At 46.3% G+C, this 57,671-nt stretch carries 55 protein-coding genes (1 of these 55 running past the window's edge); 30 read left to right on the top strand and 25 right to left on the bottom strand.

Annotation, left to right across the window (positions count from 1 at the left end):
• The 4 genes from NIES593_RS19555 to NIES593_RS19540 all read right to left on the bottom strand — a co-directional run.
• Window positions 1–385: the 5' portion of a C6orf136 family protein gene (locus tag NIES593_RS19555; protein ID WP_073601182.1), read on the bottom strand. The gene continues 56 nt to the left of window position 1, outside the view; the window shows 385 of its 441 coding nt (coding positions 1–385); the start codon lies at window positions 383–385; its stop codon lies off the left edge, out of view.
• A 121-nt stretch (window positions 386–506) separates the two neighbouring features.
• A complete protein-coding gene (locus tag NIES593_RS19550; RefSeq protein ID WP_073601181.1) occupies window positions 507–1,040 on the bottom strand; it encodes a peroxiredoxin family protein in 534 nt (177 codons plus the stop codon).
• An 88-nt stretch (window positions 1,041–1,128) separates the two neighbouring features.
• Window positions 1,129–1,932: an ergothioneine biosynthesis protein EgtC gene (gene egtC, locus NIES593_RS19545; RefSeq protein WP_073601180.1), complete on the bottom strand. Its 804-nt coding sequence runs from the start codon at window positions 1,930–1,932 to the stop codon at window positions 1,129–1,131.
• Between the two features lie 146 nt (window positions 1,933–2,078).
• Window positions 2,079–3,827 (bottom strand): M48 family metallopeptidase, encoded by a 1,749-nt coding sequence (locus NIES593_RS19540; protein WP_073601179.1) that lies wholly within the window; start codon window positions 3,825–3,827, stop codon window positions 2,079–2,081.
• A gap of 283 nt (window positions 3,828–4,110) precedes the next feature.
• On the opposite strand from NIES593_RS19540, the gene NIES593_RS19535 reads away from it, so the two are divergent.
• Both NIES593_RS19535 and NIES593_RS19530 read left to right on the top strand, forming a co-directional pair.
• Window positions 4,111–4,473, top strand: a complete 363-nt coding sequence (locus NIES593_RS19535) for a hypothetical protein (RefSeq protein WP_073601178.1) — start codon at window positions 4,111–4,113, stop codon at window positions 4,471–4,473.
• Window positions 4,474–4,623: 150 nt separating this feature from the next.
• Window positions 4,624–5,895, top strand: a complete 1,272-nt coding sequence (locus NIES593_RS19530) for a M12 family metallo-peptidase (RefSeq protein ID WP_073601177.1) — start codon at window positions 4,624–4,626, stop codon at window positions 5,893–5,895.
• A 338-nt stretch (window positions 5,896–6,233) separates the two neighbouring features.
• Here NIES593_RS19530 and psbB read toward each other — a convergent pair whose 3' ends face one another.
• Window positions 6,234–7,760 (bottom strand): photosystem II chlorophyll-binding protein CP47, encoded by a 1,527-nt coding sequence (psbB, locus tag NIES593_RS19525; RefSeq protein ID WP_073601176.1) that lies wholly within the window; start codon window positions 7,758–7,760, stop codon window positions 6,234–6,236.
• A gap of 280 nt (window positions 7,761–8,040) precedes the next feature.
• The gene (locus NIES593_RS19520) at window positions 8,041–8,358 is read right to left on the bottom strand and encodes a hypothetical protein (RefSeq protein ID WP_073601175.1); all 318 of its coding nucleotides are present in this window, start codon (window positions 8,356–8,358) and stop codon (window positions 8,041–8,043) included.
• Window positions 8,359–8,425: 67 nt separating this feature from the next.
• Between NIES593_RS19520 and NIES593_RS19515 the strand changes: the two genes are divergently transcribed.
• Window positions 8,426–8,917: a universal stress protein gene (locus tag NIES593_RS19515; RefSeq protein WP_073601174.1), complete on the top strand. Its 492-nt coding sequence runs from the start codon at window positions 8,426–8,428 to the stop codon at window positions 8,915–8,917.
• Between the two features lie 564 nt (window positions 8,918–9,481).
• Window positions 9,482–11,053 (top strand): hypothetical protein, encoded by a 1,572-nt coding sequence (locus tag NIES593_RS19510; protein WP_073601173.1) that lies wholly within the window; start codon window positions 9,482–9,484, stop codon window positions 11,051–11,053.
• Between the two features lies 1 nt (window position 11,054).
• Here the strand turns inward: NIES593_RS19510 and NIES593_RS19505 are convergent, their stop codons facing one another.
• Window positions 11,055–12,014 carry an aldo/keto reductase gene (locus NIES593_RS19505; protein WP_073601172.1) on the bottom strand — a complete coding sequence of 320 codons (960 nt, stop codon included), beginning with the start codon at window positions 12,012–12,014 and terminating at the stop codon, window positions 11,055–11,057.
• Between the two features lie 96 nt (window positions 12,015–12,110).
• Here NIES593_RS19505 and ald point away from each other — a divergent pair, with 96 nt between their 5' ends.
• Window positions 12,111–13,196 carry an alanine dehydrogenase gene (gene ald, locus NIES593_RS19500; RefSeq protein ID WP_073601171.1) on the top strand — a complete coding sequence of 362 codons (1,086 nt, stop codon included), beginning with the start codon at window positions 12,111–12,113 and terminating at the stop codon, window positions 13,194–13,196.
• A 297-nt stretch (window positions 13,197–13,493) separates the two neighbouring features.
• Here ald and NIES593_RS25310 read toward each other — a convergent pair whose 3' ends face one another.
• Complete coding sequence (locus tag NIES593_RS25310) at window positions 13,494–15,446, bottom strand: ABC transporter ATP-binding protein (protein WP_073601170.1); 1,953 nt, start codon at window positions 15,444–15,446, stop codon at window positions 13,494–13,496.
• A 128-nt stretch (window positions 15,447–15,574) separates the two neighbouring features.
• Here NIES593_RS25310 and NIES593_RS19490 point away from each other — a divergent pair, with 128 nt between their 5' ends.
• Window positions 15,575–16,213 carry a transaldolase family protein gene (locus NIES593_RS19490; protein WP_073601169.1) on the top strand — a complete coding sequence of 213 codons (639 nt, stop codon included), beginning with the start codon at window positions 15,575–15,577 and terminating at the stop codon, window positions 16,211–16,213.
• A gap of 7 nt (window positions 16,214–16,220) precedes the next feature.
• On the opposite strand, the gene NIES593_RS19485 is transcribed toward NIES593_RS19490, so the two are convergent.
• On the bottom strand, window positions 16,221–18,251 hold the full coding sequence (locus NIES593_RS19485) for a sensor histidine kinase (protein ID WP_073601168.1): 2,031 nt from the start codon (window positions 18,249–18,251) through the stop codon (window positions 16,221–16,223).
• Between the two features lie 304 nt (window positions 18,252–18,555).
• On the opposite strand from NIES593_RS19485, the gene NIES593_RS19480 reads away from it, so the two are divergent.
• Entirely contained in the window at window positions 18,556–19,377 is an 822-nt protein-coding gene (locus NIES593_RS19480) for a RibD family protein (RefSeq protein WP_073601167.1), read from the top strand.
• A gap of 80 nt (window positions 19,378–19,457) precedes the next feature.
• Entirely contained in the window at window positions 19,458–20,648 is a 1,191-nt protein-coding gene (locus tag NIES593_RS19475; RefSeq protein WP_073601166.1) for a GNAT family N-acetyltransferase, read from the top strand.
• Between the two features lie 91 nt (window positions 20,649–20,739).
• Here the strand turns inward: NIES593_RS19475 and NIES593_RS19470 are convergent, their stop codons facing one another.
• Window positions 20,740–21,345 (bottom strand): DUF3177 family protein, encoded by a 606-nt coding sequence (locus NIES593_RS19470; protein ID WP_073601165.1) that lies wholly within the window; start codon window positions 21,343–21,345, stop codon window positions 20,740–20,742.
• A gap of 145 nt (window positions 21,346–21,490) precedes the next feature.
• Window positions 21,491–21,715 (bottom strand): Calvin cycle protein CP12, encoded by a 225-nt coding sequence (locus tag NIES593_RS19465; protein ID WP_073601164.1) that lies wholly within the window; start codon window positions 21,713–21,715, stop codon window positions 21,491–21,493.
• 264 nt (window positions 21,716–21,979) lie between these two features.
• On the opposite strand from NIES593_RS19465, the gene NIES593_RS19460 reads away from it, so the two are divergent.
• Window positions 21,980–23,242, top strand: a complete 1,263-nt coding sequence (locus tag NIES593_RS19460) for an FIST signal transduction protein (protein WP_073601163.1) — start codon at window positions 21,980–21,982, stop codon at window positions 23,240–23,242.
• A gap of 14 nt (window positions 23,243–23,256) precedes the next feature.
• On the opposite strand, the gene NIES593_RS19455 is transcribed toward NIES593_RS19460, so the two are convergent.
• A complete protein-coding gene (locus NIES593_RS19455) occupies window positions 23,257–23,838 on the bottom strand; it encodes a hypothetical protein (protein ID WP_073601162.1) in 582 nt (193 codons plus the stop codon).
• A gap of 34 nt (window positions 23,839–23,872) precedes the next feature.
• Between NIES593_RS19455 and NIES593_RS24335 the strand changes: the two genes are divergently transcribed.
• The 4 genes from NIES593_RS24335 to NIES593_RS19440 all read left to right on the top strand — a co-directional run bounded on the left by NIES593_RS24335 (window position 23,873) and on the right by NIES593_RS19440 (window position 27,091).
• A complete protein-coding gene (locus NIES593_RS24335) occupies window positions 23,873–24,040 on the top strand; it encodes a hypothetical protein (protein ID WP_015145582.1) in 168 nt (55 codons plus the stop codon).
• 12 nt (window positions 24,041–24,052) lie between these two features.
• Entirely contained in the window at window positions 24,053–24,349 is a 297-nt protein-coding gene (locus NIES593_RS19450; protein ID WP_073601161.1) for a DUF6825 family protein, read from the top strand.
• A 194-nt stretch (window positions 24,350–24,543) separates the two neighbouring features.
• Window positions 24,544–26,232 carry an AarF/UbiB family protein gene (locus NIES593_RS19445; protein ID WP_175561182.1) on the top strand — a complete coding sequence of 563 codons (1,689 nt, stop codon included), beginning with the start codon at window positions 24,544–24,546 and terminating at the stop codon, window positions 26,230–26,232.
• Between the two features lie 133 nt (window positions 26,233–26,365).
• Window positions 26,366–27,091, top strand: a complete 726-nt coding sequence (locus NIES593_RS19440) for a Stp1/IreP family PP2C-type Ser/Thr phosphatase (protein WP_073601159.1) — start codon at window positions 26,366–26,368, stop codon at window positions 27,089–27,091.
• A 251-nt stretch (window positions 27,092–27,342) separates the two neighbouring features.
• On the opposite strand, the gene NIES593_RS19435 is transcribed toward NIES593_RS19440, so the two are convergent.
• On the bottom strand, window positions 27,343–27,924 hold the full coding sequence (locus NIES593_RS19435) for a thioredoxin family protein (RefSeq protein WP_073601158.1): 582 nt from the start codon (window positions 27,922–27,924) through the stop codon (window positions 27,343–27,345).
• A 169-nt stretch (window positions 27,925–28,093) separates the two neighbouring features.
• Between NIES593_RS19435 and NIES593_RS19430 the strand changes: the two genes are divergently transcribed.
• Window positions 28,094–28,516, top strand: coding sequence for a hypothetical protein (locus tag NIES593_RS19430; protein WP_073601157.1), 423 nt, complete (start codon window positions 28,094–28,096; stop codon window positions 28,514–28,516).
• A gap of 66 nt (window positions 28,517–28,582) precedes the next feature.
• On the opposite strand, the gene NIES593_RS19425 is transcribed toward NIES593_RS19430, so the two are convergent.
• Window positions 28,583–29,242 carry an HAD-IA family hydrolase gene (locus NIES593_RS19425; protein ID WP_073601156.1) on the bottom strand — a complete coding sequence of 220 codons (660 nt, stop codon included), beginning with the start codon at window positions 29,240–29,242 and terminating at the stop codon, window positions 28,583–28,585.
• Window positions 29,243–29,390: 148 nt separating this feature from the next.
• Entirely contained in the window at window positions 29,391–30,320 is a 930-nt protein-coding gene (queG, locus tag NIES593_RS19420) for a tRNA epoxyqueuosine(34) reductase QueG (RefSeq protein WP_073601155.1), read from the bottom strand.
• A gap of 173 nt (window positions 30,321–30,493) precedes the next feature.
• Between queG and NIES593_RS19415 the strand changes: the two genes are divergently transcribed.
• Together NIES593_RS19415 and NIES593_RS19410 are read left to right on the top strand one after the other, a co-directional pair.
• Window positions 30,494–31,762, top strand: coding sequence for a hypothetical protein (locus tag NIES593_RS19415; RefSeq protein WP_073601154.1), 1,269 nt, complete (start codon window positions 30,494–30,496; stop codon window positions 31,760–31,762).
• A 112-nt stretch (window positions 31,763–31,874) separates the two neighbouring features.
• Window positions 31,875–32,120: a hypothetical protein gene (locus tag NIES593_RS19410; RefSeq protein ID WP_015145591.1), complete on the top strand. Its 246-nt coding sequence runs from the start codon at window positions 31,875–31,877 to the stop codon at window positions 32,118–32,120.
• On the opposite strand, the gene recG is transcribed toward NIES593_RS19410, so the two are convergent.
• The 4 genes from recG to rpsB form a co-directional block, all read right to left on the bottom strand.
• Entirely contained in the window at window positions 32,097–34,565 is a 2,469-nt protein-coding gene (gene recG / locus NIES593_RS19405; protein ID WP_073601153.1) for an ATP-dependent DNA helicase RecG, read from the bottom strand. The genes NIES593_RS19410 and recG overlap by 24 nt on opposite strands.
• 16 nt (window positions 34,566–34,581) lie before the next feature.
• A complete protein-coding gene (locus NIES593_RS19400; protein ID WP_217651975.1) occupies window positions 34,582–35,433 on the bottom strand; it encodes a hypothetical protein in 852 nt (283 codons plus the stop codon).
• Window positions 35,434–35,620: 187 nt separating this feature from the next.
• On the bottom strand, window positions 35,621–36,382 hold the full coding sequence (gene tsf / locus NIES593_RS19395; RefSeq protein ID WP_073601151.1) for a translation elongation factor Ts: 762 nt from the start codon (window positions 36,380–36,382) through the stop codon (window positions 35,621–35,623).
• 99 nt (window positions 36,383–36,481) lie between these two features.
• Window positions 36,482–37,303, bottom strand: a complete 822-nt coding sequence (gene rpsB / locus NIES593_RS19390) for a 30S ribosomal protein S2 (RefSeq protein ID WP_073601150.1) — start codon at window positions 37,301–37,303, stop codon at window positions 36,482–36,484.
• Window positions 37,304–37,737: 434 nt separating this feature from the next.
• On the opposite strand from rpsB, the gene fbp reads away from it, so the two are divergent.
• From fbp to opcA, 5 genes are all read left to right on the top strand, one after another.
• On the top strand, window positions 37,738–38,805 hold the full coding sequence (fbp, locus tag NIES593_RS19385) for a class 1 fructose-bisphosphatase (protein WP_073601149.1): 1,068 nt from the start codon (window positions 37,738–37,740) through the stop codon (window positions 38,803–38,805).
• 45 nt (window positions 38,806–38,850) lie between these two features.
• On the top strand, window positions 38,851–40,005 hold the full coding sequence (gene tal / locus NIES593_RS19380; RefSeq protein WP_073601148.1) for a transaldolase: 1,155 nt from the start codon (window positions 38,851–38,853) through the stop codon (window positions 40,003–40,005).
• Window positions 40,006–40,075: 70 nt separating this feature from the next.
• A complete protein-coding gene (locus tag NIES593_RS19375; RefSeq protein WP_073601147.1) occupies window positions 40,076–40,921 on the top strand; it encodes an MreC domain-containing protein in 846 nt (281 codons plus the stop codon).
• Window positions 40,922–42,451, top strand: a complete 1,530-nt coding sequence (gene zwf / locus NIES593_RS19370; RefSeq protein WP_073601146.1) for a glucose-6-phosphate dehydrogenase — start codon at window positions 40,922–40,924, stop codon at window positions 42,449–42,451.
• A 31-nt stretch (window positions 42,452–42,482) separates the two neighbouring features.
• Window positions 42,483–43,850, top strand: a complete 1,368-nt coding sequence (gene opcA / locus NIES593_RS19365) for a glucose-6-phosphate dehydrogenase assembly protein OpcA (protein ID WP_073601145.1) — start codon at window positions 42,483–42,485, stop codon at window positions 43,848–43,850.
• Between the two features lie 60 nt (window positions 43,851–43,910).
• Here opcA and NIES593_RS24330 read toward each other — a convergent pair whose 3' ends face one another.
• Window positions 43,911–44,078: a hypothetical protein gene (locus NIES593_RS24330; protein WP_175561181.1), complete on the bottom strand. Its 168-nt coding sequence runs from the start codon at window positions 44,076–44,078 to the stop codon at window positions 43,911–43,913.
• Window positions 44,079–44,437: 359 nt separating this feature from the next.
• Here NIES593_RS24330 and NIES593_RS19360 point away from each other — a divergent pair, with 359 nt between their 5' ends.
• Complete coding sequence (locus tag NIES593_RS19360) at window positions 44,438–45,817, top strand: cytochrome P450 (protein WP_073601144.1); 1,380 nt, start codon at window positions 44,438–44,440, stop codon at window positions 45,815–45,817.
• On the opposite strand, the gene NIES593_RS19355 is transcribed toward NIES593_RS19360, so the two are convergent.
• The 3 genes from NIES593_RS19355 to NIES593_RS19345 form a co-directional block, all read right to left on the bottom strand.
• A complete protein-coding gene (locus NIES593_RS19355) occupies window positions 45,814–46,590 on the bottom strand; it encodes an ATP synthase subunit I (RefSeq protein WP_073601143.1) in 777 nt (258 codons plus the stop codon). The genes NIES593_RS19360 and NIES593_RS19355 overlap by 4 nt on opposite strands.
• Before the next feature lie 185 nt (window positions 46,591–46,775).
• On the bottom strand, window positions 46,776–47,237 hold the full coding sequence (locus tag NIES593_RS19350; RefSeq protein WP_073601142.1) for a salt stress protein, Slr1339 family: 462 nt from the start codon (window positions 47,235–47,237) through the stop codon (window positions 46,776–46,778).
• A 56-nt stretch (window positions 47,238–47,293) separates the two neighbouring features.
• On the bottom strand, window positions 47,294–47,899 hold the full coding sequence (locus NIES593_RS19345) for a vWA domain-containing protein (protein WP_073601141.1): 606 nt from the start codon (window positions 47,897–47,899) through the stop codon (window positions 47,294–47,296).
• 410 nt (window positions 47,900–48,309) lie between these two features.
• Here NIES593_RS19345 and NIES593_RS19340 point away from each other — a divergent pair, with 410 nt between their 5' ends.
• The 5 genes from NIES593_RS19340 (at window position 48,310) to NIES593_RS19320 (ending at window position 54,278) form a co-directional block, all read left to right on the top strand.
• The gene (locus NIES593_RS19340; RefSeq protein WP_073601140.1) at window positions 48,310–49,971 is read left to right on the top strand and encodes a PsbP-related protein; all 1,662 of its coding nucleotides are present in this window, start codon (window positions 48,310–48,312) and stop codon (window positions 49,969–49,971) included.
• Window positions 49,972–50,060: 89 nt separating this feature from the next.
• The gene (locus NIES593_RS19335) at window positions 50,061–50,663 is read left to right on the top strand and encodes a COP23 domain-containing protein (RefSeq protein WP_073601139.1); all 603 of its coding nucleotides are present in this window, start codon (window positions 50,061–50,063) and stop codon (window positions 50,661–50,663) included.
• Window positions 50,657–51,526 carry a S1 family peptidase gene (locus NIES593_RS19330; protein WP_217651974.1) on the top strand — a complete coding sequence of 290 codons (870 nt, stop codon included), beginning with the start codon at window positions 50,657–50,659 and terminating at the stop codon, window positions 51,524–51,526. Before NIES593_RS19335 ends, NIES593_RS19330 begins: the two co-directional genes overlap by 7 nt.
• A complete protein-coding gene (locus NIES593_RS19325) occupies window positions 51,520–53,256 on the top strand; it encodes a WD40 domain-containing protein (protein ID WP_073601137.1) in 1,737 nt (578 codons plus the stop codon). Before NIES593_RS19330 ends, NIES593_RS19325 begins: the two co-directional genes overlap by 7 nt.
• A gap of 173 nt (window positions 53,257–53,429) precedes the next feature.
• Complete coding sequence (locus tag NIES593_RS19320) at window positions 53,430–54,278, top strand: alpha/beta fold hydrolase (RefSeq protein WP_073601136.1); 849 nt, start codon at window positions 53,430–53,432, stop codon at window positions 54,276–54,278.
• Window positions 54,279–54,753: 475 nt separating this feature from the next.
• Here the strand turns inward: NIES593_RS19320 and NIES593_RS19315 are convergent, their stop codons facing one another.
• Together NIES593_RS19315 and NIES593_RS19310 are read right to left on the bottom strand one after the other, a co-directional pair.
• Complete coding sequence (locus NIES593_RS19315) at window positions 54,754–55,566, bottom strand: MOSC domain-containing protein (protein ID WP_073601135.1); 813 nt, start codon at window positions 55,564–55,566, stop codon at window positions 54,754–54,756.
• Between the two features lie 10 nt (window positions 55,567–55,576).
• Window positions 55,577–56,197 carry a helix-turn-helix domain-containing protein gene (locus NIES593_RS19310; protein WP_073601134.1) on the bottom strand — a complete coding sequence of 207 codons (621 nt, stop codon included), beginning with the start codon at window positions 56,195–56,197 and terminating at the stop codon, window positions 55,577–55,579.
• A gap of 72 nt (window positions 56,198–56,269) precedes the next feature.
• Between NIES593_RS19310 and NIES593_RS24325 the strand changes: the two genes are divergently transcribed.
• From NIES593_RS24325 to msrA, 3 genes are all read left to right on the top strand, one after another.
• Window positions 56,270–56,416, top strand: coding sequence for a hypothetical protein (locus NIES593_RS24325; protein WP_175561180.1), 147 nt, complete (start codon window positions 56,270–56,272; stop codon window positions 56,414–56,416).
• Window positions 56,417–56,523: 107 nt separating this feature from the next.
• Complete coding sequence (locus NIES593_RS19305) at window positions 56,524–56,886, top strand: DUF1823 family protein (RefSeq protein WP_073601133.1); 363 nt, start codon at window positions 56,524–56,526, stop codon at window positions 56,884–56,886.
• Window positions 56,887–56,928: 42 nt separating this feature from the next.
• Window positions 56,929–57,591: a peptide-methionine (S)-S-oxide reductase MsrA gene (msrA, locus tag NIES593_RS19300; RefSeq protein ID WP_073601132.1), complete on the top strand. Its 663-nt coding sequence runs from the start codon at window positions 56,929–56,931 to the stop codon at window positions 57,589–57,591.
• Window positions 57,592–57,671: the final 80 nt, after the last annotated feature.

Below are 57,671 nucleotides of genomic sequence, written 5' to 3'. Positions count from 1 at the left end.
AAGTATCGATATGCTCGTAGATCGAACCATCTGGCGTAAGTTTATAGGTCGAATAGCCGTTAAACAGAATTTTAGCTCTCCAAGGCACGCGCAAAGTCCCGCGTACAGTCCAATGAGCCAGAATGATATCCGTAGCTGTCTGCCTTACGTCGTGCAAGTCGAAGTAAATTTTAGTAAAAAAGAGCTTGCCGTGAAACCTTAACGTCCAGAAGATAATTCGATAGTTCAGTTTGCCTTTAAAAGTGTTAACTGGGTCTTTAAAATAAATATCTTTAGTATAGATATCGTAAGAAAGATCGGTTTCAAACAGGCTTGGCAGTTCTGCTTTGAGAATTGCGATGACTTGTTGGACTCGCGCTTGGTAATCGTTTAAATTCTCTTTCATCTAGAAAAGGAGATCGATAATACTATGCCAACACTGCTACTGCCTCAACATACGTTCGTCGGACAACTCTATTGAAAAATGGGTACGATATCTGTACCGTACAGAAATTACTCAATCACCTCTAACCAAGCCGCTTTAACTCTTTTAAAATCCGATCGGGTTCCGCATTGCTATCAATAAAGGTAAACAAATGCCTGTAGGTAATGCGACCTTCGCGATCGATGATAAATTGAGCGGGTAAAGGCGCGCCTAAAGCTTGTCCCGCTCCATAGAGGCGAAAGGTCGTGCAATCTGGATCGGACAAAAAAGGATAGGGCAGGTTCAAGTCGGAAACAATTTGCTCGCTCTGTACGGGATCGGTACTGGAAATCATCAGTAACTCGGCTCCGCGATCGCGAATATCTTGATAGCGTTGCTTTAAATCCTGAATATGAGGATAGCAAAAAGGGCAAAAAAGTTTTTCGGTAAAAATGCGCGTAAACGCTAATAAGACAGGCTGCTGACCTCGGTAGTCGGATAATCTAACCAGTCCGCCTCCAATTCGGGGTAGGGTAAAGTCCGGAGCTAACTGGCCAACCTCTGGCACTTGAAATCCTGGTAAGGGGATAAAGTTTTTAGCAAAGCGTTGGTTAAAAAGTCCTGTATTCCCAGTCATAACAATTTGTTAAGCGCTTTTTTCTCAAGGTAACATAGCTTGAGAGCGATCGTTTTGTGGAGACAGCGCTAAAGAAAGCGATCGAGCTTTAGATCTCATAAATCTTTATCGTAGGGATTTGGGAAGTTAGTTCGCGAGAAACACTAATAACGGTGCGTTCTGGGCAACTCTTCCAGTTTCCCTCAAATAAAGGTTCAGATGCTATTATAACGGCATCTGGGTAGAGCAAATCGTCTTGCAACCAGTAAAGGGTCGGCGTTGGAGCGCGGTTAGAATAACGGGAAGCGACTAATTGTTTTCCATTACTGATAATAATATTGGCTGAAAAGTAAATATGATGCGATTTAGCTAATTGAGTCAATTGAGTTAACGCATTAATCAAAGCCTTTTCTAGACTAAGATCGGGCGTTCTTCGTAACTCATTGATAACCAGGGCAAAAATATGTTCGGAATCGGTCGTTCCTGTAATTAATTGATAGCTGTAGTCATCTAACAAGTTGCGGATAGGTCGATATAGCGTTTGGCGAAAATTATGAATAAAGCCGTTATGAATAAAAAGTAAATTTTCATTCGTAAAAGGCTGACAGTTACTTAAATCTACGGCTAGCGGCGGAGTAGCGCTGCGAACGTAGGCAAGTACGCAACTCGATTCGACATATCGACTCAAATGAGGAAGATTAACATCGCTCCAAATAGGTAGAATATTTTTGTAAATATAGGGATTCTCGTCTTTTTGAGGGTGATACCAACCCACGCCAAAACCATCGGCATTGAGCAATCCGGCGGTCATTTCGCGGGGTTGGTAACTTTGAGCGATGAGAGAGTGGTCGGGTTTATAGAGTAAGCGATCTAGTTGAATTGCTAAACCTAGATAGCCTAATAAACGGCACATATTCAGAAATCAAGGCGTTAGAGATTAGCCTTTAGAGACTACATAAAACTTTCAATTCATTCTGTCACAAAGTCATCAAAATCCGATCGCCTAGCAATTCTAACTTATTCCTATTCACTTACAATTGGAGGCGGAGAGCGATCGCGCTACTCTTTTGAGTCTTGTTTCTGTTGATACTCTTCCAAAAGTTTAGCGACTCGCTCTTTAATTTTTTGGTGTCTATCAATTCCTTCGTAGGCATAGCGGTTGAGTCTTTGTCGAACGATCGCCTCTTCTAAATAGCGAACGCGATCCTCCGCGTCTGGGTGAGTAGAAAACCACGCCGGAATGCCGGGATCTTCCTCCTCATTGAGCGTTACCATCAGGTTGCGAACGCCGTCTGCAGCATAGCCGTTGGCTGCTAGCAGCCTTGTCCCGAAAACATCCGCTTGTTCTTCCATTTCGCGGCTGTAGTTGAGAACGATTAGATCGCCTGCTACATTGCCAACATAGGGAATGTATTGGGTCACGCTTGCTGTTAAATTTCCCTCAGCCATGAGTTGGAAACCGTGGGACAAAACGGCGTGAGCGAGTTCGTGGGCAAGCAATCCCGCCAATTCTGCTTCTGAGTTGGTGTCGAGGATTGCACCTGCATTGAGGAATATCTTACCCCCTGGCAAGGCAAAGACATTGAGGCGAGCGTCCATGATGACGTAGAATTGGTAGTCAAACTCATCTCGCCCTGCAACGGCGGCAAGTTTGTTGCCGATTCCTCGCACGTATCCCAGAACCTCTTCGTCTTGCATCATGGGAAGTTCTTCTTGAATCCTCTCCGAAAAGCGATCGCCGATCGAGGATTCTCCTTCCAACAGTAAAATTGCGGTTTCCAGGGCAGACAGAGGACCGAAAATATTCCCCGTCAAGGCAAATCCTAGTCCGCCTACGATCGCATTGCCGACTGCATTCCAGGTGATGTCTGATTCCAGTTCGTCTTGGTAGCGTGCTAGATTTTCGTTTGCTATGCGAGTAAATTCGGTTGCTTGAGGATTTTCGGGATTAAATAAGGCAAATTGACGCGCCGTCAGCGAAGCTTCTAACCAATCTTCTGAGTCTTGATAAGCGTTAATTTGCGATCGTACTAATTCAGCTTCGTTAGGATAAAGAGTAGCGGCGTGCTGGAGAACTTGCATCGCCTCTTCTTCTTTTCCTGCTTCTGCCAGCGATCGCGCGTAGTGCAAGTGAGCGGGAATAAATTCGGGATACTGCTCGGTCAGCAGTTGCAGCGGCGCAAAAATTTTACTTTCTAAACGTTTATCTTCGCGTCCCTCTTGATATAAGCGCCAGTATACAGCACCGCCCGGTGGCAACTGTTCTGGTTGGTAAATGGGTTCTGGAATTTTCTCTCGCTCGATGGCTATCTCGGCGGGAAAGGGTTCTTTGGCTTCGCGGTATAGTTTATCTGCTTGCGATAATTCTCCGCATGCAAGAAAGCGATCGCCTTGTGCTAATTTTTCATTGCGGGCGATCTTTTCTAGCGATGGTATTGGCAGCTTAGTTGTCTCGACTTTAAAAGAATCGATTTGACTGATTTCACCCTCTCCAGAATTTTGTGCGATCGCGAATGGCGGCAAGCTAACCGCCGAGGCTAGTTCTAAAGTCGCTCCCGGAATCGTTTCGTCCGTAAAGGTTAGTAAAGAATCCCTCGGTTTATTACAGTCTTCTTTGGGAGTATTCTCTTGTGCCGTTCCTGCACTGTCTTCCCTTCTACCTTCTGCCTCCTGCCTTCTGATTTCTACCTGGCTAGAAAATTGCTCTTCACGGGCTGTTATTGAAGGGGAAAAAGCTTGAGCGAAAACTGCCGGAGTAGGTAATAAGATCCCTAAAGCAATGAGAAATAAACTTCTTAGGGCTTTCATGGCTCGGTCTCCCGATGCGATCGGCGATGCACATCTATTTTAGTTATACCGCTGGATTCTGTTGCGAAAAATTTGAGAAGCACTATAGGTAGGGGTGAAGTATAGGTATCACAACCATCTACCTAGCGTTTGAGAAAATTTTTGCAACACAACCCTACCAAGAATATTAAGTTGGTGGCGAATCATTACAATTGTTCTCATTTTTTTTTATTATGAAGTTTTCAAAAGACAAAACAGATAAGATATTAGTAGAGGGTTTAAGTTAAGTAGGAGGCTCTATAAGATGTTATTAGATATGAGCCTTTTAGATAAAAGCCCTATAGATACAGGCTTGGAAACCGAATTCTTCTATAGAGCTAAATCCGCTACTGCATATTATTCTGTCGAGTATTACCATCTCCTAGACGACCGGGAAAATATTTGGCAACTGTCTTTTTACCCTAGTTGTACTCCTTATCATAGGTACGCATTCCTAGAGATTCACAAGGGTTTGACTGAAGCTTACAAAAATGGGGCTGCTATCCTCAATCTTTATACAGACCCACAAACAGGCAAACCTTATAAACATGAGAATTTAGTCAAAACAGCTAAGTACTACGATAGTTGGAACCAGAAATTAAGCAAGGCTTGCTCTGGGTCGAAGTGAAGTTAGTAAGTTATCAATCTGCTTTTCTCTGTGCGAATAGAGTCTCCTATTCTTAGTTTGTCATTTTGGATTAACAAGGCGCTTTTCTTCTCGACAGCCCAATAAACCCTTTAGGGCGAGTCCCAGAGAAGTAAATAGAAGGTGAGCGGTATGTACATCTACGTTTTAATAATAGGTGTTATCTTAGCCGTCATTGGACTAGCTATCATTGGATTCCGTGTTCGACAGGTTGCAAGGCGCATCCATCCCAGCATAAAGAAGTATTTTGTCATCTCCTTAAATGTTGCGGAGATCAAACAGAATGCAGATGCCCGCGACCGGACATTTCCTCTTAGGCTCGGGAAGAGTACGGTAAATGTACTTGTTGAGCCTGAACCGATATCTGAAGAAGGCACCGAGATCGTCGAAATTCAAGAGGACGGGGAAACAATCCGGCAAAGTATAAGTGACACTGTCACCTATGCAGGTAGGATTGTTGGCGCTGAAGAAACAAGCGATGTCAGACTGACGATAACAAACGATATGCTTGCGGGATACGTGATTTATGGAGAAGACTGGTGGTTTATCGAACCGCTAAAGAAATTTCGCATCGATGCAGATATATCCGATTATCTTGTCTATCGTACGAAAGATCTGCGGTTCAAGTTTAACCTTGAAGACGATGTCATTCCTGTCAGAGAAGAACAGACTGAACCAGGGTCTTTACCTGAATTACCTGAAGGTTCGGGGTATCTACCTCCTCCCCACCAGGTCGGCCCAAATATAGGCATCTTACTTGTAGCAGATCCCGAATACGAACAACAGGCGAAGACGATAGGCACTGTATGGCATCAAGAGCAAATGTCAGTGTTACACACTGTTAACGGTCTTTACAAGAAAAATCTTGGGTGCTGGTTCACGCCAAAGGTATGGATCCTAAATTATAAAGATCTAAAAAATTGTAATGCGGACAAACTTCTTGTCGATCTTGAGAAAGTAGTCAAGAGCGTTTGGGGAGACTTGAGACTTCTTAAAACCCGAATGGACAAAAATGCAGAGGTCGCTCATCTAACCAGCGGCAAAGATCTCGATGGTAGTACATTGGGAATTGCCTACCAGCCAGGCGTCTACAGCCTTTCTCAACAGCAGCTTTTTTGGCTCGGTGGCGGCGGAGGTTTTGGGGGTCCGCCCAACCTCGCATTTCAGAATATGATGATCATGGCTCATGAGCTTGGGCATAACTTCAACGGTCTTCATGAAGAAGCCGATGAGTGGTGTGTGACTCATTTCATTTGGTGCTGGGATTATGAGCGTTCTCTAATGTGGCCAACATTCTATGAGGACAACAACGACTGGATTTCCGATGGCAGTCTGAACGCGAAGCACAACAACAGGCAGCGCATCAAGAATAACATGGCGAGCGGGCGGAACCATAATTTCTAAGATTGTGTTGCAAAAATTTTCTCAAATGCTAGGTAGATGGTTATAGTACCTATACTTCACCCCTACTTATAGTGCTTCTCAAATTTTTCGCAACAGAACCACCTTTAAGCGAGAAAGAAAGACCACAATAGCAGTAAGATAGTGCCAAAAAATATAATGTGGTTCATCCAATCATCAAACGACCAATCTTTAAAATTAAACATGGCGATCGCTTCTCCTGAGAAAGTGACGTAAGTTTGATGTTATCTCGAAATTCTATGCGATCGCGACCCCGAAGTGCAAAAAAATAGTGCAAGCCAACTAGGGCTTGCACTAAAAAGTTAATGGAACTCGAACGCTTACGCGCCTTCCTTACGGGTGCTTACGTCACCCACTTTCGCGAAGAGTCCAAATTCGACTTGTTCGCCGAGATCTGGGTCAATACCAGCAAATACGTCTCGGAAAAGCGTCCGAGAGCCGTGCCAAATGTGACCGAAGAAGAACAGCAGCGCGAAACAAGCATGAGCGAAAGTAAACCATCCTCTGGGGCTGGTGCGGAAGACACCATCAGAGTCTAAGGTTTCGCGATCGAAATCAAACGCTTCGCCGAGTTGAGCCTTACGAGCAAACTGCTTCACCGCAGCCGGATCGCTAAAAGTTTGTCCGTCGAGCGTTCCACCGTAGAAGCTAACCGTGGTTCCCGTCTGCTCGATACTCGTTTTGGATTCTGCGCGTCGGAAGGGAATGTCTGCGCGAACGATTCCGTCGGAGTCAGTTAAGACGACCGGGAAAGTCTCAAAGAAGTTAGGCATCCGACGAACGCTGAGTTCCCGACCTTCCCCATCTCTGAAGACAGCATGACCCAACCAAGCTCTTGCAATGCCATCGCCACTGTTCATGGCTCCGGTACGGAATAAACCGCCTTTAGCTGGGCTGTTGCCAACATAGTCGTAGAAAGCCAACTTTTCGGGGATTTTCGACCAAGCTTCCGAGAGAGTGTCTCCAGCCGCTAAGTTAGCTTCAACGCGACGCTGAATTTCTCGCTGGAAGTAACCTTTATCCCATTGATAGCGGGTAGGACCGAATAACTCGATCGGAGTAGTGGCACTGCCATACCACATCGTTCCCGCCACGACAAAAGCTGCAAAGAAAACTGCGGCAATACTGCTAGAGAGAACGGTTTCGATATTCCCCATTCTCAGGGCGCGATATAGTCTCTCTGGAGGTCGAACCGTCAGGTGGAATAGACCTGCAATAATGCCGACAATACCAGCAGCAATATGGTGGGCGACGACTCCGCCTGGATTAAAGGGGTTAAATCCAGCCGGTCCCCACTCTGGCGCTACGGGTTGAACGTGACCCGTTAGACCGTAGGGATCGGACACCCACATTCCGGGTCCCCAAAGCCCCGTCAAGTGAAAAGCTCCAAAGCCGAAGCAGAGAAGACCGGATAAGAACAAGTGAATGCCAAACATTTTGGGCAGGTCGAGCGCGGGTTCGCCCGTGCGGGGATCGGTGAATAATTCGAGATCCCAATAAACCCAGTGCCAAACGGCTGCTAAGAACAGCAAGCCGGATAGAACGATGTGAGCGGCAGCAACGCCTTCAAAAGACCAGAAACCGGGGTTAACGCCAGTTTCTCCAGTGACGCTCCAACCGCCCCAAGAACCCGTGACTCCCAAGCGAGCCATAAAGGGCAGGACGAACATTCCTTGCCGCCACATGGGGTTGAGAACCGGGTCGCTGGGGTCGAAAATCGCTAGCTCGTAAAGAGCCATCGAACCTGCCCATCCTGCTACGAGAGCAGTATGCATCAGGTGTACGGAAATCAGCCGTCCCGGATCGTTCAGGACGACTGTGTGAACTCTATACCAAGGTAGTCCCATTGAACTACTACGCTCCTCCTGTTGACAATTAGTGTCTGCTTAGACGCTTTTTTATTAACTGGTGTTAGGTTAAGTGCCCAACTCTCTCTTTTGCTAGAGGTTTTAGAATAGTGTATCTAAACAGAAAGAGTTTGACTCACCTAATTATCCCTTGAAATGATGATTATTTAAAGAAGTGTAACTATTGTGAGAGTCGATTGCAAGCGCGGCGGCATGAAGCTTGGCATCGCCTGAAATAATTTTTAAGAATTGGATCGCGACAGCTAGGCAGAAAAACCCCTTATTCTTTTATCAGTTGATGAATGATGCCTTCGGCTTCGCTTAAACGCTCGATCGCATCATCTGCATCGATCAGGCGTTTGAGAATTACTTGTCCAAACGGTTTGGCAGGATCGCTTGTCTCGCGAATCGGTTTCACTTCCACCATTAAAACAGCATCTTCAACTTGATAAAGCCAGAAAATTTCACCTTTTTCAATAATTCCTAAAGGCAAACGCTCGATATAAGGTTTGCGCCGCCAAGAAATTTCGTCCCATAGTCCGCCAAACTCCCAAACCCGCGCATAAGTCCATCCGTCCGATAAGAAGAAGTATTTCACTAGAAGTTATTTGTCTACCTGGCTAGATTAGGCTAGGTGTATATTACCCCTCAAAGAACTGCTAGAGATGGTTGGCAAAAAAATTTTAGTGGCACTCGATCGCTCGTCTCAAGCTCCTGTTGTATTTGAGGCAGCCATGCAGTTCGCTCAAGCCCAAAATAATTCTCTGATGGTGTTTCACTGCTTGGATTGGGAGACGGAAAATTTAGGGGAGGCTTTCCTTGGCATTGGTACATTAGGAGATGTAGACCTCTATGGGTTATCGCTTGGGCGGCGGCAAACATTTTTGGGACGGAAAATGCAGCAGGCGCAAGAGTGGCTGCAAGATTATTTCCAGAAGGCAATAGAGGCGGGAATTTCCAGCGAGTTAAAATGTCAAGTCGGCGATCCCGGTACGAGAATTTGCCAATTGGCTCGAAATTGGGACGCTAATCTAATCGTGCTAGGTCGTCGAGGTCATCAAGGAATCTCGGAGGTTTTATTAGGCAGCGTCAGTAATTATGTCGTTCACCATGCTCCCTGTTCTGTTTTGATCGTTCAGAGTGGAGAGAGAGGGTAGCGTAGCAAAGTCCTAGACCGATGATGAGCGCGTGCCTAAGAATGAATTTAAAGAAGCACATTGTCTTGCGCTGCGATCGCTTTACTCTCGTCTACAGGGTAAATTACTTTCTCTCAATTTTCTGCATCTTTAATTTTCTAACATAAAATCCGATTAAAAACTTAATCTAGCAAATCTGTACGATCGGGTAGGGAAAGTGTTAGCGAGTTGATTTTAATTTTGTTTCTATTCTCATTTACCAAAACCTGCTCCTACTAATTTATTTGAAATTCACCAATAATAACATCCCTACAACCCCCCCTGGTATCCGATCGCTCGAATTTTATAGAAATTGAGTTTTATCTTGCAGAAGATAAGACTTATAGATTTTCGATTTATTTGTATTAAATTTTGTTCTTTTAAGATCGAACACTCGATGGTTTTATAATCTGACCTCTGAGTAAGTTTTTTAACGATAAAATACTTGACAATTCAAATCTACTTCAGGTAAAAAAGATACGAATTTCGAGATTTTTAAGGGATATTTTTTCTGGAATGTACATCTAGTAAAACCTAAAAAAATTGATGAAAACTGCTGTTAAGATAGCCCTAATTGCTTTGTTGTGGATTAGCGTAATCACTTCTGGGGTGCTAGGGGTAGATACAGAATTGCGGTTACAGATGGCTCATGCTTGGTGGACGGGGACTGAAGAAGTTTCGACAGATATGGATCTTAGTTTTAGCGTCCCAGGCAGAGGCGGCGAGCGTTACATCTTCTATGAGGTAGGACAATCTTTGCTAATGCTCCCTAGTGACTGGTTGGGAACTCAGTTGCACCAATGGTTTCCAGCAATAGACTCAAGAGAATTGCGGCTCATAGTAGTTAGTATCGCGACCTTCATCCCTTTAAATGTTGCTGCTGTTGTTGCCTGTTTTTGGTTGCTGCGGCTGTTTAATTTTGAGAAGCGCATTGCAGGATTAGCCAGTATCGTCTGGTTACTTGGCACCACATTTTTGCCTTATGCCCAAATGCCTTTTCAAAATAATCAAGTGCTGCTCTTTGCCATTATCGGTTACGCTGCGGCTTTAGCCTTTGTGCGATCTAGGCAACTTCGCTTTGCTGTGCTAAGCGGATTAGCAATAAGTACTGCTCCTCTGATTCGGTTAACGAGTATTATTCACGTCTTGACCGTACTTCTTTTTTTCGTCGGTTGCATGGCTTATCAAAGCCGCGATAAACTTAAAGTTATTAGGTCGGTAGGACTATGGATAGTTGGCTTTCTTCCCTTAGCTTTACTGGGGCGAGCGATCGATTACATCCGCTATGGTGGTTTTTGGGTTAGCGGACAGAGCCTACATTCGCAGCAACAGGCTCCCAATTCGATTAATTACTTCGTCAACCCACCGCATGTCGGAATTCTTGGGGTGCTATTCTCACCAGCCAAAAGTATTTTCATCTACGATCCATTACTGTTGCCTTGCCTGGTATTAGGAATTGTCCTCTGGAAAAGACTTTCCCCTTTCATACAGTGGTATCTAGTTACTGGACTCCTAAACCTTAGCTTACATATGGTTATAACCAGTCGGCTTGCGTTCTGGCACGGAGATGCAGCATGGGCTGCCAGATATCACGTCACCTCGGTTCATCTGTTGCTGATTCCTCTTGTCGCCCTGTTCGTGCAGCACCTCTTATCTACTAGAGGGATAACTACTTGGCTGATGCGGGGCATCCTTACGTTAGCTATTTTGGTTCAGTTTGCCTCGGTTGCCATGCCTATTACGCTTGAAGTTGCTCAGGAGCAAACTAGCTCTTCCGGATCTTCCCCTCCTTTTCGTTTGGGCACGCGCTTGACTAATATGGCTTGCTTAATCAATAGTTCCTTCTCTACGCAGTGTGTGGAGAATTTGATAGTCAGTCCCGAACTAGAAGATTCTAAAAAAGCTGAGTTAAAAGATCTCAATAGAATTAATTTCCTGCCATTTGTAATCGCTCAAAAATCGGTAGGTCGCTCCGGCATAGCCAAGATCGTACCTATTCTTTTTGCAGTTTGGGGAGCAATCTTGGCTTTGGCAATTTGGTTGACTGTAAAATTTTGTTTCGTTCTAACGGATTTTGCGAGCTATGGGAAAAAACATCGCGATCGCGCTCAATTTTAATCTAAAAATCCCACATTACCGGATTTTTATCGAGATAATCGGTTACTTGTCGCCCAATGCGATCGATTGCTTGCAATTGTTCCTCTGAAAGCTCTACTTCTGCCGCTTTTGCGTTTGCTGAGGCTTGTTCGGCAGTTCTTGCACCCGCGATCGCGTTGGTTTGGGGCTGGGCAATTAACCAAGCCAGAGATAGCTGAGCCAAAGTACAATTGTTGCGATCGGCAATCGGACGGAGTTCGTTCAGTGCTTTTTGAGCGCGTCGGTAATTTTCTCCTTGAAAAAGTTTATTTTTCGAGCGATGGTCGCCTTCAGCAAATTTATGGTCGGGAGCGAATTTCCCGGTCAGTAGTCCCTGAGCGAGAGGCGAATAGGCGAGGATCGAGATATTGTTTTCAATGCAATAGGGCATGGCATCGGTTTCTACTAGCCGCCAAAAGAGCGAATAAGGAGGCTGTAAGCTATCGATGCGTCCATATTGCGAAGCTTCTTCTAGTTGGGCGCGAGAGAAATTAGAAACTCCGATCGCGCGGATTTTCCCCTGTTGTTTGAGTTGGTTAAGAGCGCTCATCGTCTCTTCGATGGGGACAATTTCTGTCTTGAACGAACCGGAGGGCCAATGGATTTGGTAAAGGTCGATGTAGTCGGTGTTGAGATTTTTGAGAGAGCGATCGCACGCTTCTATTACCTGGTCGTATTTGAGATGATTGGCAAAGACTTTAGTGGCATAGACCACTCGATCGCGAACATCTGAGAGGGCTTTGGCGACAATTTGTTCTGAGTGTCCCTCTCCATAGACTTCGGCAGTGTCAATGGTGGTAATGCCTGCCTCATATGCAGTTCGAATCGCTTTGATGCTTTCTTCGTCTTCAATTCCCACCCACATTCGCTTGCCAGCTTGCCAAGTTCCCATGAGAATGGGAGTAATTTGAATATCGCTATTGCCAAGCGATCGCTTTTTCATTGTCCTTTGACTCTTGCTTAAAAGAAATAGTGACTACAGAAGCAATCTCTAGGTCTACGTTACAGTATAAGAGGGGATGGGATCGAAGGTAATTATATGAAAATTGGCGTTCCAAAAGAGACAAAAGACCAAGAATTTCGGGTCGGCTTAAGCCCCAGCAGTACGAGAGTACTTTCTGACAACGGGCACGTTGTTTTTGTAGAAACGGGTGCGGGTATCGGTGCAGGCTTTCCCGATGAAGAGTATGTACGAGCAGGGGCTAATATTGTTGCCAGTGCAGCTGAAGCATGGAACCATGAATTAGTTGTCAAGGTCAAAGAACCCCTACCCCCAGAATATCAATATCTTCAAAAAGGGCAATTATTATTTACATACTTGCATTTAGCAGCCGATCGCCGCTTGACAGAACATTTGCTCAAAAGCGGCGCGATCGCGATCGCCTATGAAACGGTCGAACTTCCCGACGGAAGGCTTCCTCTGCTTACCCCCATGAGCATTATTGCCGGGCGCTTGTCGGTACAGTTTGGGGCAAGATATCTAGAGAAGCAGCAAGGCGGACGGGGAGTCCTGCTAGGTGGCGTTCCTGGGGTACGTCCCGCTAAAGTCGTCATTCTCGGCGGTGGCGTGGTGGGAACCGAAGCGGCCAGAATTGCCGTCGGAATGGGCGCTCAAGTGCAAATTCTCGATGTTAATGTCGATCGCTTAGCCTATTTAGAAACTTTATTTGGTTCTAGAGTCGAGCTACTTTACAGCAGTCCGGCACACATAGAAACGGCGGTTCCGGAGGCAGATTTACTGATCGGTGCGGTCTTAATTTTAGGACGACGAGCGCCGATTTTAGTTCCTCGAAGCTTGGTACGACAAATGCGTCCCGGTTCGGTCATTGTCGATGTTGCCGTCGATCAGGGCGGCTGTATCGAAACTTTGCGACCGACTTCTCACAGCCATCCTAGCTATATTGAAGAGGGAGTGGTTCATATAGGTATTCCTAATATGCCGGGGGCGGTTCCTTGGACGGCAACGCAGGCACTCAATAATAGTACCCTTCCCTACGTTCTCAAGCTGGCTAATTACGGTCTCAAGGCATTAGAGACGGATCTCGCTTTAGCCAAGGGATTGAATATCAAGGACGGTCACATCGTCCATCCAGCCGTACAGGAGGTTTTTCCTGATTTGGCGTAGTTTGGAGCCAGCCCGATCTTCTATTGCTATTTTTGTTAGTTGTTAGTGGTTAATAGTTGATAGCAATTAACCACTAATATCAAATCCGTTTGATTGCCCAAAATATCGGTAGGGGCGGGTTCAGCTAAGATTTTTAGTGAAATTAATAACTTAAAAACCAAACCCGCCCCTACAAGCAATATGGTTGTTTAACCGGATTTGATATAACAAAAATTAAATGAAAATTGGTAGAATAGCTCGCGAGCGAGACGCTCGCACTACCTATTCCGATCGAACGAACGGACTTAATATTACTTTTTAAAACTGAGGGATTGAAGCGATTAGCTTTTTAGTGTAGTCTTTTTGGGGATTATTAATAATATTTTCTGCGATATCCATCTCTTCAATTTTTCCCTTGTTCATGACCAGAATGCGATCGCTCATAAACTTAACTACGCTTAAATCGTGGGAAATAAAAATGTAAGTCAAGTTAAAATCTTTTTGCAATTTTTTGAGCAAATTTAAAACGCCAGCTTGTACCGAAACATCCAGTGCCGATACCGATTCGTCGCAAATAATAAACTCAGGATCGACTGCTAAGGCTCTAGCTATACATACCCGTTGGCGTTGACCTCCCGATAGTTCGTGAGGATAGCGATCGAACCAATCTGGATTTAACCCCACTCGTCCTAACAAATCCTTAACTTTTTCTCGTCTTGCTCGCGAACTTTTCTCTAAGTTATGAATAGTCATCGGCTCCATAATTGCCTTTCCAATAGTCAGGCGAGGATTGAGAGAATTGTAGGGATTTTGAAAAACAATTTGCATTTTTCTTCGCAAAAAACGCAGTTTTTCATCGCCCATGGATAGCTGAGAAATATCCTCTTCTTTAGTGGCTTCTCGAAACCGAAATTTAATTTTTCCAGTTGTTGCTGGAATTAAACGCAAAATCGTGCGAGCAAGGGTCGATTTCCCGCAACCTGATTCTCCGACTAATCCTAGGGTTTCTCCTGGCTTGACCTCAAAAGAAACATTGTCTACTGCTTTAAAAAAATCTTTTGTTTGACCGAACATCCCGCGAACGGGAAATTGAACGGACAAATTTGAGACCGATAATAAATTTTCTTTTTGTTGCAGGTAAGATAATCGTTCTTGTCGCTTTTGAGGAGAGATCGTCTTAAATTCGGGCGGTTCTTTTTCCTGAATCGATAATACTTTTCCCGTCGCAGAATCTTTGGTCGCTATCATAAAATTTTCTACGATGGGCAGTATTTCTAACTGGGAATGCAAACGAGGGCGACAAGCTAACAAGCCTTTTGTATAGGGATGTTTTGGTTCGTATAAAATCTTGTCCTTATTGCCTGCTTCGACGATTTTTCCCCCATACATTACGACAACTGCATCGGCAATTTGATTAATGACTCCCAAATCGTGAGAAATAAAAATCATCGACATATCTCGATGGGTTTTGCATAACTCCCGCAGCAGGTGCAGAATTTCTGCTTGTACTGTTACGTCGAGTGCCGTTGTCGGTTCGTCAGCAATCAAAATGGTTGGGTTGCAAGAAATTGCCATGGCGATAGTAACCCGTTGTAGTTGACCGCCAGAAAGTTGGTGGGGATAGCGTTTGAGGATTGATTGTTTGTACTGCTTGATGTAATTTTTAACTCGTTGGGTGACAAAACCTGCCTCAGTGTTTTGATTACTTTTATTTTTCTCTAAATACTCGTTTTCTAACTGTTCGTCGCTAGGGATAAGTTTAACTTCTTGCAAAAGCGCGATCGCTTGATTTTTGGCTTGTTCTGGCGTGACATTTTGATGTAGTCGAATCGCTTCGATAATTTGAAAGCCAATCGTATAAACTGGGTTTAGAGCGCTCATCGGTTCTTGGAAAATCATGGCAATTTCCCCTCCCCGATAATTGCGCCGCTTTTCTTCGCTTAAGGCTAGGAGATTGACAAGTCTTGCGTCCCGTGCATGATTATTTTCCCTGGCAGGACGAAACCAAATTTCGCCTCCGCTAATTTTGCCGGGACTGGGAATCAATCCCATAATCGCCAAAGAAGTAACGGATTTCCCCGAACCCGACTCGCCGACGATCCCTAAAATCTGTCCTCGTTTGAGTTGAAAGCTTATGTCATCTACTGCTCTTGGGCAAGAATTTTCTGAAAAATTATTGCGCGAGTCGCTCAGAAATTCAACTCGCAAGTTGCGAACGTCGAGAATAGTGTCGCTTGTCAGTTCGTGGATATTAACAGTAGCGTCACTCATAAGCAATTCAAAGTCAACTAACTTTGGCGATCGGTTTGGTTGGTTAAATGGATTTTAACCGATCCATCGTAGGGCAACGGTAAAAGAAAATCCTATAATCAGTAGTCGGTTATCAGTTACCAGTTACTATGATTTACTTGGACTCGGCGATCGTTAGCGAAGCAGAGATAGCGGGCAAACTGGGATGGATAAAAGGAATTACCACCAATCCCACTTTACTAGCCAAAAGCGATCTATCTCCGGAGGAGACCTTAAAAAAACTCGCTGCTATCAGTCCCGGCGAGCTATACTATCAGCTTACTGCAACCGATCGCGATCGCGCGATCGCACAAGGACGACGTGCCTTTGAAATTATTGGCGCGAAAACGGTACTGAAGGTTCCGGCGACTGCGGTTGGGTTTCAAGTAGTAGCACAACTGTCGCCGGAAATTCCCTGTGCGGTAACGGCGATTTATAGCGCGGCACAAGCGGCAGTAGCGCGGGAGGCGGGAGCAAAATATGCGATCGCCTACGTCAATCGTGCGACGAGATTGTTGGGCGATGGTTTGGCGTTGGTACGCGATATGGCTGCCTTATTGCAAGGGAGCGCGACAGAAATCCTTGCTGCTAGTCTGAAAACTCCTAACGAAGCTGCTGCTGCCTTGCGAGCGGGAGCGCATCATCTAACTTTGCCTTTAAGCGTTTTGCAAGCGATGACGACTCACGAGCTATCTGAGCAAACTGTAGAGGAGTTTAATAGTAATGGAACGGGAATAGAATTGCTATAGTACTTGGCTATTTCTGAGAACAGGTCAACTCTTTTGAGGAGGCGAGATTAGCTGGCGGTAACTCGCAATGACTGGCAAGAAGCTTCTGAGAGCCGTTCTCAGTCTGTTGCCGGCTGACTTCGCGGATGGGAGATATCGGCGTCAGGGGGATGCCGATCTTAACTGTCGTCCCTTTACCGCACCCAGCACTGTGCAGCTTAATGCTACCTCCCATGAGTTCGATTAAATTGCGGGAAATAGCCAATCCTAAACCCGTTCCGCCAAACTGACGGGTTGTTGAGCCATCTACCATCACGAAGGGGTGAAAGAGCTTATCCTGTTGGCTGGGATCGATTCCGATTCCGGTATCTTTAACCGTTATAACCACCTTTGAAGCATTTGCTACTGGCGCTTCATCTTTTTCGATGCCAATGCTAATCGCGATACTGCCTGACTGGGTAAATTTGACGGCATTACCTATCACGTTCAAAAGAACTTGTCGGAGTTTTGCCGGGTCGGTGTAAATGATAATATCGTTTTCCCAATGAGGAGTTTTTAATTTCAGACCTTTTTTCTGGATAGAGGCGATTTGCAGATTGATAACTTCTTTGAGCAGTTTGCCTAAATCGACTGATTCTAGGTTCACAGATAGTTTGCCCGCCTCAATTTTGGCAATATCTAAAATGTCATTAATAATGTTGAGCAAGTGAATGGCTGCATTATCGGCTTGCTGCAAAAATTCTATTTCTTCTTCTCGGCTATCGCAATAACCTTCTTTGATAATCCGAATGCAGTTGATGATTCCGTTGAGCGGGGTTCTCAATTCGTGAGAAGTCGTAGCGAGAAATTCGTTTTTAAGCTGATTGGCATTCTGAGCTTCTCTCCACGAACAGACGATCTCGTCTCCCCAAGTTTGGAGGCGTTCGAGCATTTCTTGAATGGCCGAAGCCAGTTGATTAAACTCCCGAATTTTGAAATTTTGCGGGCAAGTTTGAGGGGCTTCTGTTTTTTTACAAAAAAGCTCTTTTTTGATGGCGTAATCTCTGAGTTGTTCTAGAGGACGCGCTAGCTCGCGAGAAATATATAATATGACCAGAATACTGGCGACGATCAAAGCCAACGTCATGCCAAATAGAGCTTTTTGAATATCCTGAAGTGGTGCTAGTGCCTTGTCTATGGGAGCTACGGCGAGGATTACCCATTTTTTAGCTCTCTCGCTGGTAATGGGACTGGCAATGGCACTGTAACCCGCGACGAGTTCTACACCATCTTCATCAAAAGCAAATAAATGCAAAAACTTGGGCTGTCCTGCGATCGCGCTCCAGACGAGATCTTTCAATCGGTTGGCATCATCTTCTTCTCTAATATTGCGTCCTACCCGTTCGGATAGGGGATGTGCCAAGATAGTTCCCTGTTGGTTAATGACAACCGTATAACCCGTCAGCGAGCCGGGTTGGGTTTCGGTAGATACGAATTCTTTTTCTTGCAGTGCCGACTTAAAGCTCAAAACGTAACGAGGTCGATCGCGATCGTCGTAAACCGGAGCCGACAAGAGCAATTCTAACTGACCTTCATTTTTCTCTGAACTCGTCTGCTGTTGGGGAAGTAAGAACTTAATGGAAATCTTGTTTGCCTCAACTGCCAGTGACTCTTGCCCTACTGCCCCTTGGCTTCGAGCTGGGTTGTCGAGAGGTTGATTCCCGCAGGTACTCGCTATAACTTGCCCCGTTTGAAAATTGGTTAGCTGCACGCACTGAATTTGGTTTGGAAGTTTGGAGGCAAGGCGATCGAGAAAAGCTTGCTGTTGTATAGGCGTTCCCTGCTTGAAAACAACGCTATCGCTTGCCGTGGCAAGATTGGCTCGTAGCGCCTCGATGGATCGATCGATACTTTCTCCTTTTCTAACTGCACTTTCAGTCAAATTTTGCCGTGCCGTCTCTAGAAAAGCCGAACGGGCTTTTCGATAGGTAACATACACGCCTACTAAAAGCACGGGAACGCTGACCAGCAATAGGCGCGACAAGAGAATGCGACGAAAAGAAGATTGACCGAGTGCCATAAAACTGAGGTTAACGCTAAGAAGAGCGTAAATTGTTTCGATCTGTGAAGCTAAATTGAGTAGTTAGGGAATCACTAACGTCAGAATTTAACCTAGCGAGTCAAAAGCGAATGACCTCTTTTTGTTTACCTGTTCGTCTCCACTGTTATAGCATAGAGACCCATTAGATTACTTGATAGATTAAATTACTTGGCGAACTTTCTAAGAATTTGTAGCCAATTTTACTTTTTTCTCTTGAATGGCAACCTTCGGTGGAGAAAGCTACAAAAATTGATTGATTTTTTTACCTATCCGCTTTTACCCAATGAATCGCCCTTTTACTACAGTTATATTAGCGATGACGGCTGATGGAAAAATTGCCGATGTTGGGCGATCGCCCGCTCGATTTTCCTCGGCAGCCGACAAAGCTCATTTGGAAAAACAAATTTCCCTTGCCGATGGCGTTCTTTTCGGGGCTGGCACGCTTCGCGCCTATGGAACGACGCTTCCCATCCGCGATCCCCAATTCTTACAGGCTAGAGAGAGGCAGCAAAAACCGCCACAACCCATACACATCCTCTGTTCTGCCTCGGCGCAAATCGATCCTCAATTGCCCTTTTTTCGTCAACCCGTCCCTCGCTGGTTGCTCGCGACGGCGGCTGGCGCTAAATTGTGGCGAGAAAGCAAGCAAGAGGGCTTCGATCGCATTTTAGTCGCAGATGCAAGGGAGACTTTTGAGACGGGGAGAAGAGGAGATGGGGAGACGGGGGGACAAGGGGTGTGGGGAGTATGGGGGGAGTTGGGAGACAATCGATCTAAAATCCAAAATCCAAAATCCAAAATTGACCAATCCCCAATCTCCAATCCAACATCGATTGACTGGATAGATGCATTAGCGCAACTCAAAGAACTAGGATTGCAGAGACTGGCAATTCTTGGGGGTGGGGAATTGGTGGCTTCTCTGCTGGCAGAAGATTTGATTGATGAGTTTTGGTTGACTCTATGCCCGCTTATTTTGGGAGGCGCTACCGCGCCAACACCAGTAGAAGGAATGGGTTTCCTAGCACGAGAGGCGCGGCGCTTGGAATTATTGAGTGTAGAACGAATTGAGGGAGAAATCTTTTTACACTACCGACTACAACGTTAAGGAATATTACATTAATCTATGATTAATGCTGATTATCAGTGACTGAATTATTGATTACTGATTACCGATTACTGACTTCGATGGTCGAACAATTCAAGCCCCAGTATTCCATTGCCTGGATAGAAAAAATCGCTGAAATTCCTAAAGCCGAATGGGATTTCCTGGCCGAACCCCTCAAAACTCCATTTCTAGAGTGGGAATGGCTCAATAACCTAGAAACGTCTGGGAGTGCGACGGCGCGGACTGGATGGCAACCAGTTCATCTCACGGTGTGGCGAAATAGAAGCTTGATTGCGGCTGCGCCTTTGTATATTAAGGGTCACAGTTACGGCGAATTTGTTTTTGACCACCAATGGGCGGATTTGTCCCATCGTTTGGGAGTGCGTTACTATCCAAAACTTTTAGGGATGACTCCCTTTACTCCCGCCGTAGGCTATCGCTTTTTGATCGCGCCGGGGGAAAACGAAGCGGAGATTACAGAAATGATGGTAGCGGAGATCGATCGTTTCTGCGATCGCAACCGCCTCTCTGGTTGCAATTTTCTGTTTGTCGATCCCGATTGGCGTGCTGTAATGGAACGTTACGGTTTCAGCAGTTGGCTACACTACAGCTACATTTGGATAAATAGAGGTTTTCAAACCTTTGACGATTATCTAGCAGTCTTTAATGCCAATCAACGTCGCAATATTAAGCGCGAACGCAAAGCGGTTGTTAATGCCAATCTACAGGTTAAAACCTTAGTAGGTGAAGAAATTCCCCATCATTTATTTCCTTTAATTTATCGATTTTACAGTAGCACTTGCGACAAGTTTTATTGGGGAAGTAAATATTTAACGCGCCAATTTTTCGAGCAACTTTATCCTTGCTATCGCCATCGTGTCGTTTTGATAACGGCGTATCGAGAAGACGACGATTCGCGTCCCGTAGGATTATCTTTTTGTTTGCGCAAAGGCGAAAATTTTTACGGGCGCTATTGGGGTTGTTTTCAAGAATACGATTGCCTGCATTTTGAGGCGTGTTATTACAAACCGATTGAATGGGCAATTTCTCAGGGTATCCAAATGTTCGATCCCGGTGCTGGCGGCAGTCATAAAAAACGGCGGGGGTTTCCTGCAACTCCCAATTACAGCTTGCATCGCTTTTACGACCCAAGAATGAGCAATCTTTTACGTCACTACATCAGTGAAATTAATGCAATGGAACGGGAAGAAATCGATGCAATCAATCAAGATTTACCTTTTAGTAAGCGAGAAATAAAATTTCAAATTTAGGCTATGATTCCTAAATTCTCATTTTTGTAGCGCCGTTCCATGGAATATCTCTACAAAGTTTTGAAATCCCGCAAGAATTAAGAAGACTATTCTATTGTTCGAGTGCCGATCGCCCTTGTTTGCCCAAACGAATCAGGAGAAAATAGGCAAAGTAGAGCGTGTAAATAATCAATCCCACCATGCCTAAAAACCCTAAGAATCCCGGCGATGCATTGGGATGAAACCATTCTTTGTACCCCCAGGGGGCTTCTAACCAAACCCGGCAAAAGGGAGTATTGACCGCATATTCTCCGCCCGAAAAAGCACAAGAAAGAAAAGGGAGACTAGCGATCGCGCCCAGACTAGAATAAATCGTTACTGCCCAGCGCCAGGAAGTCAAGACCAGTTTCAGAAAACTTTGGGGCAAATCTCTAATTTCGTCATTTAAATCGACCCAAAACCAAAGTGAGATGGGAATGAGAATGCGGGCGACCAATCCCGTGATATAGCTAAACGGACAAGACCAAGTAGCGATCGCTAAATAAACAGTAATCATTAGTAAACTCGATACCCGCCAGTAGATAATTAATAGCCGTAAAATTGCATCGGCTTGACGAACTAACGCCCAAATTAACAAAATAACGGGCACGATAACGGTAAATAAAACCGCCAATCGGTAATCCATCCATACCAGAGGTCGAAGCCAAGTTTCATCCATCTCTTCTTGCTCGTAAATGAAAATAATCCTAGATTATTTTAAAGACATAATTGTGCAAAAAAATCAGCAGTGGGAAGATCCTCAAAAGGATTCTCACTGCCGCAAAATAGGAGCCTAAAACAGTATTCAACTGCTAAACATTATCTTAGTCGTCGTAAACGCGACATTCGGCCGCATCGGGATTTTCGTCGCAGTACTGTTGAAAAGAAGTTTTTTCAGGGTGTTTTTGACGTTGATGGGCAGCTTCTGCTTGCAATTCTTCAACTGCATCCCATGCAGCGGCACATTCGCTAGAAGTAGCTCCCTCCGTACTACAAACCGTTCTGGCGTTTTCAATCTCTTGTTCGATTTGGTTTTTGATATCGCTCATAATTCCTCTAAATTCAGTGACTGAATATAGTATAAAAACTGATTGGGGCTGACGGTTTCGATCGTCTACTCAGTAGCGCTGCTGCTCTTTGAGTTTAAACAGTTGTTTATCTTACGTACTATCTTATTTGGTTTTTGCATGCTCAATCGTAGCTTAATGTCTTAAGATTTGACTATAGCTCAAAATATAAGCTTTCTGTTTAAAGAGCAAGATTTTTTGCCGTCCAATCCTGACAATACTAGGCTTTAGTTGTCATCGAAACCCATGACCGAACGGATGCAGTGGACAAATGCTTTATCAACTCGTCCCTCTCTAGAAACCGCCATCGCAGAAGTTACTGAGAGGGTTCAACAGTCTTTGTCAGGAAATCCTGATTTAGGAGTGTTTTTCATTTCCTCTGCTTATGCCACTGATTTTCCGCGCGTGATGCCACTAATGCTCGAAAAACTTCCGCTCCCAGTCCTGATTGGCTGTGGTGGCGGTGGCGTTATCGGCACGGACGATCGCTCCCAAACTATCGAAGTAGAAGGCGATCCTGCTCTTAGCCTCAGTGTAGCACAGTTGCCAGGGGTCGAGATTCATCCGTTCCACGTCTCGGCTGAGGAAATCCCAGATTTAGATAGTTCGCCAGAAGCTTGGGTAGAGTTAATAGGAGTTCCGCCTCAGAAAAACCCTCAATTTATTTTGCTGTGCGATCCTTTTACCTCAAGAGTCAATGATTTGATAGAGGGACTAGATTTTGCTTATCCGGGTTCGGTGAAGGTAGGAGGATTGGCTAGCACCCAAACGATGGGAGTTCAAAGTGCCTTATTTTACCATTCCCCCAACCATTCCGGCCCATCTTTATATCGCGAAGGGACGGTGGGCGTAGCGTTAAGCGGCAACCTGATTCTAGAAACGATTGTGGCGCAAGGATGCCGCCCAATTGGCAAGCCCTATCGCGTGAGTCAGGGAGAGCGCAATATTATCCTGGAGTTGACCGAGATTGAGGATGGCAATGAAGGGATCGCGTCTTCTTCTCGTCCGCCACTAGAGGTGTTGAGAGACTTACTGCAAACTCTAGACGATAAAGATCGCGAGTTAGCCCAGCATTCGCTATTTATAGGCATTGCTAGGGATGAATTTAAATCTCAACTGGGACGAGGAGATTTTTTAATTCGGAATCTGCTAGGGGTAGATCCGAGAAAGGGGGCCATGGCAGTGGGCGATCGCATTCGTCCCGGTCAAAGGATACAATTTCATCTGCGAGATTCTCAAACCTCTGCTGAAGATCTAGAATTTCTCCTAGAAGCTTATCAAAAAGAAAAAGGAACATCCTTTCTAGGGGCGGGTGCTCTCATGTTTTCTTGTCTCGGACGAGGAGAAGCTCTCTATGGAGTGCCTAATTTCGATTCCAAGCTCTTTGGGCGCTATTTACATGATATTCCTCTAGGAGGTTTTTTCTGCAACGGAGAAATCGGTCCCGTAGGCGGTAGGACGTTTTTACACGGCTATACCTCGGCATTTGCTATTTTACGACGGCCCTAATCGATTTTTTCGGATTATTTTTCTTTGGATTTAGATGGTTTTTTCGCCAGATAAATGCTAACCGTCGAGAAAATAGCAACAGACGCGATCGCAACCCCTATCCATTGCCCTTTATTGTGTTTATTAGTTGCTGACTGTGAAGAACTTTTTTGAGAGACAGTTTTTCCTGGAAGAACGGTAACGCTATACGCTAGCTTAAATGGCTTAAATTTTGTCTTTCCTTTAGGAGTTCCACCGATCTCTAATTCATAAATTCCCGCTTCTGGAAAGACAATATCTGCCCCAGGAATATTTCGATACTGTTCTGCCGAGACAGCCTTTAGTGGAGGATTGGGAATTGATGAGCCTTCTATATCCTTAGATTGAGGACGAACGGTTAACTGACAGTTACACTGGTCTAGGGGAATCAGTTCTCCGCCTTGACGAGTTAAGGCAAACCAAGCTCTAGCAGGTTCTCCCGCGCGGGGATTATGATTGGGTTCGATATGAAACGTAGCGCCGACATCGCCATCGGTCTCGATGTTATGGGCGGCAACGGGGCTGATGCAACTGAGAAAAAGAATACCGCTCAGAATTTTCATCAATTCTTTTGTCATTCGTCCCTTCTCCTTTGTGAGTTGAAAACGGTCAATGGGCGGCGCGATTGCTCGTTTTTATGAGGAGACTTTTACCCGTTGTCAGTATGCTAGCGCGATCGCTACAGTTTTCCTAGGCTTAACTTCTTTTCGGAATTTAGCCTTCCTGCTCGATCCCAGGTTTTTAGAGAAGCAAGATATAATTTGTTACGAAACTGATTAAGAAAGTTTTCCCATGAGCAATCCAGTTCTGCGCGCCTTCTTTTTTGGTAGGGCTTTAGCTGAAGTCCTAAATGAGAAAGTTGAAGAGACGTTTACCAACGCCCTTAGCGAATTGGGCAAATTCGATGCCGAACAGCGAGAGCGCCTGCGCAAATTCGTTGAAGAAGTTCAGGCCAGGGCAGAGCGGGAAGCTGCTCAAGAAAGCACGACAGGGGCAACAGAGTCTTCCGGAGACTTACAGGAAGAAATCGACGAACTGCGAGCCGAAATCGCTCGCCTGCGGGCAGAAATCAAAAATTTTCGCAGTTAGTTTGCCTTGAAGCGCGATCGCGTTATTCCTCAGCCGTGTCCTTAAATTGTTAATTTTTTCTTAAAAATTTTTACAATTTTTGAGATTAATATCATCTCCAGTAAAGATTCACGAAAACAAAACGAGTGTCTGCCCTGTCTCCCAACACTAACAACACCACTCAGTACTCACCCGATCCTGACTCCAGCAAGCGCATTCTCCCAAACCCATCCCCTAAGAGTGCCTATCGCTGGAATCAAGAAAATTACTCTATCAATCGCCGACGCTTTGATATTTGGCGGTTCGTTTTGCTATTGCTGCTCAAATTGTGGCTCAACGGCAAAAAGTGGAGCTATAAGGGTGGGTACGAGGAAGCCAAGCTTTTCCGACGCAGAAAAATGCAAGCAGCTTGGATTCGAGAAAGCCTACTGGAGTTGGGACCGACTTTCATTAAAGTCGGTCAGCTCTTCTCGACGCGAGCAGATTTATTCCCCGCCGAATACGTAGAAGAACTCGCCAAACTACAAGACCAAGTTCCCGCCTTTACCTACGAACAAGTAGTCGCGATCGTGGAAGCCGATTTAGGCAAGCCGATGAATAAACTCTTTCGCCATTTCGATCCCGTTCCCATCGCGGCGGCTAGCTTGGGACAAGTTCATAAAGCCCAACTGCATTCCGGGGAAGAAGTGGTCGTCAAAGTCCAGCGTCCCGGTTTGAAAAAGCTGTTCACTATCGATCTGGCTATTCTCAAAAAGATTGCCCATTATTTTCAAAATCATCCTAAGTGGGGTAAAGGACGCGATTGGCTGGGAATATATGAGGAGTGCTGCCGCATTCTTTGGCTAGAAACGGACTATCTCAACGAAGGGCGTAACGCCGACACCTTCCGCCGCAACTTTCGCACTCAAAATTGGGTGAAAGTCCCTAAAGTCTATTGGCGTTATACGTCGCCGCGAGTTTTAACGCTCGAATACGTACCTGGGATTAAAATCAGTCACTACGAAGCCCTAGAAGCGGCTGGGCTGGATAGAAAATTACTCGCTAAACTTGGGGCTAGAGCTTATCTGCAACAATTGCTTAATGACGGCTTCTTTCACGCCGACCCCCATCCCGGCAACCTGGCTGTCAGCCCCGATGGATCGTTGATTTTCTACGACTTCGGCATGATGGGCGAGATTAAGACCAATATTCGCGAAAAATTAATGCAGACCCTGTTTGGCATTGCCGAGAAAAATGCCGATCGCGTGGTAAATTCCTTGATCGAGCTGGGAGCCTTAGAGCCAACAGGAGATATGAGTCCGGTGCGGCGTTCGATCCAGTACATGCTTGATAACTTCATGGATAAGCCGTTTGAAGAGCAATCGATCGACCAAATTAGCGAAGATCTTTACGAGATCGCTTACGATCAGCCCTTTCGCTTTCCAGCGACGTTTACTTTTGTTATGCGAGCCTTTTCAACTCTAGAAGGCGTGGGCAAAGGGTTAGATCCGGAATTTAACTTTATGGAGGTGGCACAACCATTTGCTATACAGCTTATGAGCAACACAAACGGTAGAAACGGAAGCAATATTTTTGACGAACTGGGACGAGAAGCAGCGCGAGTTGGCACTACGGCGTTGGGACTGCCCGGGCGCATCGAAGATACGATCGAGAAGTTAGAACGCGGCGATATTAAAATTCGGGTGCGATCTAGCGAATCCGATCGCATTTTGCGACGTTTGAGTGCGCTTCAACTCGGAACTAACTATACTTTATTTATTGCTACCTTCATCTTGTCTGCGACAATTTTATATGTCTATGGCAAAGTACAAGCAGCAATAGCTGTTCTTTTGTTGGCAATAGCTCCCGCTTGGGCTTTCTTTCGCCTGCTCAGACGGCTCGATCGCTTAGATCGGATGTTTTAAAGGTCAACTCTGACAAATAACAGGAAAATGATAAATTGTAGAGGTTAAACGCAAATCTGGTTTATCATTGAGTATCACTTTCCTAACTATATAATCGATCGTTCCTATTACCGTGTTGGAATCAAGCTTGCCAATGATGAAACGTCGCTTCACGGGTCTTACCGATCCCGGATTGCTGCGCTCAGTCAATCAGGATAATTTCTATCTCGACCCTGAAGGGCGCTTTTTTATAGTCGCTGATGGCATGGGAGGGCATGCTGGCGGACAGGAAGCCAGTCAAATTGCCACTAAGCGAATCGCGGCTTACTTGGACGAACATTGGGATTCCGACATGGCTTCTGACGTTCTCCTAGAAGAGGCATTGAAACAAGCCAATCAAGGCATTCTCGAAGATCAATACGACCATCCCGAACGGGGAGATATGGGAACGACTGCCGTGGTGGTCGCGTTCCGCCAAAACCAACCTTGGTACGCTCATATTGGCGATTCCCGTCTTTACAGATTGCGAGATTCCCAATTAGAACAGATTAGCGAAGATCATACTTGGGTGGCACGGGCGCTCAAAGTTGGAGACATTTCCCCAGAACAAGCCAAAGTGCACCCCTGGCGGCACGTGTTATTCCAATGTCTGGGACGCAAGGATTTACACCAAATGGATATCTATCCTTTGGACGTTAAAGCAGGCGATCGCTTGCTGATGTGCAGCGATGGATTGACCGAAGAAGTCCCTGACGAACTGATTGGCGAAGTCCTTCAGTCGAGCCAGACCTGCGAAGAAGCCGCAACGCAGCTTGTCGAAGCTGCTAAAAAAGCTGGAGGCTCCGATAACATTACTGTAGTGATTATTGTTCAATACTAGCAAGCTTGTTGCCAAACTCGGTAATTAATTTCCTAGCCGATAGAAAGATAGAAAAAGTCTTCTAAAAAAAGACTCGATAGGAATTTCAGTCTATTTTAATAAAGTTGAGCTTTGAGCCTAGAACTTTAGTTCTAGGCGTTGATGCCAATTGCGAAACTTTCCTCTGTCAATACTTTCAAATCGTCCATAAAAACTCATCAGCAAGTTGATGGAAGATTAGGGAATCCTGCGCGACACATGCGTTGAAATCTTTAACCGTAGTAGGGAGGTTCGTTGCCGCGCTTCCATTTGATGTTGCAACCGATACTGGGTTTTTGGTGAGAATCGACTTCTTTACCTGCTAGTAGGGCATCGATCGCGGCGCGTAAATCTTTACCCGTCACGGGGATATTGTTGTTAGGACGGCTGTCATCCAATTGACCCCTGTAAACAAGCTGTCGATTGGCATCGAAGAGGAAGAAGTCTGGCGTACAAGCAGCCGTGTAAGCCTTAGCCGTCTCTTGGCTTTCGTCATAGCATAGGGGAAAAGTAAAGCCGAGTTCCTGTGCCATGGCTTTGAGGTTTTCGGGAGAATCGTCGGGATAGTTGGCAACATCGTTGGCACTGATGGCGACAATGCCGAGTTTGGTATCGGCGTAGTCTTTGCCAAGCTTGGCTAACTCGTGTTTGACGTGTTGAACAAAAGGACAATGCTGACAAATAAACATCACCAAAAGCGCTTCTTGGTCGGCAAATGTCTCTAGAGAAATCGTCTTGCCCCAGACAACATCCGGTAGCTGGAAATCGGGCGCTTTTGTTCCCAGCGATAACATGGTCGATTCGGTTAATGCCATTGATGCAAATTCCTAATCCGAACTAAATCTATATCTATCTTTCAATCTATATTCTCGTACAAATACTAGGATTTACAATCAAAATTCAAGTAGCGATCGCTCTCGATCGATCTTGTACTCATGGTACTAATGTTCTACAATCTGAAGAAGGATTAACACCTCAACGAATATGAAGAAACTGTTAACGTTAGTTCCTGCTCTCCCTTTAGAATCTCAAAATTTTATTGAGACTGACCCTAAAGAACGTATCAAAATTGGTTTAAAACAGTTACAGGCGCAGTCGGAAAGGATTAATCTATTATCAGCCGAGTTAGAAAGAGCCATTTGGGAATTTCAGGCGATCGCAACCCAAGTCAACCAAGACAGCCGCTTTTTTAGAGTCAAACAGCGTCATGCTAAACGATTTCAGATTTGCGAATATCGTTCGGTTTATCTTCCGGTTATTCGCCAAAAATCTGGCGGTCGTTTCGTTGTAGTATCGCGTTCTATGGATTTATCCAAACCCCAACAAAAAGCCTTTTCCCTGGTACAGCAATTGCGAAAATGGATAATCAGAAAGCCAACAAGTGCGATCTCTGAAAGTCACGAGTAGTTTTAGTGGCGATCGCAACAGAAAACTCTCAAAATAATAGATCTAAGTTGGATCGACTCTAGCTGCTTAAAGCGCTTTTCGATCGACGGTTTGACAATTTGCGATCGCGCGGACGAGTTCTTGGGGACGATAAATCAAACAATCGGGTTGATGTTGGGCTAAAATCGATGGCGAATTGAATCCCCAACCAACGGCAACTGCCTTGACGCGGCTTGTTTTGGCAGCATTGATATCTCTTGTCTCATCGCCAACATAAATGACTTCATCGGGTTGTAAATTATATTGCCTGAGAATTTTTTCGAGAACTTTATGTTTTCCAAACAAAGAAGCTCCCGAATAAATAAAATCAAACAGCGATTCTAAGTTGTTATTTTCTAGAAAAGCGCAGACATTATCCTTTTGATTAGACGTAACAATTCCCAATTGATAACCCTGCTCCTTTAAGCAAAATAGAGCGGTTTCCATTCCCGTAACTGGCTTGAGATCTCTAATTTTTTTGCCTAATTCCGTTTTGACTCTTCTCAGGAGAAAGGGAATTTTAATTGCTGCAATCTGCGATCGTTTTATAATCTCTCTAGAACTTAAAGTCTTTAAGATCTCAAGTTCGTCTTGACCTACAGGTTTATAACCAAATTCTCCTGCTAGGCGATTGGTAATTTCAACTAATGCGTCGTGAGTATCTGCAATAGTTCCATCAAAATCAAAAATTATTACTTTAACTGTCATTGTTATTTAGAAGTAGCTACCACGGAGTCGAAAAAACTCGATAGTAATGGTCTGACGTTTCTGCATTGGGATTAAGACAAGAAGGTGGCAATTTCCAGCAATTGCTTCTGGATACTTGGCTCTTTAATATTAGATTCTTTAAAATTCCTTATTTATTTAGATTAGCACGAGCATTTCGACGCAACATCGCAGGTTTAATCCTTCGTAACGCTGAGGCTGGAAATCGACGCTCCCACTCTTCATCGCTCATCTCGGCTAATTCCCTAAGTTTTGGTCCGATGTTCCAAGGATAAGGCTGAAAATCGGCAATATTCGTCTCTTTCGCAAAACGCTGATTCCACGGACAGACATCTTGACAAATATCGCATCCTGCTATCCAACCAGACAAATGGGAGGCGATCGATGTGGGTAATTCTTCGGCGCGATTCTCAATTGTATGATAGGCAATGCAGCGATTGGCATCCACTATGAAAGGTTTGGCGATCGCACCTGTCGGACAAGCTTCCAGACAGCGAGTACAAGTCCCGCAGTGTTCTGCATGGGGAGTATCGGCTTTTAAGGCTATATTAGTCAAAATTTCACCTAAAAATATCCAACTACCGTATTCTCTCGTAATTACATTTCCATTTTTGGCAATCCATCCAATTCCTGCCCGTTGCGCCCAAACTTTATCTTGTACGGGACCCGTATCGGCATAATAACGAGTTTGAATGCCTTCTGCTTGCGCTTCCAGCCATTGACTGAGGGCTTTGAGCTTTTTGTGCATTACCTTGTGGTAATCTCTTCCCCAGCCATAGCGAGAAATTTTGCCGTATTCCTTGCCCTCTGGACGTTGATGGGGCGTGTAATAGTTAAGGGCAACGCAAATGACAGATTGTACTTCGCTCATGCAGGCACGAATATCGAAGCGTTTTGGGTTCGCCATCCATGCCATATCCGCATGATATCCTAGAGCCAGCCAAGCTTGTAGTCGGGCAGCGGCTGAGTCGTCCGGATCGTTTGCGATCGCAGCAATACCGACTTGATGAAACCCCAAAGACAAGGCTTTTTCTTTAATTTGCAGACTATCGAGGGTCACGGAACAGTTACCAGTTAGCAGTAGGGCGCAACATCTTTTCTACTTGAGCCGTCTGTTATCGAATATCTATCCCCGGTTTGCGGGGAGAAAAAAAACTTTTTTTCTAGTCGCTATCTTAGTGCGAATTGGTGGGAATTTGGGAACACTAATTCCGGTAGCTAGAGGTTAAGGATATGTCGCGCCTGAATCAAAAAGCTTGGAAAATTCTACAGGCTGAAGTAGAAAAATGTGCTGCTAGCGAAAAATTCGTCCCACAAGTCGCAAGAGATATCGCGCTCAAGCGCCTAGAAAAGCTGCGCGATCGCGCGGGCAAACCAATTGCCGAAGAAGAATTGCGTCAGTTAACGAGCGATATCTTTCCCAATTTTAGCGAACAAGCCCTCAAAATAGCAGCGCAAGTGAATCGAACCTTCAGTCCTGTAGCCGTTGTATCCTGGGCAGTGGCAGGTTTGGCGGGTTTGGCAGGGCTAGTTTGGCTGGTCAATTTACCCTCAACTCGCCAACCCGTCGCTAGAACTGCATCGATTCTACTTTTCCCTACCCATGTCGAAATCGATCGGAACTATCGAGAGGCGATCGCTCATCTAGAACAAGCAGAGCAACTCGTCGATCGAGCTGCCAGCAAAAACGATCTCCAATTGGGCGCACAAAAAGTCCGACAGGCACAAAAAAATCTCGATGCCTTGCCTGTAGAAGAAGTTTTGGACGACGAACGCCAGCCATCTTGGCAGGTGACGTGGGATGAGATTAGGGCGGTACGCGATCGGGTTAGGCGCATGGAAACGATAATTTTCCAAGAAAAAAATGCGATCGCTCGACTCGAAACCTTAGAAGCAACGATCCAGCAAGCCAAACAAACTTATCATCGCTCGTTTACCCTAGCACAAAAGCAAGCAGCTATTGAGACTTGGCAGACAGCTTTAGATGAATTATTTAAACTTCCTCCAGCTACTCTGGCGGGAAGGAGGGCAAACGCCAAACTCGATACTTATCAAAGCGACTTTCAACAAGCTTCCAGTTTAGTCGCCCGTAACAACCGCGCCAATACTTTAATCGATACTGCCAAGCAATTTGCCGATCGAGCCGCTCAAACCTGTCAAAATCCTCCCCTTGGCGCAACCCAATGGCACGAATGCGTTAGTCTGTGGGAAGTCGCGATCGCACTGTTAAAAACGGTTGATGGGCCAGAGCCAGGATATCTAGAAACCCAAACTTTACTGACAACCTATCAAAGCAACTTAGGGAATATTAAGCTACGACAACAAGCAGCAGTAGATTCACCAGAAGTTCGAGCTAAAATTAAACAGTCGCAAGCTTCTCTTGCTGAAGATGCCAGCGCGATCGCTCAAAACCTATTTCTCGGTCAACTACAAGAAATCCTCATTTCCCCCAAGGCACCAGAAATGTTGAACTCGGAACCGAACGAGCTTGAGGAGTTTTAGTAACTACAATTGTATGGTCTTGGGCAGCGCGATCCGCATCCGCGCCCCGTGGAGAATCGCTCGATTTTCGGCAAGCCAGTCGCGATTAAAACACGCAATCTAAGGTACTTTTATGGATGCAGAACGTTATCTCGCCTATCTCGAATTAATCGAATCGCTGCTGGCAGCTTTGGGCGACGAGGAAGCAACCGATATAAGCTTCAAGGTCAATCCAGATTTAATCGATATCGGGTTGGTCGAAGTCATGCGCGGCGTGGCAAGTATGGCAGCAGAGCAAGGTCAACAACATTCTGCCGATTTTCTCACCGGACTCGCGCTGCAACTCGAAGCGTATCTATGTCAAAATATTTCCACCTAACAGCCGTTGATAGCGGATCTCCAACTCTTTTTTGATAGAGGGCATCTCTTTGAGAGTTGGATCTCTCATCATAATCTTTTCTGCCGCATCCCGGGCTAATTCCAACACCTCTCGATCCTCCGCTAAACTCGCCAAGGCAAAATCGGGCAATCCCACCTGACGAGTGCCCAAAATTTCGCCGGGACCGCGAAACCGCAGATCCATCTCGGAGATAAAGAAGCCATCCTGAGACTGTTCCAAGACGCTCAACCGCTGATGAGCATCTGGGGTTTTACTGCTACTCATTAACAAACAGTAAGACTTATGGCTGCCGCGACCGACGCGACCCCGCAACTGATGCAACTGGGATAAGCCAAACCGTTCTGCATTTTCGACTAACATCACGGTCGCATTGGGCACGTCTACCCCAACCTCGATGACGGTGGTAGCAACGATAATTGGCGTTTGATTGTCTCTGAATGCATTGAGGGCTGCTTCTTTATCCTGGGAATTCATGCGCCCGTGCAATAGCCCGATTTGAAAGTCGGGAAAGATAGTTTCTCTGAGGCGTTGGTATTCGTCTACGGCGGCGCGAACGTCAAGCTTTTCCGATTCTTCAATGACTGGAAAAATCACGTAGGCTTGTCGTCCTTGGGCAACTTCTCGCCGAATGAGTTCGTAAGCTTGGCTGCGTTCTCTTCCCGATAAGACGGTCGTCTGAATCGGTTGCCTTCCTGGAGGCAATTGGTCAATTTGACTCACGTCTAAATCCCCGTGCATGGTCAGCGCTAGCGTTCGGGGAATGGGAGTTGCCGTCATGGAGAGAACGTGGGGGGATTGTCCTTTGGATAGTAAACGCGCCCGTTGTTGCACGCCAAAGCGATGTTGTTCGTCAATGACGACTAAACCCAATCTGCGGAAGTTAACGGGGTCTTGTATGAGAGCGTGAGTTCCTATGAGTAAGGGCAATTCTCCCGTTTGCAATTGAGCATGAATTTCCCGACGTTTAGAGACTTTGGTAGATCCGGTGAGGAGTTCTACAGGGAGATGCAGCAAGTTAAACCAACTGACGATTTTGCGGTAATGTTGTTCTGCTAGGACTTCTGTTGGTGCCATCATTGCAGCTTGATAGCCTGATTGAATGGCAGCAAGAATGGCAAAGACGGCAACGATTGTTTTGCCCGAACCCACATCTCCTTGTACTAAGCGATTCATCGGCGTGGAGGAGTTTAAATCGGCGAGAATTTCGCTAACAACACGTTTTTGAGCATTAGTCAAGCTAAAAGGAATGATTTGATTAAATTTCTCGATTAATTGACCAGAAGGGGTAAAAATGGCGCTTGTTTCGGTTTGACGCTGCTGGTGTCGGCGGTGGAGAAATCCTAATTGTAGGTAGAAAAACTCGTCGAACACCAATCGCCGTCGCGCGTAACCCAGAGTATCTGCATCGGTGGGAAAATGAATATTGGCGATCGCATCTTTTAACCCCAGCAATCCATATTGATTGCGCAGACTGACTGGCAAGGGTTCTTTAATTTGACTAATCGCTCCCATCGCCCCAATCACCGCCTTTCTGACGACATCGGCCGTGATGCCTTCAGATAGCGGATAAACGGGCAGCACTCGACCGATTTTCAGCGATTCGATACTCGCTCCTAAACTATCTAGTACTTCAATTTCTGGATCTTCGAGCGTCAAGCCATACTTATTTTTTCTGACCAATCCAGAGGCAGCGACTACCGAACCGAGAGGATATTGCCGTTTTTGATTTTCCTGCCAACCACGGTTGGTAAAGCGAGTTCCAGCAAAAAAACGATTGAGCTTGATTTGTCCGGTTTTATCCCTTATAAGTAGCTCAAAAATCGTTAATTTGCTATTTTTTGGACTGGTAAAGCAGTTACAGCGTCTGACGGTTCCGATGACTGTTACGGTTTCTCCAGCGACGAGATGGGCAATATTGACTTGACGGGCATAATCGATGTGGTCGCGGGGATAGTAAAAGAGAAGATCGCGCACGGTTCGCAAACCGAGACGCTCTTCTAAAGATTTCTCTCTGATGCGTCCTACCTCGGCCAAAGTGCCGATCGGATCGTCGAGACTGACGAAGCGATCGCTAGCTGTTTTACTATTCCCAATCGCGGGTTTCGTGCGAGGAAGTTTGGGTTGAGAGAGTTCGGGAGAAGATTCTAGCGTCTGTCTGAGGTCGTAAAGAAAGCGACGTGCTTCTAGGACGAGCGATTGACGCTGCGCTGGGGGCAGCTGGGAATAGCGGGCAAACCGAAGCGCAAATTCCTGCCAGCGACGGCGTTCCGATCCGGGAGTGCCGACGGGGGGCGCTTGTCCGAAACTCAGGCAGAGAAATTCGCTAAAGCGATATTGATTGCCCGCGAGGTCGGTAAAACCCCGTTGTGCTTCTATCGAAAGCGCTTTTTGCAACCGTACCCAGTCTGGAATTTCAGAATTCATAATCGATCGTAATTCCTTAATCTTCGTACCAAGTCGCACGCCATGCTGCTTCAGCTTCAGCAATGGCCGATTCGCGTTGTAGTTGAAGATATTGTTGCCGAATTTTTTTGAGTTTTTCTAGCCAAGTGCGAACGCGATCGCGTTCGATGTTTAAGGTCGGATCGGAAAATTCAATCTCTACAAGTCGCAGATGAATGGCTGTTAGCTTGGTTATTTTGGCATTCTCTTTGGGCGCTGGCGATTCTTGTTCGCCTTCTCGTTCGGTTTCGACTAATAAGCTTAGGAGATTGGGGGAACCGCTCGCCGAGGCAGCGCTTGCTTCAGTTTGCATCGCCATTTCTAGAATTTTTACTGGCACTTGAGCGGGTAAAATTTGGGCTTCTTGCAAAAAGAAATTAACTTCTTGAGATAAAGTTTCTAAGGTCTCTTGAATGCCTTGCTCTATTTGTTGGCACCAACGAATTAGGTCTTCCGGATTGGCTATTTTTTCGGATTCTGGTTCTTGTGCTCGGACTTCTGTTTCTGGTGGCGATGCTTCCTCGGAAGGCGGCAATAAAAGCTCTTCTGCTTCTAGGGGAGTGACATCGCTAGAATGAATGGGAAGAGCTAAAAGCGCGAGTAGTTGAGACTGAAGATTTTTTCCTAGTTTTCTCAGATTTTCTTGTAGTTTCTGGCGATCTCTTCCAGATAATTTTAAAAATGATTCTGGGTAGGCTTGGGTGCAAATCTGATAGCTTGCCAAAATTAACTGTTTTCTGGCTGAATGACTCAATAATTTTAGATATCTGCCATAGAGCGCCCGTAGTTCAACGGCAAGATTGGCAACTTTCTCTTCTAGTGTTGCTAGATCTTGCTTGATTTGTTGCATTGCTCTGGCCATATCAATTTGTCAATTCAATAGCAATCCGATCGAGATACCCCCTTGTGCGCTTCTTCAGGGATTCTTTAAATATAATCATTAATCGTAAAAAGGCAAAAGTTGAGAAACAAGTTTCCTTCCTTTTGCCTTTTTTAGGAGAGACCCGATTCATCGCGTCTCTTTTTTGGGGTGTGCCTTATTTTTTCTTTTTGCCTCCTTTGGACTTTTTGTCTTTTTCGACGGTTGTAGCCTTGGTATCGGGTTTGGCTTCTGGCTCGGTTTTTTCTTCAACTACTTTCGTCTTTTGACCGGTTTGAGCAGCGACTTCTTGGGCGAAGTCGGTTTGTTGTTTCTCGATGCCTTCTCCTAGAACGAAACGAGCAAAACGTCGTACTTGGATGTTTTCGCCTAGTTCGGCAATACTTTGTTTGACCAACTCTTCAACGGAGATGTTCTGATCCCGAATATAGGGCTGGTCGAGCAAAGATAGCTCTTTTAGGCGCTTTTCAATCCGACCCTGGACTATCTTCTCCTTAATGTTATCGGGTTTGTTAGCCAGATCTTCTCGTCCCATTTCGATTTCTTTCTCTTTTTGGACAACTTCTGGCGGGATATCCGCAACCTTCACGTATTCAACGTTGGGGCAGGCAGCGATTTGCATGGCAATATTGTTAACCAATTCTTTGAACTTTTCCCCACGGGCTACGAAGTCGGTTTCGCAGTTGACTTCTACTAAAACGCCAATCCGACCTCCCGTGTGGATATAGCTACCGACTAATCCCTCAGCGGCAGTTCGACCCGCTTTTTTCTCTGCCGAGGCAACACCTTTTTTGCGCAGCCATTCGGCAGCAGCCACTAGATCGCCGTTAGTTTCTTGCAGCGCTTTTTTGCAGTCCATCATGCCAGCGCCAGTTTTTTCGCGTAGCTCTTTGACCAGTTGTGCCGAGATTTCCGCCATTTTACTCGTGTTCCTACACTACATAATATTGATAGTTCGGAGTTCGGAGTTTTTAATTTAAGTAAAATCGATTCCGAACACCAAATTCCTAACTCTTAGTTAATTATCTTCGTCTTCGTCCTCGCTAGCATACTCTGCTGCTAAGTCCGAGTAATCCTCTTCGTCTTCGCCTTCTTCTTCGTAATCGGCTTCTTCAACGCTTTCTTCAAACTCTTCGTAATCCTCGTCGGTGTCGAGTTGCCCGTGACGACCTTCATAGATGGCATCCGCCAATTTTCCGATCACGAGTTTGATCGAGCGAATCGCATCGTCATTGGCAGGGATGGGAACGTCAACGACATCGGGATCGCAGTTAGTATCTAACAGCGATACGATGGGAATTCCCAATTTTTGGCATTCTCGGATAGCATTATACTCCCGTCGCAGGTCTACAATGACCGCAATATCGGGAAGCTTGCGCATGGTTTTGAGACCGCTAAGATATTTTTGAAGTTTGGCGAGTTCTCGGCGCAGAACGGAGGCTTCTTTTTTGGGTCGCTTGGCAATACTGCCATTTTCTTCGAGTGCCTCTAGTTCTTTCAATCGCTCGATTCGCGATTTGATCGTTTCCCAGTTGGTGAGCATTCCGCCCAACCAGCGCTGGTTGACGTAGTTAGCGCCGCATCGAGAGGCTTCTTGCGCGATGATTCCGGCAGCTTGACGCTTGGTGCCGATGAATAAAAACCGCTTCCCTGCCTCGGCTGACTTACGTACGTAATCGTAAGCTTCTTCCATCAATTGGGCGGTCTGCACTAAGTCAATAATATGGACTCCGTTGCGAGCCGTATAAATATATTGAGACATTTTCGGGTTCCAGCGACGGGTTTGGTGCCCGAAGTGAACTCCCGATTCTAGTAATTCAGCAAGCGTTACAACTGGCATAGGTAAATTTCTTCTCCGATTCGGGTTGCTCCTCCATCCAGGAATGTTGTTTTTGTCCTTCGTCCTCTGTCCTTTATTGGTTTCCAATTTTGACAAATGACCAATGATCGATAACAAACCCGAAAGCCTGGATGTGCGATATTAGACAACTTTTCTAGAGTAGCATAAAAACAAGATTTTGAATTAAGTGGATGGCTGCGATCGCACCGACCGCTTTTTGAAATCGCTAGAATTAAACTAACTAAGGCATCAGAGCTTAATTCAACGCGATTTCTCTGAAGCAACCCTGAAGCTTGTCTAAAGTTCCCAGGCTCGCGAAAAAACTTTTCCTATCATAGGAGAAGCGACAAAAAAACCTTCTCAGAGGCTTTAGTAAAGTCGGTGTCACTGCTCTTAGAGAGATCGTTGCTACACCCTAGGGAAAGATGAAAACCATGTATAACTCCGAACAGCTCATCATTCCAGAGCACAGCTTGGATCGGGATTGCACGACCCTCTCTCGCCACGTTCTCCAACAATTTCAGAGTTTCTCCCCAGAAGCTCAAGATCTCAGCGCGATTATGAGCCGCATTGCCCTGGCTGCCAAACTGATTTCCCGTCGCCTCAGTCGCGCTGGATTAATGGCAGGCGTACTGGGCTTTACGGGCGAAGTTAACGTCCAAGGGGAATCGGTCAAAAAGATGGATGTCTATGCCAACGAGGTATTTATCTCCGTCTTCAAGCAAAGCGGTTTGGTCTGTCGCTTGGCATCGGAAGAGATGGAAAACCCCTATTACATTCCAGAAAACTGCCCCATCGGGCGCTACAGCCTACTTTACGACCCCATCGATGGCTCCTCTAATGTCGATATCAATTTGAACATCGGTTCTATCTTCTCGATTCGCCAACAACAAGGAGAAGATTTAGACGGACAAGCGAGCGATTTATTGCAAGACGGTCGCCAACAAATTGCCGCCGGCTATATTCTCTATGGTCCCGCTACCATACTGGTTTATTCTCTCGGTCACGGGGTGCATTCCTTTATCCTCGATCCGAGCTTGGGAGAATTTATTCTCTCCCAAGAAAATATCAAAATCCCAGAACACGGACCCGTGTATAGCACCAATGAGGGTAATTTTTGGCAGTGGGAAGAACCCTTTCGGGAATACACGCGCTACGTGCATCGCCATGAAGGATACACGGCACGCTATAGCGGCGCGCTAGTGGGAGATATTCACCGAATTTTGATGCAAGGCGGCGTATTTCTCTATCCGGGAACGGTGAAAAAACCAGAAGGAAAATTGCGCTTGCTCTACGAAACCGCCCCCCTCGCTTTTTTAATCGACCAAGCGGGAGGACGAGCGAGCGATGGAACGCGAAACCTTCTCGATATCGTGCCCGATAAACTGCACATGCGGACTCCTTTGATTATTGGCAGTACCGAGGATGTTAAGTTGGTCGAGTCATTTATCCAGGATTGGAAACGGCGAGGTCAAGAGATCGCCGTTCCGGTGCATTCTTGAGTGAGAGATGAAGGATCGAACGAGGTGAATTGGAGGGAGTTAATTATGACGACAGCAACGAATCCCATTTTTGAGATCGAGAAGAAATACGGTCAAAGCATTTGGTTGGATAATTTAAGCCGCGACCTTATCGAATCGGGCGAATTGAAGCAATTAATCGAGCGCCGGGGAATTGTGGGAATTACCTCCAATCCAGCCATTTTTGAGAAAGCGATCGCGGGCAATAAAATCTACGATGCCGATATCGAAGCCGGGATCAAAGCCGGAAAGTCGGTCGAAGAGATTTATGAGTCTTTGATTTTTACCGATATCCGCAATGCCTGCGATATTTTGAAGCCAGTTTATGAAGAAACTAACGGGTTAGACGGTTATGTCAGCATCGAGGTCCCGGCAACCATTGCCAGAGATACAGAGGCGACTATTAGAGAAGTCAGACGCTATTTTCAAACCATCGATCGCCCGAATTTAATGGTCAAAATTCCGGGCACGCCGGAAGGATTGCCAGCGGTCGAACGAGCGATTAGCGAAGGCATTAATGTTAACGTCACCTTGCTTTTTTCTGTGGATAGTTATGTCGAAACCGCTTGGGCATATATAAGGGGACTAGAAAAGCGAGCAGCTGAAGGCAAGGAGATTAGTAAAATTGCTTCGGTGGCGAGTTTCTTCCTCAGTCGAATCGATACCAACATCGACAACCGCATCGATGCCAAACTAAAAGCCGGTGCAGACAGCATCGAGCAAGAGGCAAAATTGCGAGCCATCAAAGGTAAAGTGGCGATCGCCAATGCCAAAATCGCTTACCAGAAGTATAAGGAAATCTATAGCAGCGATCGCTGGCAAGCCTTGGCAGAAAAAGGAGCAAAAGTGCAGCGCTTGCTCTGGGCTTCTACTAGCACCAAAAACCCCGAATACAGCGACGTGATGTATGTTGACGAACTGATCGGCGCTAACACGGTTAATACGCTACCGCCGCAAACCATCGAAGCTTGTGCCGACCATTGCCATCCCGGCGATCGCATCGAAAGCGATGTCGAAGGCGCGTATCGACTGATGGAAAGTCTCAAAGATCCCGATATCGACATCGATCTTAAAGAAGTGATGGATGAATTGCTCGAAGACGGGATCGATAAATTCGTCAAACCTTTCGAGTCCTTAATGTCTTCTTTAGAGACTAAAGTCAAGCAGTTAGCTACTGTTTAATCAGTAGTGAGAAGGGGATTGGGCAATTTCCTTTCCCCTGCGATCGCTCCTCATACTTTTGGAAACTGCCATGTCAAGTGCCTATTCCCTATTCAAGCTCGATCGAGCTTTCCGCGTTTGCGAAGCGCCTTCAGATGAAACCAAGTACCATCTGAAAATCGCACCGCTAGACGAGACAGAAAAAGTGCGATTGCAGGAACTCGAAGCGATCGTCGCTCAAGGACTTCAGACGTTTTACGAAGTCGGTCAAGCGCTCATTGAGATTCGAGACAGAAAACTCTACGGCGAACCCCACAAAACCTTTGAAGCGTATTGCAAGGAGAAGTGGAGTCTGACGAAACGAAGGGCTTATCAATTCATGAATGCCTCAGCGGTCATTCAAAATTTGTGTACCATGGTACACAAATTTCCGACGAGCGAACGTCAAGTTCGTCCCCTTACTAAACTTCCCCCAGCACAGCAGTTAGAAATCTGGCAAAAGGCAGTGGAAGAATCGCCCAATGGCACTCCAACTGCGAAGATAGTCGAACGTTTGGTCAAAGAACAAGAAAACTCCACCGCAAAGAAAAAACCTCTCTCAGAAGTAGAGCAATTACGTCAGGAAAACGAGCATTTAAAAGAAGAACTCAAAAGACAAGCTCAACAGAGAGAACGACGCGCTGCTTTAGTAGCCGCAGAATTAGAGCAATTACGAGAAGAAAATAGACAACTCAAAGCCGAACTCAGACAACGGGATTTGGATTGGGAAGTACGACTGGCAGTAGAGAGAGAAAAAATTCGGGCTGAAGTTGAAGCTCAGATGGAGGCTAAATATCGAGGAATCATTGATTGGCTGACAGCACAACTTGCCGAGATGACCGCCAAATACGAAGCCGTTCTAGCAAGACTCGAAGCGATAGAAGGAGCAAAAGAATAGATGGTAACGTTCCTAGAAAATCCCCTGCGCGTCGGACTGCGCCAAGAAAGAACTCCAGAACCTCTCATTTTAGTTATCTTTGGAGCTTCCGGGGATCTAACGCAGCGCAAGCTCATTCCCGCCTTATATCAACTCAAACGGGAACGCAGGCTTCCGGCAGAAATGACGGTTGTTGGCGTTGCTCGTCGAGATTGGAGCGATGATTATTTCCGAGAACAGATGCGCCAGGGGATCGAAGAATTCTCCAATGGCATCGGCAACGAAGCCTTATGGCAAGACTTTGCCGAGGGATTGTACTACTGCTCCGGCAATATGGACGATCCAGAAAGCTATCAAAAGCTAAAAGCCCTGTTGGAAGAACTCGACGGACGGCGAGGAACTAGGGGCAACCGCGTCTTTTATTTGTCCGTCTCGCCCAACTTCTTTGCCCCGGCGATCAAACAACTCGGTGCAGCAGGAATGCTTCGAGAGCCGCTCAAAACTCGCCTCGTCATTGAAAAGCCGTTTGGGAAAGATTTGAGTTCGGCACAGACGCTAAACCGAGTCGTGCAAAAAGTCTGCAAAGAAGAGCAAGTCTATCGCATCGACCACTACCTCGGCAAAGAAACCGTTCAAAATCTCCTAGTCTTTCGATTTGCCAACGCCATTTTTGAGCCGCTGTGGAATCGACAGTTTGTCGATCACGTACAAATTACGGTAGCAGAAACCGTCGGCGTAGAAGACAGGGCGGGTTACTACGACACCGCCGGCGCGTTGAGGGACATGGTGCAAAACCACTTACTCCAACTCTTTAGCCTTACAGCGATGGAACCGCCCAACGCCCTCAATGCCGACAGCATTCGCAACGAAAAAGTCAAAGTCCTGCAAACTACCCATCTAGCCGATATTCATAACCTAGAGCGATCGGCAGTTCGCGGTCAGTACAAAGCAGGCTGGATGAAGGGCAAACCCGTTCGCGGCTATCGAGAAGAACCCGGCGTAAATCCTAACTCGACAACCCCAACCTTTGTAGCTCTCAAACTAACCATCGACAACTGGCGCTGGCAAGGCGTTCCTTTCTATCTGCGCACGGGCAAACGCATGCCCAAAAAAGTAAGCGAAATTGCCATTCAATTCCGGGACGTTCCCTTGCTCATCTTCCAGTCCGTAGCGCATCAAACCAACCCCAACGTATTAAGCCTGCGCATTCAGCCCAACGAGGGGATTTCGCTGCGCTTTGAAGCGAAAATGCCCGGTTCCGAACTGCGGACGCGAACGGTGGAAATGGACTTCGATTACGGATCGTCCTTTGGCATGGCAGGAGCGGATGCTTATCATCGACTGCTGCTAGATGCGATGTTAGGCGATCAAACCCTCTTTACCCGCGCCGACGAAGTAGAAGAAGCTTGGCGAGTCGTTACCCCCGCTTTAGCCGCTTGGGATGCACCCGCCGACCCTGCAACCATTCCCCAATACGAAGCGGGAACCTGGGAACCCCCAGAAGCCGAATTGTTAATCAACCGAGACGGTCGGCGTTGGAGAAGACTGTAATGAAGGACAGAAGACAGAGGACTAAAGACAAATGACTACCACAGAAATCTCCCCTTTAGTTTCCTTGCAAGCTCCCAAAGATGTCTCAATCGATGAAATTGAGGCAGAACTGCGAGAAATCTGGAAACTCTATGGCGAAAACGAAGAAGGAATAGCCGCAACGCGGGCGGCTACATTTAGCTTGTTGGTATACGAACCCACGCCGACGCAGCAGATGCTAGCCTCTTTGGGGTACTACACCGGACCGATTGACGGGATTGCCGGACCGCGAACGACTGCTGCAATCAAGTCTGCTCAAAAAGCTTATGGCTTGGAGGCAACGGGCAAATCAGACGAAATATTTCTCAAGAAATTACAAGAGGAATATCAACAAGCCAAAGCCGAAGGCAAACTTGACGATGCCACCCAGAGAATGGAAAAGCAGTATTCTCCCGATTTGGAAGGAGCGGGCATTGCCGACGCGATCGCGGCTTCTAACCCTTGTCGTATCATTACCCTGTGCCCCACTACCGAGGAAGACAAAGGGGTAACGGCTCAGGTTTCCGCCTATTGTCCGATTCAAAAACGGACTCATAACAAGCTAATCTGTTGCGAGTACATCATGTTGCGGGGAACTGCCGATGCCTTAGAGCGAATTGGCGGCATCGTGTCCGAACTGACGATTAACGGACTGCCCAAATTCCTCTGGTGGAAAGCCAGCCCCGAACCCGAATACGGTCTATTCAAGCGACTGTCTTCTCTGTGCGACACGATTATCGTCGATTCGAGCACCTTTAAAGAACCAGAGGCCAACTTGTTGCGGATTGGCGAACTCCTCGCTAAAGGCATTCCCATGACTGACTTGAACTGGGGACGGCTTGCTGCTTGGCAGGAATTGACGGCTGAAGCCTTCGATCCGCCAGAACGCCGTCAGGCGCTCTCAGAAATCGATCGCGTTACCATCGATTACGAGAAAGGCAACCCATCCCAGGCGCTCATGTTCTTAGGCTGGATTGCCAGTCGCTTGAAATGGCGACCCGTTTCTTACCGAAAAGAAGGCGGCGACTACGACATCCGGCGGATTAGCTTGCTCTCCGAAGATTGCCACTCTATCGAAGCCGAGTTGGCTGGCATTCCTTTAGCCGATTCGGGAGAGGTAGCGGGCGACTTAATTAGCTTGCGCTTAAGCTCTACCAACCTAGAAGCCGATTGCTGCACTGTCCTGTGTTCGGGAACGACTGGATGCATGCGCATGGAAGCAGGCGGCGGCGCTCAAGCTTGTCGTATCCAGCAAGTAACGCCCCTATGGGATCAAAAGACAGAAACGTTGTTAAGTCAGCAGTTTCATCGCTGGGGTCGCGACATACTCTACGAAGAAAGCATGAGCGTTACCGCTCAGATTATTAAGTTAGCCGATTAGAGAGAGCAGGGACGAGATAATGGTGTTGGCGGGTTCGGTATGGTCAGACTCGGCAGGCGATCAAGCAAAATCTCGCGCTCGATCCGATCTGCCAGCGTAGTCTCGCTTTTGAGCGTCGCCAGGGTCGCGTGCCCTGCGATACAGGCGATCGCGCCAAGTTCGGGGAACTCTAGAATCCTTTACTCGTTCTATCGCTAAAGCGGAATACAGCAAGGAATAACGATGCATCCACCCTCTCTCTTCTCGCCTTTTAGCGCCTTTACAAAACTTTATGCCAGAACAGAAAAAAAATCTTCTCAATTCCGTAATTTCACCAAAAAAGATTGTAGATAGCGCTTAGAGCATTGGGATTAATTGTATTAGCGTGGGGTTAGCCATCTTTACTCGATGGCTACTTTTTTTGGGAACTAGAAGCTAACAGGTTGTCCCAAAAGTATAGAAGGTGCAAGGTACAAGGTACTCCGCCGCCTCACGTCCGAGCCCGAAAAGCACTTCGTCATGTTAAGCATCGCGATCGCGGCGAACTGTTTAATGAACTCTCCGGTGGGACAAAAAGTCTAAACGGCAGACAGAACTGATGTAGAGCCATGCTAAAAACCAAGTCTCAGCAAACGGAGCCAGAAAATTTGGCGACCTTACCGCCTCGTCCGAAAACGCCTGAACTACTGCGGATGCTCAATCTGATTTTTCGTCCCGTAGACTACATGGACAATTATGGAAAACGCTATGGCGATTTCTTTACTGTCGGCAGCGAAAAAAATCCCTTCGTCTACGTCAGCAACCCCCAGGCAATCCAAGAGATTTTTACAGGCGATCCCTATCGATTTGATACTCGGATGAGGGGAGGATTTATTTACTTATTGCTAGGGGCAAACTCGCTATTATCCCTCGACGGTGCGAGACACCAACGGGAGCGAAAGCTTTTAATGCCACCTTTTCACGGCGATCGCTTGCGGGCATACGGTCATCTCATCTGCGAGATTACCCGACAAGTAACGGAATCTTGGCAAGTAGGCAAATCCTTTCAAGTTCGCTCCTACATGCAAGAAATTACCTTGAGAGTCATTTTACAAGCCGTCTTTGGCTTGCAGCAAGGAGAGCGTTGCGATCGCTTGAGGCAACTTATCGGTTCGATGCTCGATTCCATCAGTTCTCCCCTCAGTTCTACCACGATGTTTTTTCCAGCGCTGCGAAAAGATTGGGGAAACTGGAGTCCGTGGGGTCGCTTTTTACGCCAACAGGAACGAGTCGATCACCTTTTGTTCGATGAGATTCGGGAACGTCGAGAACGGGGGAATTTAGACGGTGAAGATATTCTCACCTTACTGATGTCGGCTCGCGATGAAGAAGGAAAGCCGATGACAGACCAAGAGTTGCGCGATGAATTGATGACGCTCTTGTTTGCCGGACACGAGACGACTGCATCTGCACTATCTTGGGCGTTGTACTGGATTCAGTATCTCCCAGAGGTGCAAGAAAAGCTGCGCTCCGAGCTAGCCACTCTCCCAGAAGAAGCCGATCCCAGCGAGATCGTCCGACTTCCCTATCTGACTGCCGTCTGCCAAGAAACCCTGCGAATTTATCCCATTGCTTTAGCTGCCTTTCCTCGCATCTTAAAAGCCCCGCTAGAACTCATGGGCTATCAGTTTAAAGCGGGTACGATGCTGGCTCCCTGTATTTATCTAACCCACCATCGCGAAGATTTATACCCAGAACCCAAGCATTTCAAGCCAGAGCGCTTTTTGGAGCGACAATATTCTCCCTTTGAATATTTTCCCTTTGGCGGCGGCAATCGTCGCTGCATCGGCATGGCATTGGCAATGATGGAGATGAAATTGGTACTGGCGACAATTTTATCTGACTATCAACTGGCACTGACTAGCAATCGTCCCGTGAAGCCAGTTCGTCGCGGTTTAACCATTGCTGCACCTGGTAGCTTGCGAATGGTCGTAACAAGTATAAATTAAATTTCTCGATACACTCGTTTGGGAGAACTTTGGAGGTCGATCGCAATAGCTACGGGGCGATTGCTGCGCTCTTTTGGCAACTGCGCTCCCCATTTCTGAAGGCTTTTCATTACGGCTTCTCGAACGACGGGTTCTTGCTCCCTAGAGAGCATCAGACAGAAATATTCGACCAGCTGAGGCTGGTAGACTTGACGCCAACGAGGTTGGCTAGCCAAATGGGAGAGTTGTCGCACGGCTATCAAGCGTTTGAGGGGATCGGCCGCTGTTAGATCTGGCAAGAGATGCTCGAATTTTCCCTCATCTCGCCGATCGCGATCGCTAATAAGGTGCCAAATTAAAAGGAGAAGCGTCAAGACAGTCCCAAACCCCTGTAAAATCGTCCCCGTTGCCAGCCAGCGGTTCTCAGAGTCTGCCCAAATAGAAGCGGCAATGTAGGTACTCAAGGCAGCCAATCCGCCGCTTCCAACCGCAACAGTCAACTTTCCCTGAGATCCTCTAAAAAACTGTCGCCAATGGAACCAGTAGGCTTGCCAGTTCCATCCCTGCATAAAATAGACAAGCAACATCAATCCTACCCCAGCAACCGTTGCCAGTACCAGTTTCCAGTTCCACAACAGCATCGCGGTAACCCCCAAAGCGGCAAGAAACCAACCAATTGCCTTTCGGATTGATTTTTTGCAGAGGAATTTAATCAGTTGTCTCTCGACTCGATTGAATGACGGGTTGCCAATCGAATAGCGAACTTGTTTCCACCAGTGCGATGCTTGTGCCACAGGGAATTCCTATTAAAGTGGACGATCGATAAAATTTTGTTTTTTAATGGCTGTTATTAGCATAGATCGGGAACGATCCGATCGCGAAATGCCACTGCCTAACTAATTTTACAGAGGTTTAGCGATTTGGAGGTGAAATGCGATCGCGCAATGCATCAAAAATTTAACTATTTATAACCTAATCGCTAAAAATAGCTTTCTCGCAACGCTTCTAGATAATCTATCGCCGCTTCTAGCTTATTGTCGTAAGCATGGGAAAATTCTTCAAACCACATTCCTTCTTCAGAACGAGGATTGAGTTTTTTTAACCACTCTTGCGCTTGTTGCCTCAATGCCCGTCGTTTTCGCTGCCGCCGTTCCAGGAGTTCTTGCTGTTGGCGTTCTCGTTCCAAGCGCTCTTTTTCTCGATATTCAGCTTGAATGTCTTGTAAGAACCTATTATCTGATGAGGACGCAACGGTTGCTGGAGGAGTCGATTGTAGGGGTTGTGGGGAATGGTTTTTCGGGTCTTCCAATTCAGCCTTCACCTGTGCTAGTAAATTATCGATAAGCGGTTGCGATCGCGTTGGTTCCGAAGATGGCGATGCTGGCTGATTTTGTTCGTACTCGGCTTTTAGTTGGGCGAGTAATTTCTCCATTTCGTCCATAATACTTACCCTTGGGCTAGTACAGCGTAGGGGATTTCATTGACTGATTACTGATATTAGTCAGCGATCGCGTTGAGCAAAACTTCCGTTAAGGTGTAATTTTCCATATCTTGGATAGTTATCGTATCGACGATATCAAATTTTGCCCCGACGGTTTGCATTTCGTCGTCTAGCGCCTTGAGAAAGCGCGTTGCTTCGGCATCATTGCCGATTTGAATGAAAGAAATCGCCAGTTCTTCATCTTTTTCCATACGCCGCGACGCTTCGATGATGACGCGCATCACTGCCTTGCGATCGTCGGGTTCCCCATCGGTGACGACCAAAATAATTTCTCCATTCGGTTTTGTCTGTCCGGCTGCTTTGCGCTGAAAGTAACCGTTGACGGCATCTTGCAGAACCCCTGCCAAGTCCGTCCCGCCGAGGGGTTCGTTTTCGAGAAAAATTTGTCGGACTTTGCTAGAGGTAACGTTGTCGTAGCGCTTAAACCTTCCCGAAAAGGTGTAGACGGTAATGCCATCGGGATCGACTTCTTCGCATTTGCTTGCCAAAGCCAGGGTTGACTCCTGCATCGAACTCCAGCGACTTCTGCCGCCTGGCTGGTCTTTAATTGACATGCTGCCGCTTTTGTCAATAATGAGCGTACAATCGCGTTGGTCTAACATTACCGTCTCCATAAATTACTCTGTACGAGCAAGGTATGTCTTACTCCCATTAATCGACGATAGCATCGAGCCAGTCTTCCGTCATCGTTAAATTCTCTAGATCCTCAACACTGAGCCTTAGCGATTCTTCTTTTATATTTGTTTGATTGGCTCAAAAAAATAGGAGAACAAGCGCTCGGTTCCAAGTCCAGGATTGAAGCGCTCCTCATTGCCATTGTTTCTGCGGCATAGCCATGAAAAATTTTGGGTGCGATCGATCGCGATATTAGCCGTCCGATTTAGAAAATCCGTAATAAAATTGAATCGGATTCTTGAGAGCCTAAGTTTTTGTAAACGAATAGAAGATGGGGATACTGACTAGAAAATGAGATTTCAAGAGCGGCTCTTTATGTCATTAATCGTAGGTGAGGATGGCTAATAACAATCTCAACGAGAGCAATGACTATCGCTCGACCGAGACAGCGAGGAATCGTAGATTGAATGCTTACCATCTCGATCGAACGATTAATTATTGGCCCCCTGGCAAACAATTAGAAGATGGGAAATATACGATCGTTCAAAAATTGAGCAGTGGCGGTTTTGGGATTACTTATTTAGCGCAGGATAATAGAAGTTGCGATCGCGTAGTTGTCAAGACCCTCAGCATAGAATATATCCCGCCCGATCGCTTCGAGCGATTCCGTAAAGATTTTCTTAACGAAGCCGTTCGGTTGGCAAAATGTTGCCATCATCCTCACATCGTCTGCATCATTGAGTTGATTGAAGAGGAAGGGTGGCCCTGCATTGTCATGGACTACATTCCCGGTCAAGATTTAGAAACGATAGTCAGACAAAAGATCCTATCGCCTGAAGAAGCTTTGCGCTATATCAGACAGATTGGCGCGGCATTAATTACCGTCCACCAACAAGGATTGCTGCATCGAGATATCAAGCCGAAAAATATTATCATTCGAGCCGATAGAGATGAGGCAGTTTTAATTGATTTTGGCATCGCTCGCGAATACAATCCTAATGTGGAAAGATCGCTGACAGCTTTTATGTCGGGAGGTTATACGCCTGTCGAACAAATTTATCCCAACGAACGCGAAAACAAAGCGGGGTTTTATACTGATGTTTATGGACTATCAGCAACTTTATATTATCTCGTGACAGGAACCAATCCTGAAGATGCACAAAGTCGAGTCATTAATTTAGCTAACCATCGCTCCGATATTTTAGTCAATCCTCGGACAATTAATCCAGAAATCAGTGCCGAATTGGATCGGGCAATTTGCAAAGGGATGGAGATCTATCCAGCCAATCGACCTCAAACCATACAAGAATGGCTCGACCTTTTACCAAATTCTTCTCATGAATTAGAAAGAGAGCAAACTTTAAAACTCGCGGCAAACCACCGTCAAAACAGCCATCCAAATCAATCGGTTCTTCGACCTTTAAAAAAAGGAAAACTTGGCAGAAAATCTAAAAGACATCTGGTTTGGATTATTGCAGGAGCGTTGAGCGCGATCGCACTCAGTATAGGCGCGATCGGGGTTCTACAAAGAATCCTAGAACGACCCACTCAAATTGACTCGAATAGCCATTCGAGTGTTGAGTTTGACAATCGAGAAGTAGCCGAGTATTCCCACTATGGAATTAAATTTAAATATCCAAAAGACTGGACGATTAAGCAATACGAACCCAATGAATTTACTCAAATCGTAGCTGAATTAATTTCCCCTAGCGATCGCGCTTCGACCGAATCGATTCAACCCAAAGTTCTTGTCGAACTTAGAGAACTGACTAATTCTTATTCAATCGATGAAGTTATGCAAGGAGCTACTGAAGAAATCCAAAAATATTTACCCAACTCCAACATTATAGAAAAGCAAAAGATCCAGTTGAGATCGCATCCAGCTTATTTATTAGTTTATACGGGATTGGATAAAAAAAATGCCTTGCAAAGAATGCAAATTGGAGTTTTAAATAGCGATCGATTATACATTCTGACTTATGAAGCAAAAGTCGAGCAATATAAAACCCACGAATCCACCGTACAATCTATCGTCAACTCTTTCGATTTTTCTCAGTGAAGCCTCTTAATAAAGTTTTTATTATAAACTATAAAAATCCTTTTTATTTTCTCCTAAAATTCTAATTGAAAAAGTTAAGAAAACGAACGGTGAAGCCTTACAACCTGACTAAGATTCTCAGTGGACTGGCACTCGTTCTGGCTTTCAACCAAACGACCGCCGAACCCAGCATGGCAGAAACTCAACGTTTCTTCTGTGCGGTACTCAACGGAAACTATACGACTTTTGTTCGTACCCCGCGAGGCAACGTCCCGCTCATTCTTTGGACTTCTGGTGCTTTCGAGCAAGCGGGATGGACGAATGAAAAGCGTTGCCTAGAGGTTACTGGTCGCTTTCAGAAGTACAACGAAAGCGGTAGACTGAAATATATTAGGACGAGTAGCATCAATCGACTTCCCGTCCTGTGCGTAGCGCAGAATAAAGAGGGCAGTTGCCAGACTAAAGATGTATTATTTACCCTGCGAGCGGGAACAAATGCCCAACAAGTCCTGACAAGACTCTTAGATGTTCGTCGCGGTGCTGGTAGGAGTACGCCAATTCAACTGAGCAACGAGCAAATTTTTTCCTATGACGAGAAAGGCGAACTCTACGCCGATATAGAAAACCTCATCCAAGCTTTGCCAGTGGAATCGGAGAGGAAAATCCAGCCGATTGAATCGAGAAATACAGAAACTACTCGACCTTTATGGTAAAGAAGAAGAGAGTGATGCAGGTAAGATGGCGATCGCTAGGACTCTCATTATTCATTGGGAGTTTGGTGGTAGGACTTCCAGGAAACACCCATAATGCCGAACTGGATCTGGCAAATCAAAAAGTCCAATCCGAGCAATTACGCGATCGCCTGAGCGAAGAACAACTGTATCGAGAAGCCCAAGCCATTACCGTCAGAGTCTTATCCTCATTATCGCTCGTCGGCTCGGGAACGATCGTTCGTGCCGAAGGCAACACCTATTTCGTGCTGACAAACGCTCACGTTCTCCGCGCTGCCCCATCTCCCTATCAAATTCAGACCCCCGACGGTGCGATTTACGAAGCCGCAGTCATCACGCCTGCTTCCTTCCAAAAGAACGATCTAGAAGTTTTACAGTTTAGCGCCGCCAAACCTGACTACTCGGCGGCCAAATTGGGCGCGTCGGCTACGCTAACTCAAGGAGAAGAAGTCTTTGCGGCTGGATTTCCCTTTTCCCTGGAGAAGGGAACTTCTGTGCCTGCCCCATCAAAAAACGTCTCTTCTCCCCAATATCCCACTGACAGCAGCTTTGCCTTCAGAGAAGGTCGCGTCGTTCTCGTGTTGGACAAAGCCTTAGAAGGAGGCTATCAAGTAGGCTATACTAACGAAATTGAGAGGGGAATGAGTGGCGGACCGCTACTGAACCGCGCCGGAGAGTTGGTAGGCGTGCATGGCATGCAAGCCTATCCCCTATGGGAAGCTCCCGACTATTACGAAGATGGCTCTGCGCCCCCTTCCCCTTTGCAACAAACGATCGCTCGTTCAAATTGGGCAATTCCTACCGAAAGAATCGTCCAGCCAGCAGCAACAACCCAACTATGGTGAAAGTCGCCACCCGAATTTCTGTCGCGTTAATCGTGGCTACGACAACGATTTCCCCAGTGCAGTCTTCTGGCGCGGAGAGTTCGTCGCCACCAGCCGTCGCTCAAATCGCCGCAGACATCACCGTGCGCATAGACGGACAAGAAAACGGTTCCGGCGCAATTGTCGCTAGAGAAGGCGATACTTACCGAGTTCTGACCAACTGTCACGTCGTCGATACGCCGGGAAGCTACGCGATTGTCACCTCCGATGGCGAGCAACACCTCATTAACATCCGTCAGGCTAATTGTCATCGGGAGGCAGATTTAGCCGTCGTGCAGTTTAACGCGAGAAAAGACTATTTAGTAGCAGAGATCGGAGATTCCGCCCAACTGACGACTGGGACTGCTATCTATATTGCGGGTTGGGTAGACCGAGATCCCGTCAATCCCGAACGGGGCTATCGGTTTCGCGATGGCGAGATCGCGGGAATTCAGCCCCATGCTAGAAAAGGATACGCGATCGTTCACACCAGCGAAAGCAGACCGGGAATGAGTGGCGGTCCGATTCTCGATGCCCAAGGACGCTTAATAGGCATCAACGGACAAAGCTTCACCGACCCCAACTCTAACGCAGTCGAGTTTTATGGCATCCCAATCGACACCTACACGAGTTGGCAAAAAACCGATTCAACTGTGTCAAACCCGGTTGCCGCAGTAACGCCTCTTCCCAACGACTCGCTAACCGAACCCAGCAGCAGTACTGCCCCTCCACCTACGCCAGAACCCGAACCCACTCCCACGCTCCCGCCCAGCAATAATAATACCCAAATCGCTTACGTCCCCAGCTCAAATTATGCCTTGGCTTACACGCTGAGAGGTCATGCTTGGCCCGTCGTTAGCGTTGCTTTCAGTCCCGACGGACAGAAAGTAGCAAGTAGCAGTTGGGACGACTCGATCAAACTTTGGAATCCAAAGAATGGGAAATTGGAAAGAACGCTCGAACTGCACAGTGCCGGAGTCAACGCGATCGCGTTTAGTCCAGACGGACAAAAGCTAGCCAGCGGCAGCGAAGACAAAACCATCAAAATTTGGAACCTGACTAAAAATAGCTTAGAACTGACGCTAACAGACCATGCAGACTGGGTGATGTCTCTTGCCTTCAGTCCCGACGGGCAACGGTTGGCTAGCGGTAGTAAAGATAATACCATTAAGATTTGGAATTTAGCGACTGGAACTTTAGAGACAACGCTCAGCGGTCATGCCGGTGCGGTGCAAAGCGTGGCTTTTAGTCCCGACGGACAGCGATTGGCTAGCGGCAGCGACGACGCGACCGTCAGAATTTGGAATGTCAGGACGGGTAGCTTAGAGCAAACCCTCGAACAACATGCCCAAGGCGTAAATAAAGTTGTTTTGAGTCCCGACGGACAGCGATTGGCTAGCGCTAGCAAGGATAAGACGATTAAGATTTGGAATGTCAGTACGGGCAGCTTAGAGCAAACGCTTAACGGTCATGCCGACAGCGTAAACGGTGTCGCTTTTAGCCCCAACGGACAGCAATTAGTTAGTGCCAGCGAAGATAAAACTATCAAACTTTGGAATCTGAGCAACGGCAGCGTAGAACGCACTCTCGAAGGGCATTCCAAAGCGGTTAAAAGCATTGCGTTTAGCCCGGACGGACAGGAGTTAGCTAGCGGTAGCTTGGATAATACCGTTGCAATCTGGCAGGCAAAACCACAGACAGAAGATGATTAATGTGAGTTCGGAACTTAGAAGCCAGAAGTTACAAGTAGGGGCGGATTTATCTCGAAACTCTGGGAACTTCCCAATAGCTAAATAAAAACCAGCCCTTAAACTCGGAAGGCAAAAGGCAGAAGAAAGGCAGAAGTCAGAAGTCGGAACGAGCTAAATCTGAATCGAACTTGCATATGATTAGTACAACTCTCAAAATCCCGCAAGACGAGTATGTCAAAGTTGGTTCTGTTAAGACTCGCTACTGGCGGGCAGGAAACAAAGGTTCTCCGGTCATTTTGCTACACGGTGGTGGGGGATCGGTGGAATTTTGGCTTTATAATATCCCCGTTCTGGCAAAGCATCACAGAGTTTATGCCTTCGATATGGTTGGTTCGGGTCTTTCCGATAAACCATCGGCTACCTATTGCCTCACCTATCAGGCACAATTTATCAAAGATTTTATGGAGGCTTTGGGGATCGATCGCGCTACTTTGATTGGTAATTCGATGGGAGGCGGTGCTGCTTTGCAGTTTGCCCTCCTGTTTCCCGAACGCTTGCACAAGCTGGTGCTAGTAGATAGTTTTGGACTGGGCAGGGAAATCTCCTTCGGTCTGCGGTTAGCTTCGATTCCCTTTGTCGTGCGATCGCTCCGTCCCAATCGCCGCATCTTTGAACCAATGATACGCCATGATTTTCACGACCCAACCTGCATTTCCCAAGAATGGCTCGAAATTCGCTATCCGATCTTTGCGCTGCCAGGGCGGCAAAAAGCACTCGAACAACTGGCGCGAACAAATTTAAGCTTACTGGGCGTTCGTCATTCTGTCTACCGCCCATTAGTCGAGCAACTGAGTAAGATCGCCGCGCCAACCCTGATCGTTTGGGGAAAACAAGATCGCATTCTACCCGTCGCTCATGCCTATGTTGCCGCCAAATATCTGCCGAATAGCCAGTTGCATATCTTCGATCCTTGCGGGCACCACCCCCATTTAGAACGCCCAGATGAGTTTAATCATTTGGTTTTAGAGTTTTTAGCTAGATAGCTTGCCAAGCGGGACTGGCGGTTCGACAATAGTTTTACAGGGAAGTAATCCATGTCGCAAAATGTGCAGCCAAGCACAATCCTGTCCCAGCCGCAATAAGCTCTAGGTAATACTGGAGTTGTAATTAATCGTTTATTATTAAACGCGAAGCTGCTAGAAATAAACTAAACCCAACTCCTCGTACCCCTGCACTTTCAGTTGATAAGCGAATAAAAATAGCAAGTAGGATACCGATAAATAATATCATTTTTCATTGATATAGTCGATCGCCCTCACCCCTAACCCCTCTCCCTATTTGGGAGAGGGGTGAAGAATGTATATCGTGAAAACATGAAAATTGGTATAAGATCGATCCTAACTTGCCATTTCTTGGGGCGAGTGGCTGCTTTCATGAATCTTTTGGCATAAATGATTTTGATCTCGCGCAAAGGCGCAAAGGAACTCGCAAAAAAACTGGCATGGAAATCTGATTGCTCTAGCTAAGTTGGCTCTCGCTTGCGCCTAAAATCGCGATCGCATCTCCGACTCGCACGACTTTTCCAGCTTCCGAAGTAGGGACGTTGGTATTCACGCTTAATCGGTAAAAATGGTTAAAACGCTGTGGAATTGTCCACGAGGGTAGAGATTGTTGGCGTTTATTGATAAATACTTTCTGGAAATTAGCGGTCGCTTCTCCCGTTTTGGAATCGCGCGTAGGAACGATGCAACGCTGACAGGGGTTGATTCCTTCAAAGAGCACTTCTCCTACTTTAAAGCGAACGCACTGCCCTGCTTGGGCAAAGAGCCGATCTTCCCAAAACGGCGGGACTCCAGCAATCTCTAAGTTAGCTCGCAGTCGCAGCCGCATTTCTTCTACACTCAGTCCAGGAAACCAGGAAGCAATTTCCTCAATCGTCCCCGTACTAATTACAGTCGGTCCTTTGGCATTGAGATCGTCTGGAAAGCCTGTTATTAAATTCTGCTTTAATTTAACTGGAATGCCAAAGTAATTGCTTAACCAGTCTTCTAATTTAGTTCTCTCCTTATCGAGATGAAAAGTCGCTTTTTGGTCGGTGCCCTGGATTTGTAGAGAGATGTAATTTAATTCGTCGTCAAATTGCGATCGCAGTAAATGAACTTTGGCATTGCGCTTGCCATTGACGAAGTTACCATTCTCGTCAAACAAAGCCAACTCGCGATCGTGCTCGATCGCACCACTTTCGAGTATCGTTGCTTGTGTCAAAGAAATTCCATCAAGCGACTTCACCGGATAAATGTGAATGCTCATTATATAAGGTAATGCATTCATAAGCACTAATTTACAAATAACTTTTCAAAAGAGAACGAGGAGTCGCACAAGCAACTAGAAGTATTTCTGCATCGCGTTCCCCTTTCGCCAAGAGTCGGTGAGGAGTGCTGGCATCAAAGTGAGCGGCATCGCCGGGATGGAGTAAGTACTCTTCGTCAGCGAGTGCTAGCACCACTTTGCCAGAGAGAACGTAAAGCCATTCCTCGCCGTCATGTTGATAAAGCTGCTCTTGCTTGCGTTCTGCCGGGACTTTGACTCGAATCGGATGCAGGTTAGCAGTAGGAAGGCTACCCGCTAGAGAAGTATAAAACAGACCATTGCCTTCTTTTGTTGCCGCATCTTTAGCGCGGATGATGACTCCAGCAGTCGCCTTGTGCTCTTGGGAAGCGGCTTCTAAGGCTGGCTCGAACAATAATGGTAAAGTGAGTCCATAGGTTTGAGCGAGATTCAAGAGAACGGCTAAAGATGGCTGGCGATCGCCACTTTCGAGTCTTGAAAGATACGCTTCAGAAATGCCAGTTCGACGAGCCAGTTCTTCAAGCGTCCAGCCCCGTTCGTTACGCAGGGCACGCAGCCGCCTACCGAGCTTGGTAAGTTCGGGTTTGAGTTGAGTGTCTGTTGTTGCATGCATAGCTTCTATCTTAATTCTTTTTTGCCTTTTAGTCAAACTATTTATAAATTATTTGTCTTTTAGGCAATTTTTTTGAGAAGAATCACTAATATCATTTTTCATTCATTAATAACAGAGATAGTCGATCGCCCTCACCCCCAACCCCTCTCCCTATTTGGGAGAGGGGAGAAGAATGTATATCGCGAAAACCTGAAAATTGGTATAACTACTAACTACTAACCGATTGGCGATCGCTAAAGACCAATGACCAATGACCAATGACAAAAACTAATAAGCCTGTAAAATTATTCCTAAAACTCCGATGCTCTTGACTTAATAAATAAACAATGTCTGCGCTACCGCCTTTAAATACAGATACCATCTGGGCAATTTTGAATGAAGAAATCGATGATGCTACTGTCAATCAATTAGTCTGGCACTATCTCGGCTATCGCTATGACCAATCCAGTCAGAAATGGGATACAAGCCAAGTAGCAGAGGATTGGAAACAAGAATATCCAGAACCTCCAGATTTTATTGCCAACAGACCTCCAACTGTAAAACTTACCCGGTCCATTCCAGTTGAAAACAAACAATTATTAAAAGAAAAACTGGGATTTCAAGGCTATAAAGTAGGAGAATTTGGACCCAGACAGACGCGCCGCGCTACGGCAGCTAATTGGCTGTTAGGTTATCTGCAAACTCGATAGAATATTAAGTAAGGTAACAAAACTTGTAGAAATTTTAATCTTATGGCTTTATTCGGATTTGGTAAAAAGCTTTCCCTTCCTACTCCTGAAGAAGCATTACCCGGACGGGCAGAACCCATGCCAGTTCCTGCCTTTCACTACGTCAACGGCAATCCTCTCAAACCTCCCTATCCCGATGGATTAGAGATGGCAATGTTTGGCATGGGATGTTTTTGGGGCGCAGAAAGAAAATTCTGGCAGTTAGAAGGCGTTTTTATCACGGCAGTGGGGTACGCGGCTGGAATTACTCCCAATCCTACCTATCAAGAGGTTTGTACGGGGATGACGGGTCATAATGAAGTAGTTCGCGTTGTTTACGATCCGAAGGTCATTAGCTACGAACGACTCCTGAAAGTGTTTTGGGAAAACCACGATCCCACCCAAGGGATGCGTCAGGGAAATGATGTCGGCACTCAGTATCGTTCTGGCATCTATGTCTATTCTGAGAAGCAAAGAAAATTAGCCGAAGCGTCGCGGGATCTTTATCAAAAAGCTCTCAGCAAAGCCGGATATGGAAAGATTACCACTGAAATTCTGGATGCGCCGGAATTTTATTATGCAGAAGGCTACCATCAACAATACCTGGCAAAAAATCCCAATGGATATTGTGGATTGGGAGGAACCAAAGTAGAGTGCCCTATCTCGCTTGGCGTTAACCTGAGTTGATATTAGGAGTTAAACGTTCGTACCAGGCGTTTTGGTAGCAACCGTACAGAAACTTACGCTAAGGCTGTAAAGCTTGCCAG

Source organism: Hydrococcus rivularis NIES-593 (assembly GCF_001904635.1).
GTDB lineage: Bacteria > Cyanobacteriota > Cyanobacteriia > Cyanobacteriales > Microcystaceae > Hydrococcus > Hydrococcus rivularis.
Note: the sequence above shows the minus strand (reverse complement) of the source record. Positions and strands in the feature narration are given on the sequence as shown.

Bases quoted from the DNA above. Each gene is read 5' to 3' on its own strand.
- NIES593_RS19310 (WP_073601134.1), bottom strand. From the start codon at position 56,197: ATGCATGCAACAACAGACACTCAACTCAAACCCGAACTTACCAAGCTC.
- NIES593_RS19480 (WP_073601167.1), top strand. From the start codon at position 18,556: ATGAATCGCCCTTTTACTACAGTTATATTAGCGATGACGGCTGATGGA.
- NIES593_RS19325 (WP_073601137.1), top strand. From the start codon at position 51,520: ATGGTGAAAGTCGCCACCCGAATTTCTGTCGCGTTAATCGTGGCTACG.
- egtC (WP_073601180.1), bottom strand. From the start codon at position 1,932: ATGTGCCGTTTATTAGGCTATCTAGGTTTAGCAATTCAACTAGATCGC.
- NIES593_RS19505 (WP_073601172.1), bottom strand. From the start codon at position 12,014: ATGAAAAAGCGATCGCTTGGCAATAGCGATATTCAAATTACTCCCATT.
- NIES593_RS19425 (WP_073601156.1), bottom strand. From the start codon at position 29,242: ATGACAGTTAAAGTAATAATTTTTGATTTTGATGGAACTATTGCAGAT.
- NIES593_RS19315 (WP_073601135.1), bottom strand. From the start codon at position 55,566: ATGAATGCATTACCTTATATAATGAGCATTCACATTTATCCGGTGAAG.
- NIES593_RS19415 (WP_073601154.1), top strand. From the start codon at position 30,494: ATGTCGCGCCTGAATCAAAAAGCTTGGAAAATTCTACAGGCTGAAGTA.
- NIES593_RS24335 (WP_015145582.1), top strand. From the start codon at position 23,873: ATGGGCGGCGCGATTGCTCGTTTTTATGAGGAGACTTTTACCCGTTGT.
- NIES593_RS19530 (WP_073601177.1), top strand. From the start codon at position 4,624: ATGTACATCTACGTTTTAATAATAGGTGTTATCTTAGCCGTCATTGGA.
- NIES593_RS19305 (WP_073601133.1), top strand. From the start codon at position 56,524: ATGTCTGCGCTACCGCCTTTAAATACAGATACCATCTGGGCAATTTTG.
- NIES593_RS25310 (WP_073601170.1), bottom strand. From the start codon at position 15,446: ATGAGTGACGCTACTGTTAATATCCACGAACTGACAAGCGACACTATT.
- NIES593_RS19430 (WP_073601157.1), top strand. From the start codon at position 28,094: ATGAAGAAACTGTTAACGTTAGTTCCTGCTCTCCCTTTAGAATCTCAA.
- NIES593_RS19360 (WP_073601144.1), top strand. From the start codon at position 44,438: ATGCTAAAAACCAAGTCTCAGCAAACGGAGCCAGAAAATTTGGCGACC.
- NIES593_RS19345 (WP_073601141.1), bottom strand. From the start codon at position 47,899: ATGTTAGACCAACGCGATTGTACGCTCATTATTGACAAAAGCGGCAGC.
- NIES593_RS19540 (WP_073601179.1), bottom strand. From the start codon at position 3,827: ATGAAAGCCCTAAGAAGTTTATTTCTCATTGCTTTAGGGATCTTATTA.
- NIES593_RS19515 (WP_073601174.1), top strand. From the start codon at position 8,426: ATGGTTGGCAAAAAAATTTTAGTGGCACTCGATCGCTCGTCTCAAGCT.
- opcA (WP_073601145.1), top strand. From the start codon at position 42,483: ATGACTACCACAGAAATCTCCCCTTTAGTTTCCTTGCAAGCTCCCAAA.
- tsf (WP_073601151.1), bottom strand. From the start codon at position 36,382: ATGGCGGAAATCTCGGCACAACTGGTCAAAGAGCTACGCGAAAAAACT.
- NIES593_RS19535 (WP_073601178.1), top strand. From the start codon at position 4,111: ATGTTATTAGATATGAGCCTTTTAGATAAAAGCCCTATAGATACAGGC.
- NIES593_RS19475 (WP_073601166.1), top strand. From the start codon at position 19,458: ATGGTCGAACAATTCAAGCCCCAGTATTCCATTGCCTGGATAGAAAAA.
- NIES593_RS19460 (WP_073601163.1), top strand. From the start codon at position 21,980: ATGACCGAACGGATGCAGTGGACAAATGCTTTATCAACTCGTCCCTCT.
- NIES593_RS19375 (WP_073601147.1), top strand. From the start codon at position 40,076: ATGTCAAGTGCCTATTCCCTATTCAAGCTCGATCGAGCTTTCCGCGTT.
- NIES593_RS19470 (WP_073601165.1), bottom strand. From the start codon at position 21,345: ATGGATGAAACTTGGCTTCGACCTCTGGTATGGATGGATTACCGATTG.
- recG (WP_073601153.1), bottom strand. From the start codon at position 34,565: ATGAATTCTGAAATTCCAGACTGGGTACGGTTGCAAAAAGCGCTTTCG.
- NIES593_RS19490 (WP_073601169.1), top strand. From the start codon at position 15,575: ATGATTTACTTGGACTCGGCGATCGTTAGCGAAGCAGAGATAGCGGGC.
- psbB (WP_073601176.1), bottom strand. From the start codon at position 7,760: ATGGGACTACCTTGGTATAGAGTTCACACAGTCGTCCTGAACGATCCG.
- rpsB (WP_073601150.1), bottom strand. From the start codon at position 37,303: ATGCCAGTTGTAACGCTTGCTGAATTACTAGAATCGGGAGTTCACTTC.
- NIES593_RS19455 (WP_073601162.1), bottom strand. From the start codon at position 23,838: ATGACAAAAGAATTGATGAAAATTCTGAGCGGTATTCTTTTTCTCAGT.
- zwf (WP_073601146.1), top strand. From the start codon at position 40,922: ATGGTAACGTTCCTAGAAAATCCCCTGCGCGTCGGACTGCGCCAAGAA.
- NIES593_RS19440 (WP_073601159.1), top strand. From the start codon at position 26,366: ATGATGAAACGTCGCTTCACGGGTCTTACCGATCCCGGATTGCTGCGC.
- fbp (WP_073601149.1), top strand. From the start codon at position 37,738: ATGTATAACTCCGAACAGCTCATCATTCCAGAGCACAGCTTGGATCGG.
- NIES593_RS19320 (WP_073601136.1), top strand. From the start codon at position 53,430: ATGATTAGTACAACTCTCAAAATCCCGCAAGACGAGTATGTCAAAGTT.
- NIES593_RS19550 (WP_073601181.1), bottom strand. From the start codon at position 1,040: ATGACTGGGAATACAGGACTTTTTAACCAACGCTTTGCTAAAAACTTT.
- NIES593_RS19400 (WP_217651975.1), bottom strand. From the start codon at position 35,433: ATGCAACAAATCAAGCAAGATCTAGCAACACTAGAAGAGAAAGTTGCC.
- NIES593_RS19465 (WP_073601164.1), bottom strand. From the start codon at position 21,715: ATGAGCGATATCAAAAACCAAATCGAACAAGAGATTGAAAACGCCAGA.
- msrA (WP_073601132.1), top strand. From the start codon at position 56,929: ATGGCTTTATTCGGATTTGGTAAAAAGCTTTCCCTTCCTACTCCTGAA.
- tal (WP_073601148.1), top strand. From the start codon at position 38,851: ATGACGACAGCAACGAATCCCATTTTTGAGATCGAGAAGAAATACGGT.
- NIES593_RS19340 (WP_073601140.1), top strand. From the start codon at position 48,310: ATGGCTAATAACAATCTCAACGAGAGCAATGACTATCGCTCGACCGAG.
- NIES593_RS19410 (WP_015145591.1), top strand. From the start codon at position 31,875: ATGGATGCAGAACGTTATCTCGCCTATCTCGAATTAATCGAATCGCTG.
- NIES593_RS24330 (WP_175561181.1), bottom strand. From the start codon at position 44,078: ATGCATCGTTATTCCTTGCTGTATTCCGCTTTAGCGATAGAACGAGTA.
- NIES593_RS19485 (WP_073601168.1), bottom strand. From the start codon at position 18,251: ATGGCACTCGGTCAATCTTCTTTTCGTCGCATTCTCTTGTCGCGCCTA.
- NIES593_RS19435 (WP_073601158.1), bottom strand. From the start codon at position 27,924: ATGGCATTAACCGAATCGACCATGTTATCGCTGGGAACAAAAGCGCCC.
- NIES593_RS19330 (WP_217651974.1), top strand. From the start codon at position 50,657: ATGGTAAAGAAGAAGAGAGTGATGCAGGTAAGATGGCGATCGCTAGGA.
- NIES593_RS19510 (WP_073601173.1), top strand. From the start codon at position 9,482: ATGAAAACTGCTGTTAAGATAGCCCTAATTGCTTTGTTGTGGATTAGC.
- ald (WP_073601171.1), top strand. From the start codon at position 12,111: ATGAAAATTGGCGTTCCAAAAGAGACAAAAGACCAAGAATTTCGGGTC.
- NIES593_RS19450 (WP_073601161.1), top strand. From the start codon at position 24,053: ATGAGCAATCCAGTTCTGCGCGCCTTCTTTTTTGGTAGGGCTTTAGCT.
- NIES593_RS19350 (WP_073601142.1), bottom strand. From the start codon at position 47,237: ATGGACGAAATGGAGAAATTACTCGCCCAACTAAAAGCCGAGTACGAA.